38 protein-coding genes are annotated in these 42,293 nt (G+C 74.1%); 20 read left to right on the top strand and 18 right to left on the bottom strand.

Annotation, left to right across the window (positions count from 1 at the left end):
- Window positions 1-2,083 (top strand): tetratricopeptide repeat protein (locus ADK60_RS33935; RefSeq protein ID WP_053650755.1); only part of this gene is annotated, 2,083 nt, incomplete at its 5' end.
- A 4-nt stretch (window positions 2,084-2,087) separates the two neighbouring features.
- Here ADK60_RS33935 and ADK60_RS33930 read toward each other — a convergent pair.
- Complete coding sequence (locus ADK60_RS33930; RefSeq protein WP_159400697.1) at window positions 2,088-2,579, bottom strand: hypothetical protein; 492 nt, start codon at window positions 2,577-2,579, stop codon at window positions 2,088-2,090.
- 81 nt (window positions 2,580-2,660) lie between these two features.
- Window positions 2,661-3,203: a DinB family protein gene (locus ADK60_RS33925; protein WP_053650753.1), complete on the bottom strand. Its 543-nt coding sequence runs from the start codon at window positions 3,201-3,203 to the stop codon at window positions 2,661-2,663.
- 285 nt (window positions 3,204-3,488) lie between these two features.
- Here ADK60_RS33925 and ADK60_RS33920 point away from each other — a divergent pair, with 285 nt between their 5' ends.
- A complete protein-coding gene (locus ADK60_RS33920; RefSeq protein ID WP_053650752.1) occupies window positions 3,489-4,301 on the top strand; it encodes a class I SAM-dependent methyltransferase in 813 nt (270 codons plus the stop codon).
- Between the two features lie 77 nt (window positions 4,302-4,378).
- On the opposite strand, the gene ADK60_RS33915 is transcribed toward ADK60_RS33920, so the two are convergent.
- The 3 genes from ADK60_RS33915 to ADK60_RS33905 form a co-directional block, all read right to left on the bottom strand.
- On the bottom strand, window positions 4,379-6,388 hold the full coding sequence (locus tag ADK60_RS33915) for an FAD-dependent oxidoreductase (protein WP_053650751.1): 2,010 nt from the start codon (window positions 6,386-6,388) through the stop codon (window positions 4,379-4,381).
- Window positions 6,389-6,492: 104 nt separating this feature from the next.
- Window positions 6,493-7,263, bottom strand: coding sequence for an SDR family oxidoreductase (locus ADK60_RS33910; RefSeq protein WP_053650750.1), 771 nt, complete (start codon window positions 7,261-7,263; stop codon window positions 6,493-6,495).
- Window positions 7,264-7,507: 244 nt separating this feature from the next.
- A complete protein-coding gene (locus ADK60_RS33905) occupies window positions 7,508-7,951 on the bottom strand; it encodes a hypothetical protein (RefSeq protein WP_045943469.1) in 444 nt (147 codons plus the stop codon).
- A 283-nt stretch (window positions 7,952-8,234) separates the two neighbouring features.
- On the opposite strand from ADK60_RS33905, the gene ADK60_RS33900 reads away from it, so the two are divergent.
- Window positions 8,235-9,611, top strand: coding sequence for a condensation domain-containing protein (locus ADK60_RS33900; RefSeq protein WP_053650749.1), 1,377 nt, complete (start codon window positions 8,235-8,237; stop codon window positions 9,609-9,611).
- Between the two features lie 83 nt (window positions 9,612-9,694).
- On the opposite strand, the gene ADK60_RS33895 is transcribed toward ADK60_RS33900, so the two are convergent.
- From ADK60_RS33895 to ADK60_RS33870, 6 genes are all read right to left on the bottom strand, one after another.
- Window positions 9,695-11,233, bottom strand: a complete 1,539-nt coding sequence (locus ADK60_RS33895; protein WP_053650748.1) for a M1 family metallopeptidase — start codon at window positions 11,231-11,233, stop codon at window positions 9,695-9,697.
- 175 nt (window positions 11,234-11,408) lie between these two features.
- Window positions 11,409-12,281: a sulfurtransferase gene (locus ADK60_RS33890; protein WP_045943472.1), complete on the bottom strand. Its 873-nt coding sequence runs from the start codon at window positions 12,279-12,281 to the stop codon at window positions 11,409-11,411.
- A gap of 52 nt (window positions 12,282-12,333) precedes the next feature.
- Window positions 12,334-13,410, bottom strand: coding sequence for a class I SAM-dependent methyltransferase (locus ADK60_RS33885; protein ID WP_053650747.1), 1,077 nt, complete (start codon window positions 13,408-13,410; stop codon window positions 12,334-12,336).
- Window positions 13,411-13,510: 100 nt separating this feature from the next.
- A complete protein-coding gene (locus ADK60_RS33880) occupies window positions 13,511-15,169 on the bottom strand; it encodes a beta-N-acetylhexosaminidase (RefSeq protein WP_053650746.1) in 1,659 nt (552 codons plus the stop codon).
- A 79-nt stretch (window positions 15,170-15,248) separates the two neighbouring features.
- The gene (locus ADK60_RS33875; RefSeq protein ID WP_053650745.1) at window positions 15,249-15,584 is read right to left on the bottom strand and encodes a hypothetical protein; all 336 of its coding nucleotides are present in this window, start codon (window positions 15,582-15,584) and stop codon (window positions 15,249-15,251) included.
- 170 nt (window positions 15,585-15,754) lie between these two features.
- Entirely contained in the window at window positions 15,755-16,690 is a 936-nt protein-coding gene (locus ADK60_RS33870) for a polysaccharide deacetylase family protein (RefSeq protein WP_063783348.1), read from the bottom strand.
- Window positions 16,691-16,876: 186 nt separating this feature from the next.
- Here ADK60_RS33870 and ADK60_RS33865 point away from each other — a divergent pair, with 186 nt between their 5' ends.
- Window positions 16,877-17,731 carry an SAM-dependent methyltransferase gene (locus ADK60_RS33865; protein WP_079008916.1) on the top strand — a complete coding sequence of 285 codons (855 nt, stop codon included), beginning with the start codon at window positions 16,877-16,879 and terminating at the stop codon, window positions 17,729-17,731.
- Window positions 17,732-17,854: 123 nt separating this feature from the next.
- On the opposite strand, the gene ADK60_RS33860 is transcribed toward ADK60_RS33865, so the two are convergent.
- A complete protein-coding gene (locus ADK60_RS33860; RefSeq protein ID WP_053650743.1) occupies window positions 17,855-18,724 on the bottom strand; it encodes an Fpg/Nei family DNA glycosylase in 870 nt (289 codons plus the stop codon).
- A 150-nt stretch (window positions 18,725-18,874) separates the two neighbouring features.
- On the opposite strand from ADK60_RS33860, the gene ADK60_RS33855 reads away from it, so the two are divergent.
- From ADK60_RS33855 to ADK60_RS33840, 4 genes are all read left to right on the top strand, one after another.
- Window positions 18,875-19,372, top strand: a complete 498-nt coding sequence (locus tag ADK60_RS33855) for an SRPBCC family protein (RefSeq protein WP_063783347.1) — start codon at window positions 18,875-18,877, stop codon at window positions 19,370-19,372.
- 87 nt (window positions 19,373-19,459) lie between these two features.
- On the top strand, window positions 19,460-20,125 hold the full coding sequence (locus ADK60_RS33850) for a hypothetical protein (protein WP_053650742.1): 666 nt from the start codon (window positions 19,460-19,462) through the stop codon (window positions 20,123-20,125).
- A gap of 95 nt (window positions 20,126-20,220) precedes the next feature.
- A complete protein-coding gene (locus ADK60_RS33845) occupies window positions 20,221-21,048 on the top strand; it encodes a DsbA family protein (RefSeq protein ID WP_063783346.1) in 828 nt (275 codons plus the stop codon).
- Entirely contained in the window at window positions 21,045-21,680 is a 636-nt protein-coding gene (locus ADK60_RS33840) for a vitamin K epoxide reductase family protein (RefSeq protein WP_053650741.1), read from the top strand. The genes ADK60_RS33845 and ADK60_RS33840 overlap by 4 nt, the downstream gene beginning before the upstream one ends.
- 64 nt (window positions 21,681-21,744) lie before the next feature.
- Here the strand turns inward: ADK60_RS33840 and ADK60_RS33835 are convergent, their stop codons facing one another.
- Entirely contained in the window at window positions 21,745-22,740 is a 996-nt protein-coding gene (locus ADK60_RS33835) for an adenosine deaminase (RefSeq protein ID WP_053650740.1), read from the bottom strand.
- Between the two features lie 174 nt (window positions 22,741-22,914).
- Between ADK60_RS33835 and ADK60_RS33830 the strand changes: the two genes are divergently transcribed.
- From ADK60_RS33830 to ADK60_RS33810, 5 genes are all read left to right on the top strand, one after another.
- Entirely contained in the window at window positions 22,915-23,196 is a 282-nt protein-coding gene (locus ADK60_RS33830) for a DUF6158 family protein (protein ID WP_030397015.1), read from the top strand.
- Between the two features lie 132 nt (window positions 23,197-23,328).
- Window positions 23,329-24,717: an NADP-dependent succinic semialdehyde dehydrogenase gene (locus ADK60_RS33825; protein WP_053650739.1), complete on the top strand. Its 1,389-nt coding sequence runs from the start codon at window positions 23,329-23,331 to the stop codon at window positions 24,715-24,717.
- Window positions 24,718-25,067: 350 nt separating this feature from the next.
- Complete coding sequence (locus tag ADK60_RS33820; RefSeq protein WP_078897046.1) at window positions 25,068-25,526, top strand: RICIN domain-containing protein; 459 nt, start codon at window positions 25,068-25,070, stop codon at window positions 25,524-25,526.
- A 321-nt stretch (window positions 25,527-25,847) separates the two neighbouring features.
- Window positions 25,848-27,269: a DUF2079 domain-containing protein gene (locus tag ADK60_RS33815; RefSeq protein WP_234371425.1), complete on the top strand. Its 1,422-nt coding sequence runs from the start codon at window positions 25,848-25,850 to the stop codon at window positions 27,267-27,269.
- A 73-nt stretch (window positions 27,270-27,342) separates the two neighbouring features.
- Window positions 27,343-29,067, top strand: coding sequence for a DUF2079 domain-containing protein (locus tag ADK60_RS33810; RefSeq protein WP_078897227.1), 1,725 nt, complete (start codon window positions 27,343-27,345; stop codon window positions 29,065-29,067).
- A gap of 60 nt (window positions 29,068-29,127) precedes the next feature.
- Here ADK60_RS33810 and ADK60_RS33805 read toward each other — a convergent pair whose 3' ends face one another.
- Window positions 29,128-29,406: a hypothetical protein gene (locus ADK60_RS33805; protein WP_053650738.1), complete on the bottom strand. Its 279-nt coding sequence runs from the start codon at window positions 29,404-29,406 to the stop codon at window positions 29,128-29,130.
- A gap of 31 nt (window positions 29,407-29,437) precedes the next feature.
- Complete coding sequence (ku, locus tag ADK60_RS47920) at window positions 29,438-30,535, bottom strand: non-homologous end joining protein Ku (RefSeq protein ID WP_053650737.1); 1,098 nt, start codon at window positions 30,533-30,535, stop codon at window positions 29,438-29,440.
- Window positions 30,536-30,729: 194 nt separating this feature from the next.
- On the opposite strand from ku, the gene ADK60_RS33795 reads away from it, so the two are divergent.
- The gene (locus tag ADK60_RS33795; protein WP_053650736.1) at window positions 30,730-30,939 is read left to right on the top strand and encodes a hypothetical protein; all 210 of its coding nucleotides are present in this window, start codon (window positions 30,730-30,732) and stop codon (window positions 30,937-30,939) included.
- 66 nt (window positions 30,940-31,005) lie between these two features.
- Here ADK60_RS33795 and ADK60_RS33790 read toward each other — a convergent pair whose 3' ends face one another.
- Window positions 31,006-32,292, bottom strand: coding sequence for a metallophosphoesterase (locus ADK60_RS33790; protein WP_053650735.1), 1,287 nt, complete (start codon window positions 32,290-32,292; stop codon window positions 31,006-31,008).
- Between the two features lie 266 nt (window positions 32,293-32,558).
- On the opposite strand from ADK60_RS33790, the gene ADK60_RS33785 reads away from it, so the two are divergent.
- From ADK60_RS33785 to ADK60_RS33775, 3 genes are all read left to right on the top strand, one after another.
- Window positions 32,559-34,022 carry an amino acid permease gene (locus ADK60_RS33785; protein ID WP_053650734.1) on the top strand — a complete coding sequence of 488 codons (1,464 nt, stop codon included), beginning with the start codon at window positions 32,559-32,561 and terminating at the stop codon, window positions 34,020-34,022.
- 190 nt (window positions 34,023-34,212) lie between these two features.
- A complete protein-coding gene (locus ADK60_RS33780; protein WP_053650733.1) occupies window positions 34,213-35,184 on the top strand; it encodes an EI24 domain-containing protein in 972 nt (323 codons plus the stop codon).
- Between the two features lie 602 nt (window positions 35,185-35,786).
- The gene (locus ADK60_RS33775; RefSeq protein ID WP_053650732.1) at window positions 35,787-36,485 is read left to right on the top strand and encodes an aggregation-promoting factor C-terminal-like domain-containing protein; all 699 of its coding nucleotides are present in this window, start codon (window positions 35,787-35,789) and stop codon (window positions 36,483-36,485) included.
- Between the two features lie 104 nt (window positions 36,486-36,589).
- Here ADK60_RS33775 and ADK60_RS33770 read toward each other — a convergent pair whose 3' ends face one another.
- Window positions 36,590-37,303: a TetR/AcrR family transcriptional regulator gene (locus tag ADK60_RS33770; RefSeq protein WP_199839816.1), complete on the bottom strand. Its 714-nt coding sequence runs from the start codon at window positions 37,301-37,303 to the stop codon at window positions 36,590-36,592.
- 70 nt (window positions 37,304-37,373) lie between these two features.
- On the opposite strand from ADK60_RS33770, the gene ADK60_RS33765 reads away from it, so the two are divergent.
- Both ADK60_RS33765 and ADK60_RS33760 read left to right on the top strand, forming a co-directional pair.
- On the top strand, window positions 37,374-38,891 hold the full coding sequence (locus ADK60_RS33765; RefSeq protein WP_053650731.1) for an MFS transporter: 1,518 nt from the start codon (window positions 37,374-37,376) through the stop codon (window positions 38,889-38,891).
- Between the two features lie 231 nt (window positions 38,892-39,122).
- The gene (locus tag ADK60_RS33760; protein ID WP_045944053.1) at window positions 39,123-39,683 is read left to right on the top strand and encodes a GNAT family N-acetyltransferase; all 561 of its coding nucleotides are present in this window, start codon (window positions 39,123-39,125) and stop codon (window positions 39,681-39,683) included.
- 19 nt (window positions 39,684-39,702) lie between these two features.
- Here the strand turns inward: ADK60_RS33760 and ADK60_RS33755 are convergent, their stop codons facing one another.
- Complete coding sequence (locus ADK60_RS33755; RefSeq protein ID WP_053650730.1) at window positions 39,703-40,941, bottom strand: threonine/serine exporter family protein; 1,239 nt, start codon at window positions 40,939-40,941, stop codon at window positions 39,703-39,705.
- Between the two features lie 294 nt (window positions 40,942-41,235).
- Here ADK60_RS33755 and ADK60_RS33750 point away from each other — a divergent pair, with 294 nt between their 5' ends.
- Window positions 41,236-42,249 carry a glycosyltransferase family 2 protein gene (locus tag ADK60_RS33750; protein WP_079008914.1) on the top strand — a complete coding sequence of 338 codons (1,014 nt, stop codon included), beginning with the start codon at window positions 41,236-41,238 and terminating at the stop codon, window positions 42,247-42,249.
- Window positions 42,250-42,293: the final 44 nt, after the last annotated feature.

Raw genomic sequence — 42,293 nt, 5'->3', positions numbered from 1 at the left:
CGGCCACGTCGTCCCCCGCCCGGCCGCCGGTTTCGTCGGCCGGACCCCCGAACTCGACTGGCTCTCCGACCGGTTGCGCGGCGCGGACAGCACCGGCGCGGACAGCACCGGCCCCGACTGCACCGGCACGCCCGGCACCGGCACACCCGGCGCCGCCACCCTCGCCGTCCTGGTCGGCCCGGCCGGGACCGGCAAGACCGCCACCGCCCTCCGCTGGGCCCACGACGCGTCCGCCGCCTACCCCGACGGACGGCTCTTCGCCGACCTCAACGCCTTCGGCCCGGGCCGCCCCGCCGAACCCGCCGCCGTACTGGGCCGGTTCCTGCACGCCCTGGGCGTCCCGGAGGCCGAACTGCCCGCGGACCGTTCGGCCCGCGCGGCCCTGTTCCGCTCGCTCACCCGCGACCGCCGCCTGCTGGTGGTCCTGGACGACGTCGCGGACGCCGGGGACCTCACCGACCTGCTGCCCGCCGGTCCCCGCTGCGCGACCGTGGTCACCAGCCGCAGCACCCTGGCGGACCTCGTGGTCACCGAGGGCGCCGCCCTGCTGCGCCTCGGCCCGCTGCCCGCCGAGGAGGCCGGGCGCCTGCTGGAGCACCTGCTCGGCCGCCCCCGGGTGGCCGCCGAACCGGAGGCCGCCGCCCGGCTCGCCGAACTCTGCGGCCGGCTGCCGCTCGCCCTGCGGATCGTCGCCGCCCGGCTGGCCACCCACCCCGCCTGGGCGATCGCCGACCTGCTGCCCGAACTAGACGACGAGCGGACCAGGCTGCACGCCCTGGACACCCGGGGGAGCAGCAGCCTGCGCGCCGCCCTGGACCGGACGCTGCGCCACCTGACCGGTACGGCGGCCCACCTGCTGGCCCTGCTCGCCGTCCACCCCGGCCGGGAGACGGACGTCCCCGCCGCGGCCGCGCTGCTCGGCGCCGGTCCGGACGAGGCCCGGGACGCGCTGGCCGCCCTGGCCGCGCACCACCTGCTCACCGAGATCGCGCCGGGCCGCTACCGCCGCTGCGACCTGATCCGGCTCTACGGGGCCGAACTCCTCGACGAGCGGCACGCGTCCGAGCACGCCACCGCCACCGCCGCGCTGGCCGACCACTACCTGGCGACGGTGGCCCACGGCGCCGCCCTGCTCCAGCCCGCCCCGGGCGCCGCCGGTCCCACCGGCACCGGCTCCGGCGGCCCGCCGCCGAGGTCCGGCGGCCGACGCGCCGCCCGGCCCCATCTGCCCACCGTCCGCTCGATCCTGGACTGGTTCCAGGCCGAGGAGCCCGCCGTCCGGGGCCTGGTCGCCGCCGCCTCCGAGAGCGGCGACCACGACCGCGCCTGGCGGCTCGCGTACCGCGCCGACGGCCTCTACTACAGCGTCGGGCGCCGCCCGGACCGGCTGGCCTGCCTGCGGACCGGACTCGACGCGGCCGGGCGCACCGGTGATCCGGCCGCGGTGGCCGCGATGGAGGCCGTGACGGCCCGCGCCCTGAGCGGCCGGGGCCGGACGGTGGAGGCGCACCGGCTGGCCCTGCGGGCGGTCGACCGCAGTTCCGGCACCGACGACGCCGTCCGGGTGCAGGCGCTCACCGTGCTGGCCGTGACCACGGCGGCCGGCGGCCGGCCCGACGAGGCGGTCCGGCTGGGCGAGCGGGCGATCGCGCTGGCCGAGACGCACGGCCACGCCGAGCACGCCCCCTACGCGCTCAGCAACACCGCCGGTCTGTACGGGCTGGCCGGCGATCCGGCCCAGGCGGTGCGGCGCGCCCGGGAGGCCAGGGCCCTGCTCGCCGAGCACCCGCTGGCCGTCTTCCACCTCTCCGCGATGATCAACGAGGCGCACGCGCTGCAACTGCTCGGCCGGTACGGCGACGCGGAGGAGGCCTGGCGGCAGACGGTGGAGCGCTGCCGGTTCGCCGGCGCCGTCCATCTGCACGCGGTGGCCGAACGCCACTTCGCCGACTTCCTGCTGGCGACCGGCCGCACCCCGGAGGCCGTCGGCACCCTGCGGGCGGCCCGCGGCCTGTACGGGCGGCTCGGGGACACCGCGGTCGTCGGCGAGCTGGACCGGCGGCTGGCGGTGTTAGCCGGTTAGCCGGTCAGCCGGCCGAGGCGCGTCCGGACTCCGGGTCCCCCACCCCGGAATCCCCCGCCGAACCTACCGAGCCCGCCGAACCCTCCGACCCTGCCAGCTCGGCCGTCAGCATCGTGACGCCGTCCTCGCCGAAGCGGTCCAGCAGCAGCGCCACCCACTCCACGGCCTCCGCCCGCTCCCGCTCCGTCCACGCTCCCGCCGACGGGTGCTCGTCCACCACCAGGGCCTCCGCGACGAGCCGCAGCCCCTCCGGCGCCGCCGACGGCGGACCGCCCGGCCCCGGACCGGCCGCGGCCAGCCGCCGAGCGGCCGCGACCACCACCGCCCCGGCGGCCGGGGGCACCGCCCACCCGCCGCCGGCCGGTTCCCCGCCGCCGGGCCCCTCCTCGCCGGGCCGCTCAGCCGCGAGCCACCCCGCGACCAGCTCCCGGACTCCCGCCTCACCCATCGCTTCCGCCATGGCGGCCAGCTTGCCAGCACCGCGTCCCGAGGTCATCACTGTCACGGTGACGGATACGGCCCGCACCCCGCCGCGCGTTCACCGGCACCCCCGGCCCCTTCCGGCGCTGCCGCCCCGCTACGCCCCGACCACCCCGTCGATCGCCTCCCGCAGGAAGTCCGCGTGCCCGTTGTGCCGCGCGTACTCGTGGATCAGGTGCAGCATCACCAGCCGCAGCGAGACCTCCGCCTGCCAGCGCGCCTGGTACCCGGTGACGTCCAGCGACTCCGCTTCCCGCTCGATCCGCCGGGAGTGCTCCACCTCCGCCTCCCAGGCCGCGAAGGCCTCGGCCCGGTCCGCCCCGTCCGCGTCGTAGGCGACCTGGAAGTCGCCCTCGGCGGACCACACCAGCGGGATGTCCTCCCCGTCGATGACCCGCCGGAACCAGGTCCGCTCGACCTCCGCCATGTGGCGCACCAGTCCGAGCAGGGTCAGCGTCGACGGCGGGCTCGACCGCAGCCGCAGCTGTTCGTCCGTCAGCCCGGCGCACTTCATCGCCAGCGTGGCCCGGTGGAAGTCCAGGAAGGCCCGCAGCATCTCGCGCTCGCCCCCGGTCAGCGGCGGGGCGATCCGCCCGTCCCCCGCGCCGTCCCCCGCACCAACACCCGTCCCCGTACCCATACCCATGACGCTCCCCGTCCCCGTCGGATCCGAACGATCGATCGGCGCCCAGTCTCCCAGGCCGCCCGCGGCACCCGCGCCGACCCCCACCCGTCCCTCCCGACCTGCTCCGTCCCTCCCGAAACCACTTCCTTCGGGTAGTTCCAGCACCGGCCGGTTTGGGTACGTACTGCGGCGCGCGCCCGCGGGAGGCCCGGACCACCGGCCCTCCCCCGCCCGCGCCGTCACCCCGGCCACCGCCTTCACCCGGCCGTCGCCACGACACACGAGGAGCCCGAGCGAGCCATGAGCCAGGACCGCATCCCAGGACCGGTACGCCAGACCTACGGCGCCGACGACCTGTCACAGGCCGCCTCCTTCGCGGGCGGATTCATCAACTTCGGCGACTGGAGCGGCATCCGCACCACCGACCCGACGACCGAGGACCGCGTCCGCAGCCAGGAGAACCTCTACCGCCGGGTGCTGCGCGCCTTCCCCGGGCCGGCCGAGTCGCTGCGGCTCGGCGAGGTGGGCTGCGGGCGCGGCCTGGGCGCGGCGCTCGCGCTCTGCGAGTTCCGCTTCGCCGCCGTCACCGGCGTCGACATCCACCCCGACCAGATCGAGCGCGCCCGCGCCGTCAACGCCAAGGCGCTGGCGACCTTCCCGGACCGGCTCGGCTACACCCTGGGCTCCGCCGACGACCTGCCCTTCGCGGACGCCTCGCTGGACGGCCTGTACTCGGTCGAAGCGGCCCAGCACTTCCGTGAGCTGACCGGCTTCGCCCAGGAGACGGCCCGGGTGCTGCGCCCCGGCGGCCGGCTGGTGGTGGCCACCTTCTTCGCCGCCGAGGGGCCCGATGTCGCCGAGCGGCTGAGCATCCTGCTCGGCAGCTTCGCCAACGGCCTGGACGTCGCCCACCCGCTGGCCGGCTTCGTCTCCGACCTCGGGGCGGCCGGCTTCGCCGAGGTCACCACCGAGTCCATCGGCACGGACGTCTGGCCCGGCCTCGACCGCTATCTCGAAGGCACCGTTCCGTCCGACCACTGGACCCGGAACTTCCTCAACACCTGGCGGGACGGCCTGCTCGACTACTACCTGCTCACCGCGACCCCCCCCTGACCCGCCACCACCGCCCCGCCACCCGCCGCCCAGCACCCGAGCGATCCCCGCGCGCCGCGGGGATCGCCCTGACCGGATCAGCCCGTGTGCACCAGCAGCGCACTCCGGACCGCCGACTCCAGCGCGCCCTCGACCCAGGCCGGCTTGGTCGAGGTGTGGTCCCCCGCGAAGTGCAGCGGCCCCTCGGAGCCGGGGATGTCGGGGAAGAGCTCGGTGTGCTGACCCGGCAGCAGCACCGAGGCCTCCCCGTAGGCGTAGTGGTCACGCATCCACGACTGCGTCCTGGCCTTCGTGGTGAAGAAGACCTCGCAGCGGCGGCCGAAGACGGCCTGCACCCCGGCCAGCGCCCGCAGGTACCGCTCCTCGTCGGCGTAGGCGTCCCACTTCAGCGCGTCGTCCGCCCAGCTGTAGGAGGCCAGCACCACGCCTCCGGCGCTGCCCTCCAGCGGGTGGGCGTGCTCGAAGTAGACGAACCGGTTGGCGCTGTCGGTCACCGCACCGCCGCCGCGCACATGGGCGGCCGGCGGGTCGCCGCCGACCGGGCGGAAGGCCGCGAAGCACTCCCGCAGCTCGCCGGGGACGCTCACCCCGAGCGCCTTCACCGAGTCGTGGGCCCCGAGGTACCGACCGTCGGGGACCTTGCCCTGCCGGTACTTCTCGTAGAGGCCGGGCTCCACCGAGTCCAGCGCCGCCCGCCACTCCTCCTCGGTGAACTCCCACCAGCGGCGGGAGAACTCCAGCAGCACCTTGGTCGCGGCGTCGTAGTGCAGTTCGGTGACCGCCCGCCGCTTGCCGTAGCCCAGCGGCGGGTCGAAGGTGACGTGCCGCAGCCCGGCGAAGGGGACGGTGACGATCGCCTCGTCCCCCTCGAAGACCTCCGTCGCACCGCCCTGGCCGCTCTGGCAGGCCTCGGAGACGGTGTGCACCCGGACCTTGCCGCCGTGCCGGTCGATCCGCACCGCGCGCCGGTCGAAGCGCACCTTCCCCTTCACCGGCGCGTACAGGGCGTCGACGAGCTTCGCCGTACCGCCCTTGATCTCCCAGAACTTCGTCTTCGGGTCGATCAGCGCGGCGGACAGGAAGCTGTGCACGAAGGAGAGGTGCAGCCGCGAGGTCACGTTCTGGACGGTGCCGATCAGGTCGATCGTCCTGGTGTCCAGCCCGCCCTGCTCGGTGAGGTACCGGTACATCGACCAGTGGCCGTACCGCCGCAGCACGGTGGCCCAGCCCTCCACCAGGGCCGGGCCCTCCTTGCCCCGGACGAGCGCCAGCGCGCTCTCCAGCGCCTCGGCGTAGATCACGGCGGCGGTCCTGGCGCGGTTGGGGCCGGTGACGCCGAAGGACTCGTTGACGGCCGAGGGGTCCCGCTCGTAGTCGGCCCGCCGGACGTGCAGCCCGTTGACGTGGATCCAGGTGCGGTTGGTCCGCTGCGAGGGGTTCTGCGGGTCGACGTCGACCAGCAGGAACTCCTGCCGCGGAAGCCGGTACTTGTCGAGCAGCGCCATCACCAGCGGGTGGCTCTCGGGCAGCCGCATCGCCCCGGCCTCGGCGTACTGCAGCGGGTCGGCGAAGGGCTGGGCGCCGTTCTCGTGGCCGCCCTTGCGGAAGGTCTTGATCCGGCCGCCGACGCGGTTGCCGTTGGCCTCGATCACGACGACGTCGTGGCCCGCCCGGTTGAGCAGGTCGGCGGCGAGCAGTCCGGCCGGTCCGGCCCCGACGACCAGGACCCGCTTGGTCGCCCGGGCCCGCGCCGGCGGCAGGCCGTCCCGGACGATCTTCAGATAGGCCGGGACGAGCGGCCGGTCGTGGTCGTCGTAGACGGCGATGGCGCGGGCGACCGTCGTGAAAGCGCGCTCGTCGGTGCCCGGCGGCACGGCGGCGGGCGGCGCGACGAAGGGCGGGTCGGCCGCGGGCGGCACGGTCGGCGGGGCGGTGGGGGCGAGCGCCGCGGCGGGGACGGCGGCGGCCGCGGTGAGGCCGGCGGCGAGCACCGACACTCCGGTCACCGTGACGACCGACCGCCGCGCCGGTCCTGGCACGACGTCGGTCGTGCCGGGGCGGGGAACATCCAAGTCTTCAGTGGTCATGGCGCACCACTCTTGGCGCACGAACGGCCCGACGGAACCGGTATCACCCGGATGGGACGTATCCGCCACCCGATCGCGTGGCACCGCGCGCCCCGCCTTGACGCTCAGGCCTGCCGGGTCGGCAGGGCGACCAGGTGACGGAGGTTCACATGGCGCGGGCGGGTGACGGTGAAGGCGATCAGCTCGGCGATGTCCTGGGCGGTCAGTGCGGGCATCGCGTCGAACATCCCGTCGAGCTGCTCGCGCAGCACCGGGTTGTCGATGTGCCCGCCGAGTTCGGTGTCGGTGAGCCCGGGCTCGATCGCGGCGACCCGCACGTCCCGGGGGCCGAGTTCGGTGCGCAGCGCGGCGGACAGCTGGGTGAGCGCCGCCTTGGTGGCCCCGTAGACGGCGTAGTCGGGGAACAGGACGTGGGAGGCGATGGAGGAGACGTTGACCAGGTCGGCGGCGCGGCCCTCGGCGGCGGCCGCGACGAGGTCGGCGGAGAAGGCGCGGACGATCCGCAGCGCGCCGGTCAGATTGGTGTCGATCATCCGGGTCCACTCGTCGATCCGCCCGTCCGCGAGCGGATTGGGCAGCATCACCCCGGCGTTGTTGACCACCAGGTCGACCGGGCCCCAGGTGTCGTGCACGGTCCGGACGGCGGCGTCCACCGAGGACTGGTCGGTGACGTCGGCGGTGACGGCGAGGGCCGCGCCGCCGTCGGCGGTGATCGCGGCGGCGAGGACGTCCAGCCGCTCGGCGCGGCGGGCCAGCAGGGCGACCCGGGCCCCGCCGGCGGCGAGCAGCCGGGCGGTGGCCTCACCCATGCCGCTGGCGGCTCCGGTGACGACGGCGGTGCGGGTGGCGAGGGCGGGGTACGTGGGGTGGCTCATGTTCTGCTCCGGTGCGGTTCGTTGGCTCCGACGGCCTGACGGGAACCACTCTGGTCCCGCCGCCGCGCGCCACCCAGGGCCCTGCTCCACCCGGGTCCGGCGAACCCTGGGTCCGCCAGACCCTGGTTGCGCCGCCGCACCGGCCGCACCGCTGCGGCACGAGGTGCCGGGGACCGGGGCCGGTCCCGCCGACTTCGCCGCGGCCCCGGAAGGATCCGCGGGACCGGCCCCGGTCAGTGCTTCATCAGCAGGTGACCGGCACGGTGATGGTGGCGGTCGACGGCGGCCAGCCCCACTGGGTCACGTTGAACGTGCCCTGGACGCTGGAGCCGCACGGCGCGGTGCCGGAGACGTTGCCGACCGGGATGCCGCCGGCGGTGATGAGCACGTAGGGCGAGTCGCTCCCGATCAGGGCGCCGCCGACGACGCCGGCGGTCAGGTTGAAGGACACCTTCTGCGGGTTCCAGGCAACGCTGGCGGGGGTCGCGTAGCCGGAGAACACGACCTGGTTGCCGGTCACCGAGGCGCAGAGCTGCAGGTTGACGATGCCCGGGTACCCGTCGACGCAGTTCTTGGTGGTGGGGCCGGAGGGGCCGCCGGTGGTCTGCGCGGAGGCCTGGGTGGCCCCGGTGACGGCCAGCGCGGAGAGCGCGGCGCCAGTGGCGAGGAGCGCGGCGAATCGCTTCATCTCGGTACTTCTCCTTCGTACGAACGGAGGGTGGGTTCGTTCGCGAGGCAGACATCGCACGAATCGCACATGACATGTGCAATGTCACGCCTCACAAGCCAGATGCTGCCACGCCGACATCGGGAGTACCGACCGGTAGCCCCGGTTCCGAAGATCCTTACCGGAATTGACCTTCATCTGGCGCGATTTCGCGGCCGTACCGCAGACTCTCCGGGACGGCTCCCACCGCACCCGCCCGCACCACCGCCCCGCATCCGCACCAGCGCATCGGAGAACCCCCACGGTGACCACGAGTCGACAACTGGAGATACCCTTCGCCGACGGCCGCTCCGGCAGCGGCCCCGCCACCTGGGGCCAGCGAGCCATCTGGGACGTCGTCAACCGCCTGGCCCCCGCCGACCGCCCCCGCTACAACATCGGCACCGCCACCCCGCTCGACCCCGGCCTGCCGCTCCCGGTGGTCCTGGACGCCCTCGGGCACCTGCTGCACCTGCACGACTCCCTGCACACCCGGCTGCTCCCCGAACCGGACGGCACCGGACTGCGCCAGACCGTCGACCCGGCGGGCACCCTGCCCGTCCCGGTCCGGGACCTCCCCGCCGGCACCGACCGGGCCCGGCTCACCGCCGCCGGAGCCGCGCTGCACCGGGAACTGACGGACCGTTCCTTCGACTGCGGCACCGAGTGGCCGGTCCGGGTCGGCCTGGTCGTGGCCGACGGCCTGGTCCGGCACATCTCCCTGGTGCTCTCCCACACCGCCGTGGACGGTACCGGGATGGGCCTGCTGGTCCGCGACCTCACCGCACTCGCCCTGGGCGCCGACCCGGCCGCCGTCCGGGCCGGCCGGACCACCCAGCAGCCCCTGGAGGAGGCCGCGTTCCAGACCTCGGAGCGCGGCCGCAAACGCGACGCCAACGCCCGCGCGCACACCCTGCGCAAGCTGCGCGCCGCCCCGGCCCGGCTGTTCCCGCCCGCCCCGGCGGCCGACCCCGCCGCCCGGTTCCCGAACGCCGTGCTCAGCTCGCCCGCACTGCTCCGCGCGGTCGACACGGTGGCCGCCGCCCACCGGGCCGGCTCCTCCGCCGTCCTGCTGGCGGCCACCGCCGCCATGACGGCCCGGCTGGCCGACCGCCAGGACGCGGTGCTCCAGGTGGTGGTCAACAACCGCTTCCTGTCCGGCCTCACCGACGCGGTGAGCGTGATCGCCGGCGATGCCCTGCTCCATCTCCAGGACGCCGACGGCGAGTTCGGCGCGGCCGTGCGCCGCACCCACGCCGCGTCGATCGCCGCCTACCGGCACGCCTACTACGACCGGCGCCTGCTGGACGCCGAGGTCGAGCGCCTCACCGCCGACCGGGTGCCGCTCGCCGACCGCTCCTGCGTCTTCAACGACACCCGCGACCTGCTCCCCGGCGGCCTCACCGCCCCGGACCCGGCCGTCGCCGGCGCCGGGGCCGACGGGGGCACCACCCTGGACTGGCCGGTCGAGTTCGACCCGCGCCCCGGGCTCACCTACGCCCTGGACGCGCTGCGCACCCCGACCGCCCTGCAACTCGCCATGACGGCCGACCCCGCGGTGCTCCCCCGGCCCGCGATGGAGCGCTTCCTGCGCGGCATCGAGGACCTGGTCCTGACCGAGGAGCGCACGCTGCGCCCCTGAGAACCCGGAGGCCCGGCCGGCCGCCCACGTGGGCGGCCGGCCGGGCCCCGGCAACACCCGCTCCGCACACGGGTGAAGGAGCGTCAGCCCTGGTGCTCGTGCACCGCGTTGGTGTCCTGGATCTTCTGCCAGGACTTGGGCTGCGCCGGAGCCGACGCCGACGCCCCCGGGGCGAGGCCCGCGACCCCGGGAGCCGCCGCGAGCGCCGAGCCGGCCGGCGCGCCGGCCGAGCCCACCGCCGGCTTGCCGGCCGTGAACAGCCAGGTGTTGAAGAGCGCGCCCAGCGGCTTGCCGGAGATCTTCTCCGCGTAGGCCTGGAACTGCGGGATGGTGGCGTTGCCGTACTTGCGCTCGGTCGGCCACCCCTTCAGGATCGCGAAGAACTTGTCGTCCCCGACCGTGTTGCGCAGCGCCTGGATGGCGATCGCGCCGCGGTCGTAGACGGCGCCGGCGAACTGGTGGTCCGGGCCCGGGTCGCCCGGCCGCACGGACCAGAACGCGTCGTCGGCCGGGTAGTAGCCGTAGACGTAGTCGGCCAGCTCCTGCGCGGTGCCCTCGTTCTCGTGCTCCGACCAGAGCCACTGCGCGTACCGGGCGAAGCCCTCGTTGAGCCAGATGTCGCTCCAGCGCTGCACCGAGACGCTGTCGCCGTACCACTGGTGGGCCAGCTCGTGCGCGACGACGGAGGTGTTGGCGCCGCGCGCGAACTGCCTGGGGCTGTAGAAGACCTGCCCCTGGGTCTCCAGCGCGTACCCGGTCGGCACGTTGGGCACGTAGCCGCCCACGGTCTCGAACGGGTACGGGCCGAACACCGTGCTCAGCCAGTCGGTCAGCTCGCCGGTCCGCTCGACGCTGGCCTGCGCCGCGCCGAGGTTGACGCCGAGGTCCGGGCTGTAGGCGGTGATGACCGGCAGTCCGCCCTCGGTGGTGTCCTTGCGGATGTCGAACTTCCCGATCGCCAGCGTGGCCAGATAGGTGGCCTGCGGCTTGGTCTGCCGGTAGTTGTAGCGGGTCCAGCCGGGCCGGGAGCTGGTGGTCTGGGTGCCGTTGCTGACCACCTGGGTGCCCTCCGGCACCAGCACCGAGACGTCGAAGGTGGCCTTGTCGGTCGGGTGGTCGTTGGCCGGGAACCACCAGGCGGCGCCCTCGGGCTCGTTGGCGGCCACCCCGCCGTCGGGGGTGCGCAGCCAGGCGGAGTACCCGCCGCGCTCGACCTCGCCCGGCTTGTCGGCGTAGCGGACGACCACGGTGAGCGGGCTGCCCTTGGCGACGGTGCGGGACGGGGTGATCACCAGCTCCTGCTCGCCGCTGGTGGTGAACTTGGCGGCCCGGCCGTTGACCAGCACCTCCTTCACGCTGAGCACGAAGTCGAGGTTGAAGCGGGTGAGGTCCTGGGTGGCGGTGGCCAGGACGGTGGTGGTGCCCTCCAGCTCGTCGGTGGTGGGCGTGTATTTGAGCCGGATGTCGTAGTGCGAGACGTCGTAGCCGCCGTTGCCGGCGTTCGGGTAGTAGGGATCGCCGATTCCCGCCGCGCCCGGGCCGGCCTGGGCGGCGGAGGCGGGGACGGACAGGAGCAGGGCGAGCGCGCCGGCAGCGGCAGAGACGATCAGCCTCTTGCGCACAGGGGTCCTCCACAGGGTCACTGGGACAACGGGTCGGATCGATCCTTGTCCCAACGAACCCGGTCCTACGCCTGAACGATGAAATGTTCATGAGAAGAAACAGGCCGAAATGGCCGGGCGGCCGAGTCGTGACACGACGTCATGAGCCGTCCACGGACGGCCCGCTGCCGCCGCGTCAGGCGCCCAGCGCCACCGGCGCCCGGACCAGCGAGCCGTACTCGGTCCACGACCCGTCGTAGTTCTTGACGTGCTCGAAGCCGAGCAGCTCGGTCAGCGCGAACCAGGTGTGCGCCGAGCGCTCCCCGATCCGGCAGTAGGCGATCACCTCCTGCTCCGACCCGACGCCCCGTCCGCCGTACAGCTCCCGCAGCTCCTCGGCCGAGCGGAACGTCCCGTCGTCCCTGGTCGCCTGCGACCAGGGAATGTTGACGGCGCCCGGGATGTGCCCCGGCACCTGGGCCTGCTCCTGCGGCAGGTGCGCCGGGGCCAGCGCCTCGCCCCGGAACTCGGCCGGCGAGCGGACGTCCACCAGCACCGCGTCCGAGCCCGGCTTGGCGAAGACCTCCGCCTTGGCCAGGACCTCGTCCCGCATCGCCCGCACCTCCGGGTGCTCGGGCCCGGTCAGCCGGTACGGGCTGTGCTGGTGGTCCATCACCTCCTCGGTCAGCTCCCGCCCCTCCAGCTCCCACTTCTTGCGCCCGCCGTCCAGCAGCCGCACCGGGCCGAAGCCGCGCAGCCGCAGCAGCCAGTAGGCGTAGGCGGCGAACCAGTTGTTGTTGCCGCCGTACAGCACGACGGTGGTGTCCTCCTCGACCCCGGCCGCGCGCAGCAGGTGCTCGACGCCCGCGCGGTCCACGTAGTCGCGCCCGACCGGGCTGTGCAGATCGGTGGCCCAGTTCCAGCCGACCGCGCCGGGCAGGTGGCCGCGCTCGTACGCGCCGTTGTCCTCGTCCACCTCGACCACGCGGAGCGTGCCGTCGTCCAGGTGCCGGGCGAGCCACTCGGTGCCGACCAGTGCCTCGGGGTGTGCGTAGCCGTTGCCGGTCATCGACGCCCTCCTTCGCTCGGGCCCTCGGATCCCGTCCCCGCCGGGGCGGGCGCTACGCCGCGACGGCCAGCCGCGCCACGTAGTACTGGTTGAGCGGATCGCCCTCGATCCGCGACACGTCCACCGAGCCGAAGCCGGCCTCGGCGAGCATCCGGCGCGCGGTCTGCTCGCCCCAGACGGTGCCCAGCCCGGCGCCGCCCTCGCCGAGCGAGACCGTCATGCAGTAGAAGGTCGAGAAGGTGTACAGCGCCGGGGCGAGCGGATGGTCGATGTTCTCCTCCAGCAGGCTGCTGGCGGCGATGTCGCCCATCAGGAAGACGCCCTCGGGCCGCAGCACCCCCGCGACGGCCCGCAGGGTGCGGTCGGGGCGGGCCAGGTCGTGGATCACGTCGAAGGCGGTCACCAGGTCGTACCCGCCGGTGAGGTCGGCCGAGTCGGCGAGCACGAAGCGGGCGTTGTCCAGGCCGTGCAGGGCGGCCTCGGCCTTGGCCGCGCCGATGCCCTGCTCGGAGATGTCCACCCCGGTGAACCGGCTGGCCGGGAAGGCCCCGGCCAGGACGTTGACGGCGTGGCCCTGCCCGGTGCCGATGTCCACCGCGTCGATCCCGGCCCGCAGCCGCTCGGTGAGCCCGGGCACCAGCGGCACCACGGCGTCCACCAGCGCCAGGTCGTAGCCGGCCGCGCTCTCCTGGGCCTGGAGCTCCTGGAAGCGCGGGTAGGCCGAGTAGGGCATCCCACCGCCTTTGCGGAACGCCTCGACGATCCCGTCCTCGACCTCGCCGAACAGGGCGAGGTACTGCATCATCCCGGCCAGGTTCTCCGGCCCGGCCGCCCGGGTCAGCGAGGCGGCGTGCTCCGGCGGCAGCCGGTAGGTGCGCCCCTGCGGCTCGTACTCGACGAACCCGCCGACCACCATCGCGCCCAGCCACTCGCGGACGTAGCGCTCGTCCAGCCCGGCGGTGCGGGCGAGGTCCTCGCTCGTCGACGGGGCGAGGCCGGCCATGGTGTCGAAGAGACCGGTCCGGTGGCCGACACTGGCCATGAATCCCAGGCAGGCGTCATTGAGCACCTGCAATACGCGACCCGCGAACTCCTCCTGCTCCGCCGGGTCCGGTTCCCGTTCGGACATCGTTCCTCCTGCGCCGTGTCGGGACCTGCGCGAACCCCTCCCCCGGCCACGCTACGCCGTTCGTGCGCGTTCCCCCATCCGCGGCGGTCGCCGACGGCTGCTACCGGGCGGGCCAGGGCACCTCGGGCCGGCGCTCGTAGGCGTAGCCGGCGGCCTCCCAGCGGGCGCCCTCCTCGGCGAGGCGGTCCTTGAAGCGCCCCCAGTCGTGGCTCTCCCTGGGCGACCAGCCCAGTTCGGCGAGCGCCGGCAGCCGGGGCAGCAGCATCAGGTCGAGCTCGCCGGGGGTGTCCAGGGTCTCGGTCCAGAGCGGGGCCTCGACGCCGATGACGGAGCCCTCCCGCAGCGGCAGCAGGGTGTCCGGGTCCCAGTCGTAGGCGGTCCTGACACCGATGGTGCCGGCCCAGACCAGGCCGAGCGGATAGGTCGACTCGTACTTCATGTCCAGGTAGCTGCGGCCGGACGGCGACATGATCACCTCGGCGCCCCGCTCGGTGGCCTCCCGCAGTTCGGTGTCGCGCCCGGCCCGGCCGTCCCAGAACTGCAGCAGCCCGATCCCGCCCGGCGCGGTCTGGTTCCAGCCGACCGGGGTCTTCCCGGCCGCGCGCACCTGCTCGCCGACCCGCCGGACGAACTCCGCGTACTCGGCCGGGGCGACCCGCTTCACCTCGTCGCCGCCGATGTGCAGACAGGGCCCCGGGGTGAGCCGGGCCAGCTCGGTGAGCACGTCCCCGGTGAAGGAGAACACCGCGTCCCCGGTCGGGCAGAGGGTGGAGAAACCGACCTCGGTCCCGGTGTACGGCCAGGGCCGGGCGCTCCCCGTGCAGTCCAGCTCGGGGTAGGCGGCGAGGGCCGCGTTGCTGTGTCCCGGCAGGTCGATCTCCGGGACGACGGTCAGATAGCGCTCCTGCGCGTAGCGGACGATCTCCTGGTAGTCGGCCGCGGTGTAGAACCCGCCGGGGGTGCCGCCGACCTCGCTGGTCGCGCCCACCGCCGTCAGCGCGGGACGGGCCGGGACCTCGATCCGCCAGCCCTGGTCGTCGGTCAGGTGCAGATGCAGGTGGTTGAGCTTGTACAGCGCGAGGCGGTCGATGAAGCCCTTGACCTCGGCCGGGGTGAAGAAGTGCCGGGCAACGTCGAGCATGGCGCCCCGGTAGCGGTAGCGCGGGCGGTCCTCGACGGTGACCGGGGCGAGCGTCCAGTCCGGGCCGTCGGCCACCGGGGCCGGGCTCTCGATCCGCGGCGGCAGCAGCTGCCGCAGCGTCTGGGTGCCCCGGAACAGGCCCTCGGGGCTGCGGGCGGTGATCCGCACCCCGTCGGCGTCGGCGGTCAGCCGGTAGCCCTCGGTGCCGGTGGCCTCGGGGAGCGCCGGGTCGAGCGCCAGGGCGATGCCGTCGCCGGCGGCGGGTTCCACCACCGGGAGGGGCAGTCCGGTGGGGCGGCGCAGCGCCTCGGCGAGCCGCTCGGCGATCCGCCGTACCTCCCCGGCCTGTCGTTCCACCGCCTCCGTCCCGGGCGCGGTCCGGATCACGGTGCGGTCGGTGAGCCGGTAACCGGGGCCGGCGCCGGGGGTGACGGAGAGCGGCACCGGGACGATCCGGTCGGCGGTGCGCGGTCCGGCGGGGACGGGCCGGGCGACGCCGCCGTCCCGGGAGCCGAGCACCCGCTGGAGGCCGAGGCCGGCCGCGGCCAGGGCCAGGACGCAGAGGACGGTCAGCAGGGCGCGGGCCCGGGCGGACAGCCCGGCGATTCGTCTCGGCACGGACGCTCCCGGTGTCGGTTCACCGGAATGGTCTCAACCAATCGCCGAACTGTCCCGCACTTCGCCGAAACCGGCCGCCTCAGGAGAACAGCACCGAGCGGAAGGAGAGCCGCCGGCCGGCCGAGTCGCCCGGGTCCAGCGCACGGTAGACATCCCCGACGCAGCCGAGCGCCAGGAAGGCGACGGCGGTCCTGTTGGTGCGGTTGGCGGGCGCGTAGGCCACCTCGGCCCCGGCGGTCCCCTGGACATCGACGCACTCCCCGCCCCGGGGGTCGACCAGTTGGCCGCGGTGTTCGGAGCCGCCGTCCCGGTACGTGTAGCGGAACACACCGTCGGCGGCGTTGGCGGAGACCGGGACGGCGAGGACGAGCGCGATCGCGCTGGTGGCGGCGACCAGGGTGTTGCGGAGACGCATGACCGGGGACCTTTCGGGCGGTACTCAATGGCACCGGGGGAATAGTGCGATATCACCCTAGAGGCCCAAAAATTGGGGAAACGATTCTGCTAATCCATCCTTTCGGGTGGTTTATCCACTATTCGCGCGACCTTTTCGGCTCCGGTCCCACGCGTCCGCTCGCGCACCGCTCAGCCGGGCGGAGCGGTGAAGTGGTAGCCGGAGTCGATCAGCACCGGCAGGTACGCCTTCAGTGCCGCCACCGTCTGCGAACGGTCCCCGCCGCCGTCGTGGTTGAGCACGATCGCGCCGGGGCGGACGTCCTTGAGGATCCGGTCGGTGATCACGACCGTCCCCGGGCGGGCCCAGTCCCGGGGGTCGACCGACCAGGCCATGGGGCGCATGCCGAGCTCCGCGCTCACCTTCAGCGAGGCCGGGGACCAGTCCCCGCCGGGCGCCCGGAACCAGGTGGGCGCCTTCCCGGTGGTCCGGTGCAGCAGCTCGGAGGTGCGCTCCAGCTCCTCGCGGACCTTGGCCTCGGAGAGGTGGCGCAGGTCGGGATGGGTCCAGGTGTGGTTGGCGATGTGGTGGCCCCGGGCGGCGATCTCCCGGACCAGATCGGGGTGCTCGACGGCGTTCTCGCCGATCAGGAAGAAGGTGGCCCGGATGCCGTGCTGCTCCAGCAGGGCCAGCACGGTCGGGGTGTGCCGGGGGTCGGGGCCGTCGTCGATGGTGAGCGCCACCACCCGCCGATCGGCGTCGAGCTCGTACACCGGGCGGCTCTCGGCCTCCGTCAGCGCCCGCGCGGGCGCCGCCCCGGCCGGGGGCGCGGACGGGGGCGCGGCGGAGGGCGAGGGGGCGGAGGCGGGCGCGGCGGAGGCGGACGGGTCCGCGGTCGGCGCGACGGACGGGGCCGGGGACGGCTCGGCGGCCGGTGCGGCGGCCGGAGCCGTGGGCGGCCCGTCGGCGGGCGTCGTCCCCGGGAGCGGGTCCGGGCCGGCCGAACGGGCCGCGGCGGCGGCCTTCACCACCTCCTCGGCCCGGCCGCACCCGGCGACCCCGAGCAGCGACATCCCCGCCGCGACCAGCAGTAACCTTCGCGAAGTAATCTGACGATCAGACAGCATGACTGCATCTGTCCCCCGTTCATCGGCCCGTCTCCCAGCGGCTACCCCGACGGGTTCGATCACCACCCCAACGGCCCAAGGCGCGCCCTGTGCACCGGCTGTTCGCCCACCCCGTGACCGGACCCCCGCCGGGCCCGCTAATCTGACCTCTCCCAGTGTGATGATCTGTCTTAAAAGGACGTGGCCATGACGACGAGTCAGGACTTCGCCGACCGGTCCGAGAACGACGCCGCCGAACTCAGCCAGTGGGAGAAGTACGGGGTCGACACCAGCACCCCGCACTCCGCCCGCGTCTACGACTACTGGCTGGGCGGGAAGACCAACTTCCCGCCCGACCGCGCGATGGGCCAGGCCATCGAGCAGGCCGTGCCCACCATGAAGGCGCAGGCCAAGGAGAACCGCGGCTTCCAGAAGCGCGCCGTGCGCCACCTCGCCGAGCGCTACGGCATCCGCCAGTTCCTCGACCTCGGCACCGGCATCCCCACCTCGCCGAACACCCACGAGATCGCCGAGTCGGTCAGCGCCGGCACCCGGGTGGTCTACGTGGACAACGACCCGATCGTGCTGGCCCACGCCCGCGCGCTGATGGTCTCTACCCCGGCCAGCCGCACCACCTACATCCACGCCGACCTGGGCAAGCCCGCCGAGCTGCTGGCCGACCCGGCCCTCAACACCACGCTGGACCTCGACCAGCCGGTCGGCATGCTGATGATCGCCGTGCTGATGCTGATCGCCGACGAGGACGACCCGTGGGGCAAGGTCGCCGCGCTGCGCGACGCGCTCCCCTCCGGCAGCTACATCGCGCTCACCCACCCCACCCAGGACTTCAACGAGGCCGCCGTCGCCCAGGTGACCGCCTCCGCCCGGGCCGCCGGGATGACCCTGGTGCCGCGCAGCAAGGAGGAGGTCACCCGGTTCTTCGACGGCTGGGAGCTGATCGAGCCCGGCGTCGCCCCGGTGATGGCCTGGCACCCGGACGGCGAGCAGCCGGCCGACCCGTACGCGGCGTACTACTGGGGCGGCCTCGCCCGCAAGCCGTAGGGCGTCCACGGCATCCCGGCGTCCCGCCGGCCCCGCCTCCCGCCGCGGAACGGGGCCGGCCGACGGCGCGCGCTGCTCCAGTACGCGTACCGCTCTGGCACACGTACTGCTCCAGCGCGCGTACTACTTCAGCAGCCGGGAGAGCCGCCGGTCCGCGAGCGGCTTCCCCCCGGTCTGGCAGGTCGGGCAGTACTGCAGCGAGGAGTCCGCGAAGGACACCTCCCGCACGGTGTCCCCGCAGACCGGACAGGGCTGCCCGGTCCGGCCGTGCACCCGCATGCCGAGCTTCTTCTCCGCCTTCAGCTCCCCCGCCGCCAGTCCGCGCGAGCGCTCCACCGCCTCGCGCAGGGTGGTGCCGAGCGCCTCGAACAGCCGCGCCGTCTCCTCCTCCGACAGATCGGCCGCCAGCTTGTACGGGGACATCCGCGCCACGTGCAGCACCTCGTCCGAGTAGGCGTTGCCCACCCCGGCCAGCACGGTCTGGTCCCGCAGCACACCCTTGATCCTGCGGCGCTCACCGGCCAGCAGCGCCCGGAAGCGCGCCAGGTCGAAGTCCGGGTCGAACGGGTCCGGGCCCAGCCTGGCCACCCCCGGGACCTCCTCGGCGTCCCGCACCACGTACACCGCGAGCCCCTTCTTGGTGCCCGCCTCGGTGAGGTCGAAGCCGTCCCCGTCCGGGCCCTCCAGCCGTACCCGCAGCGCCAGCGGGTTGCGCCCGCCCGGCTTCGGCGGCTCCGCCAGCAGGTGCTCCCGCCAGCGCAGCCAGCCCGCCCTGGCCAGGTGGACCACCAGGTGCGGCCCGTCCGTCCCGATGTCCAGGAACTTCCCGTGCCGGACCACCGGGCCGACCGTCCGCCCCACCAGCGCCGTCACCGGCGGGTCGTAGGTCTTGAGCGCGCTGATCGCCACCGGCCGCACCTCGGCGATCACCCGCCCGGTCAGCCGTGCGGACAGGAAGGCGGTCAGGGCCTCGACCTCGGGCAGCTCCGGCATGTGCCCAGTCTCGCTCGGCCGCCCGCCGTTCGCCTCCTCCGCCGTTCGCCTCCGCCGCCGACTCCGCCGACCGCTCCGTTGCCCCGGGCCGCCCCCCGGCGCAGGCTGGAGGAGTGGACCGCGCGCCAACCCGAGGAGGTCCGGCCGGCCATGAGCACGCTGGAGGAACAGATCGACATCGACGCCCCCGTCCTGGCGGCCTGGGAGCAGCTGCACCGCGTCCACGAGTACCCGCGCTTCGTCGACGGCGTCCGCACCGCCCAGCCGCACGGCCGCAACCTGGCCCATCTCGCGGTGGAGATCGCCGGCGCCGAACGGGAGGTCGAGACCGAGATCACCGACCGGGGCCGGGGCCGGGTGATGGCCTGGCGCACCCTGGACGGCCCGCCGCTGCACGGCGCCTTCGCGCTGCGCCCGCTCGACGCGGCGCACACCCGGGTGCAGGTCCGGGTCGAGTACGACCCGGGGGAGGTCCGGGAGGCGTTCGGCGGCCCCGGCGGCTTCGCGATGGCCGGGGCGATCGAGCGGACCGTGCGGACCGACCTGGCGGCGTTCCGGGAGCTGGTCGAGGCCCGGGTCGCGGCCGCCGCGACCCCGCCCGAGCCGGTCGTCGAGGCGCCCGGCACGGTCACTGTAAACGGCATATAAGCCCAGCTCAGGGCCGGTGGTGAGGATCTTCACAGCGGGCCCCGGAGCCACTCGTTCGGCTTTCAACCTGTGGCACACTCGGGACTCATGAACTGTGCCCGGGACACCAGGACGCTGCGCGCGGCGGTCTTCGCCGCGCTGCTCGTGCTGCTCGCCGGGCTCGGCCAGGTGCTGGTCACCGGCCGCCCGCTGCCGCTCGGCACGCTGGCGGTGGCCGGGGCCGCCGTCTTCGCGGTGGCCTTCGCGCTGTCCGGCCGCGAGCGCGGCTACCGGGTCGTCGCGGCGGTCTTCCTGCCGCTGGAACTGGGCCTGAGCGCCCTGTTCGACCTCGCCCAGTCCACCTGCCCCTCGCTGCCGCCCGGCGCCGCCCGCGGTCTCGAACCGCTGCTGTGCGGCGGCGGCTCGCTCGGCGGCCTCCTGCTCGGCCACGGCCTCTCCCGGCCGGTCGGGCTCGCCCTGCTGCTGCTCCTGCACACCGCGCTCGCACTGGCCGCCGCGTACTGGCTGCGCAGCGCCGACGCCGCGCTGTCCGGGCTGGCCCGTACGGCGCGGATCCTGGGCGACTTCGCCCGGCGCTTCCCCGCCGCGGCCGGCCACTGGCTGACGCTGCTGACCGCACCGCTGCCGGCCCGTCCGGTGGCGCGGGTGCCGTTCCCCCGGGCCAGCCGGGTGCTGGTCCCCGCCGAGTCCGTCCGGCTCCGGCCCGCCGTCCGGCGCGGCCCGCCCGCGCGGCTGCCGGCGCCCGCCCGCTAGGCGACCCCGCGGACCCTCCCGGTCCCCCGGTCCCCGGCCGGCCGTGCGCCCCCGCGCCCGCACGCCCCGCCAAGAGCACCAGGACGACCTCCACCATGAGCACCTCCCCCAAGAAGAGCACCACCGCCGGCGACCGGAAGGCCGCCCGCCGGGCCGCCACCGAGCGGATGCGCCAGGAGCGCGAGCAGGCCGAGCGCTCGGCCCGGATCCGCCGCCGGGCGGTGGTCGGCACCGCCTCCGCCGTCCTGCTCGCCCTCGCGGCGGGCGTCGCCTTCGCCGTCGGCGGTTCGAGCGGCTCCGGTTCCGGTTCCGCCTCCGGCGACACCGCGGGCCCGCTGGTCGTGCCGGCGAACGCGAGCGGCGCGGACGGCACCGTGGTCACCTACGGCAAGGCGGACGCCCCGCACACGCTGGAGGTCTACGAGGACTTCCGCTGCCCGTTCTGCGAGCAGCTGGAGACCACCACCGGCCCGGCCGTCCAGCAGCTCGCCGACGCGGGCAGCTACAAGATCGAGTACCACCTGGCGACCTTCCTCGACCAGGGCCTCGGCGGCAAGGGCTCGCGCACCGCGCTGGCCGCCGCCGGCGCGGCGCTGAACGAGGGCGTGGACAAGTTCAAGCAGTTCCACGACGTGCTCTACGCCAACCAGCCGGAGGAGCGCGACGACGCCTTCGCCGACGTCAACCACCTGCTCGACCTGGCCGACAAGGTGCCGGGCCTGAAGACCGACGGCTTCGTCAAGGCGGTCCGCGAGGGTACCTACCTGCCCTGGGCCGGCCAGGTGAACAAGGCCTTCGACAAGAGCGGCGTCACCGGCACCCCGACCGTCCGCCTGGACGGCAAGAAGCTCGACGTGTTCGCCGGCGGCAAGGCCGTCTCGCCCGAGCAGTTCACCGCGATGGTCAAGCAGGTGACCGGATGACGGCCCCGTCCCCCGTCACCGCCCCCGCCGGCACCCGGCCCGGGTACGGCGCGAGCCGCCCGTTCGCCCTGCTGCTGGTGATCGGCGGCGCGCTGGGGCTGTTCGCCTCGGCGGTCCTCACCCTGGACAAGATCCGGCTGCTGAAGGACCCGTCCTACGTCCCGAACTGCAACATCAATCCGATCATCAGCTGCGGCTCGATCATGCGCAGCGACCAGGCCGAGGCCTTCGGCTTCCCGAACTCGCTGCTCGGCCTGGCCGGCTTCGCCGTGGTGATCGCGATCGGCGCCGGACTGCTGGCCGGCGCCACCTACCGGCGCTGGTTCTGGCTGGGCCTCCAGGCCGGGACGGTCTTCGGCATCGGCTTCGTGACCTGGCTGATGTACCAGGCCCTGTACCGGATCGGCGCGCTCTGCCCCTTCTGCATGGTGGTGTGGGCGGCGATGATCCCGCTGTTCTGGTACACCACCCTGCACAACCTGCGCACCGGCATCGTCCCGGTCCCCCGCGCCCTGCGCCCTGCCGTCCGCGAGGCGGCCCGCTACCACTGGGCCGTCCCGGCCCTCTGGTACGCGGTGATCGCCCTGCTGATCCTCAACCGCTTCTGGTACTACTGGTCGACCCTGCTCTGACCCCCGCGGTTTCCGACGCCCCGCGGCGCCGTCCCCGTTGGCGGGGGCGGCGCCGCGGCCCGTGTCAGGCGGTGCCGAACTCGTAGGCGGCGACCTCCGCCAGCAGGGCGGCGCGTCGCTCCTCGGGCAGGAAGGAGGCCCGGAAGGAGTTGGCGGCGAGCAGTCGCAGGGTGTCCTCGTCCAGGCCGAGCGCCTCGGCGAGGGCGTCGAAGTTGTCGCCGACGTAGCCGCCGAAGTAGGCCGGGTCGTCGGAGTTGACGGTGGCCAGCAGGCCGGCCGCGAGGATCGCGGGCAGCGGGTGGTCGGCCAGGGTGCCGACGCAGCGCAGCCGCACGTTGGAGAGCGGGCAGAGGGTGAGCGGGATCCGCTCCCGGACCAGCCGCTCGACCAGCGCCGGGTCCTCCAGGCAGCGCAGCCCGTGGTCGATCCGCTCCACCCCGAGCACGTCCAGCGCCTCGGTGATGTAGGCGGCCGGGCCCTCCTCCCCTGCGTGCGCGACCCGGTGCAGCCCGGCCTCGGCGGCCCGCCGGTAGACCTCGCGGAACTTGGCCGGCGGGTGGCCGACCTCGGCGGAGTCCAGGCCGACCCCGGTGATCCGCCCGCCGAACCAGGGCCGGGCGGCCTCGAAGGTCTCCAGCGCCGACTCGGCCGACTCGTCCCGCAGGAAGCACATGATCAGCCGGGTGCTGATGCCGTGCCGCTGCTCGGCCCGGTCCAGCGCCCGCCCCAGCCCGTCCACGACGACCGGCAGCGGGATCCCGCGCGCGGTGTGCGCCTGCGGGTCGAAGAAGATCTCCGCGTGCCGCACCCCCTGCGCCGCCGCCCGCGCCAGGTACGCCTCGGCGAGCTCCTCGAAGTCCTCCTCGGTCCGCAGCACCGACATCAGCGCGTAGTACAGGTCGAGGAACGACTGCAGGTCGCCGAACGCGTACGCCCGCCGCAGCTCCTCGGCATCCGCGAACGGCAGCTCCACGCCGTTGCGCCGGGCGAGCGCGAACGCCAGCTCGGGCTCCAGGGTGCCTTCGATGTGCAGGTGGAGTTCGGCCTTGGGAATTGCCATCGACGCCTGTCCGGTGGTTTCGGTACGAATACGAAGGTTTCATCCTACGTTTTTCCCGCCCGTGTCCGAAGCCGGGCGGCCTCCGCGCGGCCCTGCCGGGGCCGAACTGGTGTACCGGCGGGCGCGACGGGGCACCGGGTACTAGGGGGGTTCCCGTCCGAGGAGGCAGTGGACATGGCGCACCCCGACACCGCGCACGCCAGGCCGGAGGGCATCTCCCCGCACGCCCTGGGCAACGACACGCTGCTGCACGAGCTGGAGCAGTTGCACCGGACCAGGCACGAGACCTTCCTGTACGGGTCGGAGGAGGCCCTGAAGCGGCACACCCTGCGCACCGGGCAGCTGGAGGCCGAGTACCTGCACCGCTTCCCCAACCGGCTGGTCACCGCCGGGAGGACCAGGGCCGGCGCCCGGGCCCGCGACGCGGCGGCCCGGGCGGAGGCACTGCCGGAGTAGGCCCGGGCCGACCGGCCGAGCGGGACCGTCCGCCGGGACACGCCGGGCGGGGGTGGTACCCGGGGCGCGGGCGGTGGGCCAGGGTGGGAGGACCGACACCTCCACCCCCGCGCACCCCTGGGAGGGGCCCCGATGCCCATCGCAAGCGTGAACCCGGCGACCGGCAAGACCCTGGAGACCTTCGAACCGCTGGACGCGGCCGGCCTGGAACAGCGGCTGGCCCGCGCCGAGGCGGCCTTCCGCACCTACCGCACCACCTCCTTCGCCCAGCGCGCCGGGCTGCTGCGCCGCGCCGCCGAACTGCTCGACGAGGACCGCGAGAGCGTCGCCCGCACCATGACCGAGGAGATGGGCAAGCCGATCGCCGCCGCCCGCGCCGAGGCCGCCAAGTGCGCCAAGGCGATGCGCTGGTACGCCGAGAACGCCGAGGCACTGCTCGCCGACGAGCACCCGGAGCCGGCCGACGTGGCCGACGCCGGGGCGGCCCGCGCCTATGTGCGCTACCGGCCGCTGGGCGCGGTCCTGGCGGTGATGCCGTGGAACTTCCCGTTCTGGCAGGTGGTGCGGTTCGCCGCGCCCGCGCTGATGGCGGGCAACGTCGGGCTGCTCAAGCACGCGTCCAACGTGCCGCGGACGGCGGTGGCGCTGGAGGAGCTGTTCCGGCGGGCCGGCTTCCCGGAGGGCTGCTTCCAGACGCTGCTGATCGGCTCGGGGGCGGTGGAGGCGGTGGTCCGTGACCCCCGGGTGGCCGCGGTGACGCTGACCGGCAGCGAGCCGGCCGGGCGGGCGGTCGCGGCGGCGGCGGCCGACGAGGTGAAGAAGGCGGTGCTGGAGCTCGGCGGAAGCGACCCGTACGTGGTGATGCCGAGCGCGGACCTGGACGCCGCCGCGGCCACCGCCGTCACCGCGCGGGCGCAGAACAACGGGCAGTCCTGCATCGCCGCCAAGCGGTTCATCGTGCACACCGAGGTCTACGACCGGTTCACCGCCGCGTTCACCGCCGCCATGGCGGCGCTGCGGGTCGGCGACCCGATGGACGAGGCGACCCAGGTCGGCCCGCTGGCCAGCCGGCAGGGCCGGGACGAGATCGCCGAGCTGGTCGAGGACGCCCGGGCGCACGGGGCCCGGGTGGAGTGCGGCGGGCGGCGTCCTGAGGGCCTGGACGCGGGCTGGTTCTACGAGCCGACGGTGCTGACCGGCATCACGCCGCGGATGCGGATCCACCAGGAGGAGACCTTCGGCCCGGTGGCCACGGTCTACCGGGCGGCCGACCTGGACGAGGCGGTGGCGCTGGCCAACGACACCCCGTTCGGGCTCAGCTCCAACGTCTGGACCGAGGACCCGGCCGAGCAGGAGCGGTTCGTCCGGGACATCCAGGCGGGCGGGGTGTTCTTCAACGGCATGACCGCCTCGCACCCGGCGCTGCCGTTCGGCGGCGTCAAGCGCTCCGGCTTCGGCCGCGAGCTGTCCGGCCACGGCATCAAGGAGTTCTGCAACGTCACCACGGTGTGGATCGCCTGAGCCCGCTCCCCTCGCGCGACCTGTGCGCCCCCGGCCGGGGCCGTGCGCCCCGGCCGGATCCGGCCAAGTTCGGGCACGGCCGATTGCCTGATTTGCCCGTTTACCCGGGATCCGCCGCCCGAAAGGGAACCCACCGCCCTTCACGCGACCCGGACAGACCCTCCACAGAAACCCCTTCGACAACGAACAGCTGTGAATTATTGATCTAATATTCAGAACATTTTGGCGACATAATTTCCGATGGCCGAAGAAAGGCGGGCCGGACCGGCCGGTATATCGCCGCCGACGCATTTCCCGATAAGTTCCGTAACGACCGGCCGGAGGGCCGGTCACCACGGGAAGGAAATGCGATGAATCTCCTCCAGCGCACCGTCGCCCTCGTCGCCTCGACCGCAGTCCTGGCCGGCGGCGCGACCGTTCTGGCCGCCGGCCAGGCGAGCGCCGCCACCAGCGAGATCACCCTCCAGAACGTCGCCACCAGCCGCTACCTGGACAGCAACGGCAACGGCAACGTGTACACCCTCCCCGGCAACGGCGGCTCGTACCAGCGCTGGTACTCCAGCGACCTGGGCGGGTCGACCTTCACCCTGCGCAACAAGGCCACCGGTTTCTGCCTCGACTCCAACGGCAACGGCAACGTCTACGCGCTGAGCTGCAACGGCGGCAGCTACCAGAAGTGGGTCCGGGGGAACGGCCCCTACGGGCACACCTACCGGAACCTCGCGACCGGCCTCTACCTGGACAGCAACGCCAACGGCAGCGTCTACACCCTGGGCGGCAACGGCGGCTCGTACCAGCAGTGGAGGTGAATGCCAGTCAGATCGGTGATCATCAATCCAGCATGGTGATCTGACGATCAGACAGGAAATGAGTGCCCTCCCCGGCGCCTCAATCGCCGGGGAGGGCTTCTCCATGCTACGGTGCCCGCCCGGGGGCCGACACGCCCGGCGGCGTTCGCCCGTGGCTGAACCTGCCCGCCACCCCGAGGCGTCGAACAAGAATCGGCCACAGACCACTCGCACCCGGAACGACGGGGATGTTCAGTGACAATTAGTACACTCACATCAGCACTTCAACGCAGGACGGAGGGTGACGAACCGTCGAGCGCGGTGTCTCCCGCCGATCGGCGGGTGCGATTCATCCCCTGGGCGGTCGCCCTCACCCTGTTCCTGGTCTACTCCTTCTTCACCATTCGCCGTCATGAACTCCTGCTCACCAGCGGATACGACCTCGGGATCTTCGAGCAGGGCGTGCGCGGCTACGCCGAGGGCCGCGGCCCGATCGTCGAACTCAAGGGCCCCGGCTTCAACCTGCTGGGCGACCACTTCTCGCCCGCCCTCGCCGCCCTCGCCCCGTTCTACTGGCTCTGGCCCTCCGCGAAGGTCCTGCTGCTGGCCCAGTCCGCCCTGGTCGCCGTCGCCGCCGTGCCGATCACCCGCTGGGCACTGCGCGAACTCGGACCGGTCGCCGCCGGGGTCACCGGCCTCGGCTACGGGCTCTCCTGGGGGCTGGCCTCCGCCCTCGGCTTCGACTTCCACGAGATCACCTTCGCCGTCCCGCTGATCGCCTTCTCCGTCGTCGCGCTCGGCGAACGGCGCTGGATCGCCGCCCTCGCCTGGGCCGCGCCACTGGTCCTGGTCAAGGAGGACCTCGGCATCACCGTGGCCGCCGTCGGCGCCTACATCCTGTGGCGCGGCGACCGGCGGGTCGGCGTGGCCGGCATCCTCCTCGGCGTCGGCTCCTCGCTGCTGGAACTCCTGGTGCTGCTCCCGGCGATGAGCCCGGGCGGCAGCTTCGCGTACTGGGACAACCTGAGCGGCGGCTCCGGCGGGCGGAACCTGCTCACCCTGCCGCTCGACCTGGTCACCCCCGGCGAGAAGGTCACCACCGTCCTGCTGCTGCTGGCACCGACCGTGCTGCTGGCCGCCCGCTCCCCGCTGATGATCGTCGCCCTGCCCACCCTCGGCTGGCGGCTGCTCTCCAACAACCCGGCCTACTGGGGCACCAACTACCACTACAGCGCCGTCCTGATGCCGATCGTCTTCGCCGCCTTCGTCGACGTCCTGGTGAAGGCCCGCGGCCGGCAGGGGCTGCTGCCCCGCTGGATCGCCCGCGCGGCACTGCCGGTCAGTCTGACGGTCACCCTGGCACTGCTGCCGGGCTTCGCGTTCGGGCAGCTCTTCTCCACCGAGCTGTGGCGGACCCCGGCCCGGGTCGAGGCCGCCCGCTCGGTGCTCGCCACCGTCCCGGACGGCGCCCGGGTCTCCGCGTCGAACCGGCTGGTGCCGCAGCTGACCAACCGCTGCGAGGTCATCGTGTTCGGCTGGCCGCAGAACTGGTCAACGGCCGAATGGATCGTGGTCGACGAGGGGCAGCCGATGGGCTGGCCGATGTCGCCCGACCGCGAGCGGCAGGAGCTCGCCACCGTCAAGCGCAGCGGCTACCAGGTGGTGCGCAGCGACCACGGCATCACGCTGCTGAGGCGGGCACCCGGCACCGTCGCCCCGGCGGCGGCCGACGCACCGCCGCCCGCCAGTCCCGGAGCCGGCTGATCCGGCGCCCGCCGCCCCGCGGCCCGCCCGACCAGCAACCCTCGCCCCCGCCGCCGACCACCTCAGGGATCCCGTGCCAGTCGAAACCGGGCTCAGCCCGTCCACCCGCCAGAACCGTCCGCTGCTGCCGCGCGTCGTGCGCCCGCCCGCGCCCGGCGCCGCCGCGCTCTCCGGCCGCCGGACCGCCGTACTGACGCTGCTCTGCTTCGCCGTCACCGCGGCGTGCGGGCTCCAGCAGTGGTCGGCGGTCCTGCTGGGCGGCTTCGACCTCGGCATCTTCCACCAGGGTGTGGCCGGCTACGCGCACTTAGGGCTGCCGATCTCGCCGGTCAAGAGCTACCACCACGAGTTCCCGCCCGCCTTCTCCCTGCTGGGCGACCACTTCTCGCCGATCCTGGCCGCGCTCGCACCGCTCTACTGGATCTGGGAGGACCCGCGCACCCTGCTCCTCGGACAGGCGCTGCTGCTCGCCGCCGGCGTCCCGCTGATCCGCCGGATCGCGGTGCGCTGCTTCACTCCGCCGACCGACGGCAGCGGAACCGACAGCACCGGGACGGGCACCGCCGACGGGGACCCGGCCGGGACCGACCCCGCGCGACTGCGGACCGTACGCCTGGTCGCCGACCTGGCCGGCCTCGTCTACGGCCTCGGCTGGCCCCTGCTCGCCGCCGGCCGGGGCGGCTTCCACGAGGTCGCCTTCGCCGTCCCGCTCACCCTGCTGATGTTCGAACGCGGCCTGGCCCGCCGCTACGGCACCGCCGCCCTCGCCGCCGCCCTGCTCTGCCTCACCAAGGAGGACCTCGGCCTGCTGGTCGGCATGTACGGCCTGGTCCTGCTCTGGCGCGGCCGCCCGCGCGGCGACCGGCAGGGCGAACGGGCCGGGGACCGGCGCACCCTCGCCTACGGCGCGGGCCTGCTGATCGGCGGCCCGCTGGCCTCCGCGCTCGCCATCGTGGCACTGATTCCCGCGATGGGCGGCCAGCCCGACTACTACTGGGTGTACGGCCCGCTCGGCCCGGACGCCGGGACCGCGTTCGGCAATGTGCTCGGCGACCCGCTGCTGCTCGTCCAGGTCGCCACCAACGCCACCGTCAAACCGCTGCTGCTGCTCTGGCTGTTCGGCACCCTGCTGCTGCTGCCGCTGCGCTCCGCCACCACGCTCTGCCTGCTGCCGCTGCTGGCCGAACGCGTCCTGTCGGACAACCCCAACCACTGGTCGATCGCCCACCACTACGACGCCTTCCTGTGGCCGGTGCTGCTCACCGCCACCCTGGAGGCGCTCGGCCGCCTGCACGCCCGGGGCGGGCTCCACCGGCGCACCGGCTACGGCCTGGGCACCGCGGCGGTCGCGATCTCCCTGGTCAGCAGCCTGGCGCTGGGCGGGATCAGCCTGCTGACCCCGGCCTTCTGGCGCCCCTCCGCGAGCAACACGGCCCTGGTCCGGGGCGCCGCGCAGATCCCGGACGGCGCCCTGGTGGAGGCCGACAACCAGGTGGTGCCGCGACTGGTCGGCCGCACCGACGTGGTCCTGGTGGACGGCGTGCCGCGCGGACGCGACTACGTCCTGATCCGCTCCGACACCCGGACCTTCCCGTTCCAGACCTCGGCCGAGCAGGCCGAGCGGATCGAGCTGCTGCTGGCCCACGGCTACCGGCAGGTCTGGGGCGAGCACGGGGTGGTGCTGCTGCACCGCGAGAGCGACGAGCCGGTGCCCGGCGCCCGGGTGCCCGACGACAGCAGCACGCCGGTCAAGGAGATCGTCCCCTCCGACGTCGGCCACAACCTCTTCAAGGGCTGAGCCCGGGGGTTCCCGTCCGACCGAGCCGCTGCTCGGGGACGGGAACCCCTCGGGGGACGGTCAGGTGGCCATCCGGTGGCGGCCCCGGCCGGGCGTGGCCCACCGGGCGACGACGCCGACCAGTGCCAGCACGGTGACGCCCCAGACGATGCTGAAGATGATCAGCCACGTCAGCGAGGCCTGGGTGCCGATGGCGCCCAGGCCGAACGAGAGGCCGACCAGGAAGACCACGGCTGTCGGGGAGAGGCTGCACAGCCAGTGCCAGGCCCGGTGCGCCGGGCTCGGGTGGGCGGGCGCGTCGGGGCCGGTGTCCTGCGCCTTGTAGGTGATCAGGTCCATCGGGAATCGCCTCCGGGGGTGAGGGGGGAGGTCACGAGGCCTTCCGGGGAGTGGCGGGCTTCCGGGTCGTGGTGGTGGTCGTGCTCTTCTGCGCGGTCGTGCTCTTCCTCGCGGCCGTGCTCTTCTTCTCGCCGCTCGCGGGCTTCTGCGCGGTGGCGGACTTCTTCGCGGTCGTGGACTTCTTGCTCGTGGCGGCCGTCGTCTTTGTCGCCGTCGTCTTTGTGGCCTTCGTGGCCGTTGTGGCCTTCGTGGCCGTCGTCTTCTTCGCGGCGGCACGCCTGCGCGGCGGCGGCTGCTCCTCGGCCGGCTCGGCCTCCGCCTCCTCCGCCTCGGCGTGGGTCCGGTCCGGATGGGCGTCCTTGGCCCGCCGCAGACTGCTGCGCAGCGCCTCCATCAGGTCGATGACGTTGTCCGGCGCCTCCCCCGCCTCCTCCTCGTGCGGGACCTCGACCCCCTGCAACCGCGCCTCGATCACCTGCTGGAGCGCCTGCTGGTAGTCGTCGTGGAGCTGCTCCAGGTCGAAGTCCTCGGACAGGGTCTCCATCAGCGAACGCGCCATCCGCAGCTCCTGCGGCCGGACGGTCACGTCCTCCTCGGGCGCGATCCCGGCCGCCGGGCGGACCTCGTCGGGCCAGATGCAGGTCTGGAGCACCAGGGTGCCGTCGTGCACCCGGAGCACGGCCGGGGACTCCCGGCTGCGCAGCGCGATCTTGGTGACGGCGATCTGCCCGGACTCGACCAGCGCGTCGCGCAGCAGCGCGTAGGGCTTGGAGGCTGCCTTGTCGGCGACGCCGACGTAGTAGGCCTTGGAGAACATCAGCGGGTCGATCTCGCCCTCGTCGACGAAGGCCAGCACGTCGATGATCTTCTTGCTGGGCAGCGGCAGGTCGGCGAGGTCCTCGTCGGTGAGCGTGACCGTGCGGCCGTCCGGGGACTCGTAGCCCTTGGCGATCTCCGCGTACGGGACCTCCTTCTCCTCCTCCTCGCAGTACCGCTTCATCCGCACCCGCCCGCCGTCCTTGGCGTGCACCTGGTGCAGCGGGACGTCGTGCTCCTTGGTGGCGGAGTACAGGTGGACGGGGATGGAGACCAGGCCGAAGCTGATCGTCCCCTTCCAGGTGGTCTGCATGGGGTCGCTCCTTCCCGGAGCATTCCCGGAGCCTGCCCGGAGCCGTCCCGGTGGTTCACACCGTGGTTCACGCGCGGGGTCGCGCCGGCCGGGGCGCCCGGCCCCGGAGATTCCCACTCTGCCCGGGTTCGCCCCGATCGGCCACCTGCCGTCGACCGGCGGACAATGGACGGCGGAACGGAGGTGAACACACCGTGCGCGACATCGATCCGTCCCCGCCGCCGGACACCACGACGTACCGGGTCCGCTACGCCCTGGCCGGCAGCCCGGGCGTACGGCTCGCGGAGGTCACCCTCATCCCGGGCCACTCCCGGGAGAGCGACATCCCGGCCCTCCTGGACGCCCGGCTCCACCGCCGCCCGGACGGCCGCCGGATCGTCCTCCTCGATGTCACCGAGGCCTGAACCCGCCCGGCGCTCGGGCCGATGCCGGGCCGACGCCCGGGCCGACGCTCAGGCCAGGGCCGACGCTCAGGCCCGGAGCGAGGCGAGCGTGACGAGGGTGATGTCGGACGGGGCGCCGACCCGTACGGGCGGGCCCCAGGCACCGGCACCACGGGTGACGTAGAGCTGGGTGTCGCCGTACCGCTCCAGGCCCGCGACGGTCGGGTTGGCCAGCTCCGCCACGAAGTTGCCCGGCCAGAGCTGCCCGCCGTGGGTGTGCCCGGACAGCTGGAGGTCGACGCCGTGCCGGACCGCGTCGTGGATGGTGACCGGCTGGTGCGAGAGCAGGACGGCGGTGCGGGCCGGGTCGCGGTCCCCGAGCGCCCGGCCGAAGTCGGGGCCGTCGCCCTCGCGCTCCCCGGCGATGTCGTTGACCCCGGCCAGGTCGAAGCCGCCGAGCTCGACCCGGGCGTTCTGCAGCGGGTGGACGCCCAGCTCGCGGACGAAGTCCACCCAGGGCGCCGCGCCGGAGAAGTACTCGTGGTTGCCGGTGACGAAGTAGGCCCCGTCGCGGGCCCGCAGCTGCGCCAGCGGCTCGGCGTCCCGTCCGAGCTCGGGGACCGTGCCGTCGACCAGGTCGCCCACGATCGTGATCAGGTCGGGCTTCGCGGCGTTGATGGTGTCGACGATCCGCTGGGTGTGGGCGCGGCCGAGGATCGGGCCGAGGTGGATGTCGCTGACCACCGCGATCCGGTAGCCGTGCGCGGCGGCCGGCAGCTTGGCGAGCGGGACGGTCACCTGCTTGAGCCTCGGCCCGCGCAGCACCCCGTACATACCGGTGCCGACCACGGCCGCCGCCGCGCCGGAGGCCCCGATCGCGACCGCGCGGGCGACGAACAGCCGCCGTTCCGGCGAGGGCGCGGCGGGGGTGGCGGGCTCGTTCACCTCGGGCTCGTCCGAGGCGGGCTCGTCCGAGGCTCGCACGTCCGACGCGGGCTCGTCCGACGTCGGCACGTCCGCCGCGGGCGCGTCCGGAACCGCCGCCCTCGCCCGCGCCGCCCGGGACGGCAGGCGGAGCAGCAGCGGCCGGACCAGCTCCCCGACGGCGAGCCCGAGCAGCAGGTACAGCAGCACCGCGAGCCAGAGGTAGCCGGGCCAGGCGAACCAGCGCTCGACCGCTATCGGGAACGCCCGCCCGCCGACCAGCGCCCCCACCGAGAGCAGCGGCAGGACGAAGGCGAGCACCGTGCCGGTCCGGCGCCAGCGGCCGCCGGGTGCCGAGACGTCGCGCACCAGTCGGCGCCAGAGGTACCAGTGGACGAGGGTCAGCAGGGCGAGCACGAGGAGGACGCCGAGCACCACGAGGACGATCATCACGCCGCCAGTATGTACGGCCGCCCGACAAACCCCCCGGGAGGGCCCCGAGTTGCTGGCGCTGCGTCAGATCTGAGCTTTCCGGGGCACCACTTCACCCGCCCTGACCTGGGCTTTTTCGTCCGCTGAGCGAACAGTTCCCGGTACCTTGTTCCGATACCCGGAGGTAGAGGTTAGGTTGCACCGCAATGCGCGGATCCGTCCCCCACCCTCCGGTGATCGAGCCGAGGGTCGGGCCGCGCCGGAAAGGCACAGGCACCCTCACGATGAGTGCGGACACCACCACCCGGGCCGGATCCCCTCCGCCCCGCGACTCCGCTGACCAGCACGCCGCCGGGCACGGCGGGCCCGGCCACGGCGGCGACGGCCACCTCAAGGCCGGGCTCAAGAACCGCCACCTGTCGATGATCGCCATCGGCGGTGTGATCGGCGCCGGCCTGTTCGTCGGCTCGGGCGCGGGCATCGCGTCCACCGGCCCGGGCATCCTGCTCTCCTACGCGCTGGCCGGTGTGCTGGTCGTCCTGGTCATGCGGATGCTCGGCGAGATGGCCGCGGCCGACCCGCAGAGCGGCTCCTTCTCCGCGTACGCGGACCGGGCGCTGGGCCGCTGGGCCGGCTTCAGCATCGGCTGGCTGTACTGGTTCTTCTGGGTCGTGGTGCTGGCCGTCGAGGCCACCGCCGGCGCGAAGATCCTCAACGGCTGGATGCCGGACGTCCCGCAGTGGGCGTTCGCCCTGATCGTGATGGCCGTGCTGACCGCGACCAACCTGGGCTCGGTCGCCTCCTACGGCGAGTTCGAGTTCTGGTTCGCCGGCATCAAGGTGGTGGCCATCGCCGCCTTCCTGGTGGTCGCCACCCTGGCCGTGTTCGGCCTGCTGCCCGGCACCCACGCCGTCGGCACCACCAATCTGACCGGCCACGGCGGCTTCCTGCCGCACGGGGTGGGCGCGGTCTTCACCGGCATGCTCACCGTCGTCTTCGCCTTCATGGGCAGCGAGATCGTCACCCTGGCCGCCGGCGAGTCCGAGGACCCGGAGAAGGCGGTCAGCAAGGCCACCAACAGTGTGATCTGGCGGATCGGCATCTTCTACCTCGGCTCGATCCTGCTCGTGGTGACCCTGCTGCCGTGGGACTCCGCCGCCGTCAAGGGCAGCCCGTACGTCGCGGTGCTGGAGCACGTGGGCATCCCGGGCGCCGGCCGGGTGATGGACGTGATCGTGCTCACCGCCGTGCTGTCCTGCCTCAACTCGGGCATGTACACCGCCTCCCGGATGGCCTTCTCGCTCGGACAGCGCGGCGACGCGCCCAAGGCCTTCGCGACGGTGACCAAGCGCGGCGTGCCGCGGGTGGCGATCCTGTCCTCGGTGGTGTTCGGCTTCGTGGCCGTCTTCTTCAACTACACCTCCCCCGACACGGTCTTCTCCTTCCTGCTGAACTCCTCCGGCGCGGTGGCGCTCTTCGTGTGGCTCGTGATCTGCTTCTCCCAGCTCCGGATGCGCCGGATCATCGAGCGCGAGATGCCGGAGCGGCTGACCGTTCGGATGTGGCTGTACCCGTACCTCACCTGGGCCGCGATCGGCATGATCGGGTTCGTGATGGCGTACATGTTCACCGACGCCGACGGTCGGAAGCAGATGTACCTGTCGCTGGTCGCCGCGGCCATCGTGCTGGCGGCGTCGGCCGTGGTGGGCCGTCGGCGACGGGCCGCGGCGGAGGCACCGGCATCCTGAGCCGGGGCGCAGTACCGTCCGCGGGCACCGGGCCCGGGAGCCGTTGCGGAGGCTCCCGGGCCCGGTGCCGTTTCCGGCCACCCCCGGCCGCCCAGCCCGGCCCCCCGACCGCCCGGTCGGGAACCTCCGGTTCCGTTCCGTGACCGGACGGACATGACCCGGCGACCCGTCAGCACCTACCCTTCCCCTCATGCGAGATCTTGCAGCGGGGATGGGGTACCTGGCCAAGGGCCAGAAGTGGGTGGCGCGGCACGGCCGCTGGTGGGCGTTCGGGATGATCCCGGCGCTGATCACCCTGGCCGGTTACGTGGTGGCGCTGTTCTTCCTCGGCGGCTGGGCCGGGGACATCGCCGCCTGGGCCACCCCGTTCGCCGACCACTGGTCCTCGTTCTGGCAGGACCTGCTGCGCACCACGCTCGCGGCGCTGGTGTTCGTCGGCGGGCTGCTGCTCTCCGTGCTCACCTTCACGGCGGTCACCCTGCTGGTCGGCCAGCCGTTCTACGAGGAGCTCTGCGAGAAGGTCGACGAGACCGAGGGCGGCGCGCCGACCCCGCCGGACGTGCCGCTCTGGCGCGAGCTGGTGGTGGCGGCCCGGGACAGCCTCTTCGTACTGGTGCGGGCGGGCGGGTTCGGCGTGCTGCTGTTCGCGGCCGGGTTCATCCCGGTGGTCGGGCAGACCGTCGTCCCGGTGCTGGGCTTCCTGGTCTCCGGTTTCTTCCTCACCCTGGAGCTGACCTCGGTCGCCCTGCAGCGGCGCGGTGTGCCGCAGCGGGAGCGGCTGCGGCTGCTGCGCGGGCGGCTCGGGCTGGCCTTCGGCTTCGGCGTGCCGCTGGTGCTGGGGTTCCTGGTCCCGCTGGTGACGGTGGTCGCCATGCCGGGCGCCGTCGCCGGGGCGACCCTGCTGGCCCGCGACCTGGTGCCGGTCGAGGAGGAGCCCGAGACGGACGAGGACCCGGCGGAGGGCGATCCGGCGAACGGGGAGACCTCGGGCCCGCCGGACGTCCCGGACCTGCCGGAGTACCGGGCGCAGCAGCCCGCAGCGGCCAACCCCTACGCCGAGAACCCGTACGCCGAGAACCCGTACGCGGGCAACCCGTACCCGGATGGCTCCTACGCCGGTGCGCCGCGGCCCGCGGAGCCGAACCCGTACCGGAGCGCGTGACCGGACCGTCACACCGCGTGCGGATCGCCGCCCCCGCGTGTGAGGCCCCCCACAGGGCTCCGAGGATCCACTACCGCCGATAGTGGTGGGCTGCGCGGCGGCCCGCCACCCCCGGCCCGGGCCCGACGGCCCGACACCCGGCCGGGGCGGTGGACCGGCCGTCACGAACCCGAAGAACGCAGGCGGTCGACCGGTTCGGGTCGATCGTTCGTCGACGATCCCCGGGGCCGTCCCATCGATTCATCAAAACGGACAAATACCATCGAAGCGCCCGCCATCGGTCGGGCGCTTCGCCGTTTCGGGCCCCTCGTGCCACTACCGACCGTAGTAGCCCGCGCCTTTGCCGCCCGTGCCGGGCTCTGCCAAGAATGGTCCGTCGCCAGGCAGCGCGGCCGGTCCCCCCGCCGCGCAGCTCCCGCCGCCCCGCACCTTCGCCGGGGCGCACGCACACCACGGCCGTCCCGTACGCCACCACGGGCCGCTCCCCCGAGCGGGCCCCGTGTGATGCCCGGCGCCCGCGCCGCCGCCCCGCCCGGGGCCGGCACGCCCCGACGGCCACCCAGGCCCTGACGGCACCCCGACGGAAAAGGATTGTCCGCTCCATGCAGCTCAGCCATGCCCGCCGCAACTCGCTGATCACCGGTATCGCCACCCTCGTGGTGGCGAGCGCGGCCACCGCCGCCCTCGCCATCCCGGAGAGCGGGACCGCCGTCGCCGAGGCGCCCGTCGCCGCGGTGGCCGCCGCCACCGGCGGGATCTCGGCGGACGCGCAGGCCGCCGCGCAGGCGCAGGCCGAGGCGGACGCCAAGGCCCAGGCCGACGCCCAGGCCGCCGCGCAGGCCGAGGCGGACGCCGCCGCGGCCGCCGCCGCTGCCGCGCAGGCGCAGGCCGATGCCCAGGCCCAGGCCGACGCGCAGGCCGCGGCGAAGGCCCAGGCCGACGCCAAGGCAAAGTCGGACGCCGCCGCCTCCCGCTCGCAGGAGCGCTCCGCACTGAACAGCAAGCCGGCCTACTCCGGCAGCCCGCGCGAGATCGCCGCCCAGATCGTCCCGGCCGGCCAGCTCCAGTGCTTCAACAACATCGTGTCCCGCGAGAGCAGCTGGAACGTCACCGCCACCAACGCCTCCTCCGGCGCCTACGGCCTGGTCCAGGCCCTGCCCGGCTCCAAGATGGCCTCGGCCGGCTCCGACTGGCGCACCAACCCGGCCACCCAGATCAAGTGGGGCCTGGACTACATGAACTCCCGCTACGGCAGCCCGTGCGGCGCCTGGGCGTTCTGGCAGTCCCACCACTGGTACTGAGCCGACCCCGGCACCCCGCCGACCCCGGCACACCTCCGAGCCCGCAGGCCCCCGCCTGCGGGCTCGGCCGCGTTCGGGGCCCGGCCGGGACGCGGGCGCGCGCCTCAGGCCCGCCGTCCGCCGGGAGCACCGGGGCCGCCCGGGCGCCCCCACAGCGCCTGGCGCAGCAGCGGCAGATAGGAGCGCGCGATTTCATCGGCCGGCAGCGCGGCGAGCGGTTGGAGCCGCAGCACGTAGCGGGCCATGATCAGCCCGGCCAGCTGGGTGCCGAACAGGCAGGCTCGCCGACGGGCGTCCGCACCGCCGAGCCGGGCCGCGACCAGGTCCACCATCTCGCGCTGCACCACCTCTCCGACCAGCAGCGCGACCGCCGGATCCAGCGCCGAGCCGCCGATCATGGCACGCAGCGGGCCCGCGCTGTCGGGGGCGTCCCAGACTCCGAGCAGCAGCCGCAGGGCGCGCTCGGGGAAGGTCTCCAGCTCGCCGTCCAGCGCCCCGGCCAGCAGCACCGCCGGGTTCCCGGTGAGGGCGAGGGCTGCCCCGAACAGGCCCTTCTTGCTGCCGAAGTAGTAGCTGACCAGGGCGAGGTCCACGCCCGCCTCGGCGGCCACCGACCGGAGCGTGACCGCGTGGTACCCCTCGGCCAGGAAGCGGCGGCGGGCGACGGCGAGGATCTGCTCCCTGGCCCCGGAGTTCCCGCTGCGCCGGCCCCGGCGGGGCGCCGTCTCTTCGGCCGCCGTCTCTTCGGCCGCTGCCCCTCCGCCCGCCGTCGCTCCACCCGCTGTCTCTCCGGCCGCCGTCCCGGAAGAATTCATCATGGTTGAAATGCTAGCCGCAGCGCGCCCACGCTGGTCGGGCACCGACCGACCAGCGTGAGGAAGTCCCGTCATGCCCGCCACCGCCGCGCCCCCGGACCGGGCGGCCGCTCCCGCCGCCGCGGACCGCCGTCACCGCGCCGTCCTCCTCGTCACCTGTCTCGCGCTGGCCACCGTGGTCGCCGCGATGGCCTCGCTCAACGTGGCCCTGCCGGACATCGCCCGCGCCACCGGCGGCAGCCAGACCCAGCTGTCCTGGATCATCGACGCCTACAGCCTGGTGTTCGCCGCCCTGCTGCTGCCCGCCGGCGCCATCGGGGACCGGTTCGGGCGGCGACGGGCGCTGCTGGTGGGCCTGGCGCTGTTCGGCGCCGGTTCCGGGCTCGCCGCGCTGACCACCGACCCCGGCGCCCTGATCGCGCTGCGCGCCCTGCTGGGCGTCGGCGCGGCGCTGGTCATGCCGGCCACCCTGTCGACGATCACCAGCACCTTCCCGCCGGAGCGGCGGGCCCGGGGCGTCGCCGCCTGGGCGGCGGTCGCGGGCGCGGCGGCGGTGCTCGGCCTGTTCGCCACCGGCATCCTGCTGGAGCTGTGGTCCTGGCCGTCGATCTTCGTCCTGAACGTGGTGCTCGCGGTCCTGGCCCTGGCCGGCACCCTGCTGTTCGTCCCGGAGTCCGCCGAGCCGGACGCGCCCCGGCTGGACGTCGTCGGCGCCCTGCTGGCGGTGGCCGGGCTGGGCTCCCTGGTCTACGCGGTGATCGAGGCGCCGGTCCGGGGCTGGGCCGACCCGTGGACGCTCGTCGGCGCGCTCGCCGGGCTGGCGCTGCTGGCCGGCTTCGTCCGCTGGGAGCTGCGGCGGCGGCACCCGCTGCTGGACCCCCGGCTGTTCCGCGAGCGCCGGTTCGCGGCCGGGACGCTGTCGATCACCTGCCAGTTCTTCGCCTTCTTCGGCTACCTCTTCGTGATCATGCAGTACCTCCAGCTGGTCCGGGAGCGCAGTGCGCTGGCGGCGGCCGTCGCGCTGCTGCCGATGGCGCTCGGGATGATGCCCGCCGCCCGGCTCAGCCCCCGGCTGACCGACCGGTTCGGCGCGCGCGGCCCCTGGGTCGCGGGCCTGCTGCTGATCGCGGGCGCGCTGGCCTCGCTCGGGCTGCTGGACGCCGACAGCTCCGGGTGGCTGGTGGCAGCCGTCCTGTTCCCGCTCGGCCTGGGCTCCGGGCTCGCCATGACGCCCGCCACCACCGCCATCACCGAGGCGCTGCCGAGTGCCCTGCAGAACGTCGGCTCGGCGATGAACGACCTGGCCCGGGAGCTGGGCGGCGCCCTCGGGATCGCCGTGCTCGGCAGCGTCCTGACGGCCGGCTACCGCGCCCGGGTGGACGTCACCGGGCTGCCGCCGCAGCTCGCCGACGCCGCCCGCTCCTCGCTCGCCGCCGCCTCCCGGTTCGGGCCGCCGGTCGCCGACCGGGCCCGCGACGCCTTCGTGGACGCGATGCACCTGACCGTCCTGACCGCCGCCGGCGTCGTCGCCCTCGCCGCCGTCGCGGTGGCGCTCCTGCTGCGCGGCACGACGACGCGGACCGGCCGCTGAGCGGACCCGCCGGACGCGGCGCCTCCGGGCCGTCCCCGCACCGTCCGGGGGCGGTCCGGGGCTCGTTCAAGGCTCGCCCGACACTCGTCGATGGCTCGTCGACAGCTCGTCAAGGGCTCGTCGGGGGCTCGTTCGAGGACGATTCGCGGTGTTTCGTGGACGGTCCGTTCGGGTGCGGGCTGGCCGAAATCCCAGTGGCCCGGCAAGCGCACGCCGGGCCAGAGTGGGCGTATGGATCAGGTGAGGCTGTCGGACGGGGTCGTCACGCTCACCCCGTTCCGGGCGGCGGACATCGACGCGCACCTGGCGGGCGAGGACGAGCAGCTGGTGCGCTGGCTGAACGGCGGGCCGAGTACCCGGGCGGGCACCGAGGAGTACGTGCGGCGGTGCACCGCGCAGTGGCTGTACCGGGGGCCGGCCCGGGTGTTCGGCATCCGGACCGGGCCGGAGCCGGTGCTGGCCGGCACCATCGACCTGCGGTTCGCGATGCCGCGCCTCGGCCCGGGGCAGGTCAACATCGCCTACGGCCTCTACCCCGCCTGGCGCGGACGGGGCCTGGCGACCCGGGCGGTGCACCTGGTGTGCCGGTACGCGGCGCAGGAGGGCGCGACCGAGGGCGTGATCCGGGTCGACCCGGCGAACACCGCCTCTGCGGCGGTCGCCCGGCGGGCCGGATTCCGGTACTCCGAACGGGTAATGGAGCCGACCGGCAACCGGCTCGACTGGTACCTGCGCGAGCTGGCCGCCGCCCCGGCCGAGCACCCTGTCCCGGCGGCCGGCTGCTCCGTCTGACGGCCCTTCTCCCCTCGGCTCAGGCCCGGCGCCGGGCGGCCGCCAGCACCTCGCCCGCCAGCAGGCCCACCGCGATCGTCGTCACCAGCGTCACCAGCTGCGTCAGGTCACGGAAGCCGGCGATGGGGTGACCACCGGCCAGGTCGGTCAGCCCGCGCATGCCGAGCGAGCCGACGGTCAGGGTGAAGAAGCCGGGCAGCAGCAGGATCAGCCGCGGCGGCGCGGCCGGCCGGACGGCGACCCGGGTCGCGGCGGCGCTGAGCGCGGCCGCGGCGACGAAGGTCCCGGTGACCTCGCCGGCCAGCCAGGTGAACAGCGTCTGCACCGCCACCGTCAGACAGACCAGCAGCAGCAGCGGCGGCCCGAGCCGCAGCGGGATCGCGAAGGCCAGCACGGTGCCGGCCGTGAAGACGATCCAGGCCGTGAACAGCGCCCAGCGCGGCAGGTCCTGCGCCGCGGCCACGTCGAACAGCGCGTGCCGGTCCCGCCCGGTGACGGCGAGTCCGACCAGCACCCCGACGTACAGCTGGAGCAGCAGGAACGCCGCGTAGACCAGCCGTACCGCGCCCGGGGTGATGTGCCCGGCGGCGAGTTCGGCGGCGGCGGCACTCAGATAGTCGCCGGGGACGAAGAAGAACAGCGCGGGCAGCATGATCAGCACCGGCCCGCCGTGCTCCGGGGTCCGGGCGAACACCAGCAGCGCGATCACCGACACCAGGACGGCCGCCACGAACGGCAGCACCGCGCCCAGCCGGGGCCACCGGGACGCCCCGACCGCGAGCACCGCGGTCGCCGCGCCGAGCACGGTGGTGGAGCCGACCTCCCACCAGGTCGGCTGCATCAGCGGGGCGAAGCCGATGGCGAACATCACGATCCCGATCGCCTTCACCCACCAGGGGTACGGCGGCGGGGCCGTGTCGATGGCGGCGAGCCGGGCGGCCGCGGCCGGCAGGTCCAGCCGGCCGGCCTCGATCTCGGCCAGCAGCGGCTTCACGGCGGCGAGCTGGTCGAGCCGGAACACCTCGGGGAACGCCCGGACCGTCACCGTGCCGGTCTCGCCGCCGGCGGTGACGGTCAGCACCGCGCCGTCCGGGACGACCAGCAGGCGCGCCGCGCCGCCGAACGCCCGCGCCGCGCCCTCGACCTCCGGCTCCAGCCGCTGGACACCCTCGCCGCTGTTGCGCAGCAGGACGGTGGTCAGCCGGACCAGGAAGGCGGTGAGCTCGCCCCGCCGGGGCGGCCGCGGCCGCTGCTCCATGCCCGCCTCCGTCCGCGCGCCGCCGCGGCGTCCCCGCGGCATCGCCTCCAGACTGCCCGCCGCCGGCCCGTGCCGCGCGCCGAACCGGCGGCGGGAGACATCCCCGAACGGGGCGTCCGCGAACGGTGCATCGGCAGCGGGGGAGATCGGGAGAGCAGAGGTTCCTGACGTGGACGCGACCGGAGCAGCTGGTGAAGATATGGCGTACGTCCATACGATTTGACAGGTCTTGACCGGATTTACGGACCGTCAGGGCTTTGCCACCGTTCGCAACCGCTCCTACGCTCCGGCGTCATGCCCTCACCTCTGATCAGCGTCGTGATCCCCGCCTACGACCAGCAGAAACAGCTGGCGGACTGCCTGGACTCGCTGCTCGCCCAGTCCTTCCGCGACTTCGAGGTGCTGGTGGTCGCCGACCGTTCCCCCGACTGCCCGGCCCAGCTGGTCGAGCGCTACGCCGCCCGGCACCCTCAGGTCTCCGTCCTCCAGCTCGACGCGGCGGTCGGAGTCGGCTTCGGCCGCAACGCGGGCGCCGCCCGGGCCCGCGGCGAGTACCTGCTGTTCCTGGACGCCGACCACCTGCTCGCCCGCGACGCCCTCAGCTCCTTCGCCGACCACCTGGAGCGGACCGGGCCGGTCGACCTGCTGCTGTTCGGGCACACCCGCCAGCACGCCGGCCGGGACTGGCCGGGCGGCGCCGAGACACTGCTGGCCGAGGCCGGGCCCGAGGTGTTCGGCCCGGCGGACCGTCCGGAGCTGCTGGGCGCGCCACCGCTGATCTGGGACCGCCTGGTGCGGCACGAGCACTGGCGCGAGCAGGCACTGGCCTTCCCCGAGGGCCGCTACGAGGAGATCCCCGTCGTGCACCGGGCGATGCTGACGGCCCGGCGGATCGCCGTCCTGCCGCGCGCCTGTGTGCAGCTGCGCCGCCGCGAGACCGTCCACCCGACCGGCTCGCCGGGGAGCAGCAGCTTCGACCTCTTCGACCAGTACGAGCGGACCTTCGCGCTGCTGGACGAGCTGGACGTCCCCGCGGCCGTCCGCGACGCCCTGTTCACCCGGATGATCCGGCACTACCTGTTCGTCTTCGACCTGGCCGGCTGCGTCGCCCGCGCCGAGCGCCCGCAGTTCTTCCACCGCGCGGCCGAGCACCACCGGCGCTTCCAGCCGCCCGGCCACCGCCGCCCGGGCGGCCGCGAGGGCGTCAAGTTCTCCCTGCTGGCCGGGGGCGCCTACCCGGCCTTCGAGGTGGCCAAGCTCTCCCACATCGCCGCCGGGACCCTGACCGGCGCCTCCCGCCGCCGCTGAGAGCGGGGGCGGGGGGCAGGCCCGACCCGGGGGCGGGGGCGGCG

The sequence above is a fragment of the Streptomyces sp. XY431 genome (assembly GCF_001279805.1).
GTDB classification, from domain to species: Bacteria; Actinomycetota; Actinomycetes; order Streptomycetales; family Streptomycetaceae; genus Kitasatospora; species Kitasatospora purpeofusca.
Note: the sequence above shows the minus strand (reverse complement) of the source record. Positions and strands in the feature narration are given on the sequence as shown.

Bases quoted from the DNA above. Each gene is read 5' to 3' on its own strand.
- ADK60_RS33930 (WP_159400697.1), bottom strand. From the start codon at position 2,579: ATGACCTCGGGACGCGGTGCTGGCAAGCTGGCCGCCATGGCGGAAGCG.
- ADK60_RS33925 (WP_053650753.1), bottom strand. From the start codon at position 3,203: ATGGGTACGGGGACGGGTGTTGGTGCGGGGGACGGCGCGGGGGACGGG.
- ADK60_RS33920 (WP_053650752.1), top strand. From the start codon at position 3,489: ATGAGCCAGGACCGCATCCCAGGACCGGTACGCCAGACCTACGGCGCC.
- ADK60_RS33915 (WP_053650751.1), bottom strand. From the start codon at position 6,388: ATGACCACTGAAGACTTGGATGTTCCCCGCCCCGGCACGACCGACGTC.
- ADK60_RS33910 (WP_053650750.1), bottom strand. From the start codon at position 7,263: ATGAGCCACCCCACGTACCCCGCCCTCGCCACCCGCACCGCCGTCGTC.
- ADK60_RS33905 (WP_045943469.1), bottom strand. From the start codon at position 7,951: ATGAAGCGATTCGCCGCGCTCCTCGCCACTGGCGCCGCGCTCTCCGCG.
- ADK60_RS33890 (WP_045943472.1), bottom strand. From the start codon at position 12,281: ATGACCGGCAACGGCTACGCACACCCCGAGGCACTGGTCGGCACCGAG.
- ADK60_RS33885 (WP_053650747.1), bottom strand. From the start codon at position 13,410: ATGTCCGAACGGGAACCGGACCCGGCGGAGCAGGAGGAGTTCGCGGGT.
- ADK60_RS33875 (WP_053650745.1), bottom strand. From the start codon at position 15,584: ATGCGTCTCCGCAACACCCTGGTCGCCGCCACCAGCGCGATCGCGCTC.
- ADK60_RS33870 (WP_063783348.1), bottom strand. From the start codon at position 16,690: ATGCTGTCTGATCGTCAGATTACTTCGCGAAGGTTACTGCTGGTCGCG.
- ADK60_RS33865 (WP_079008916.1), top strand. From the start codon at position 16,877: ATGACGACGAGTCAGGACTTCGCCGACCGGTCCGAGAACGACGCCGCC.
- ADK60_RS33860 (WP_053650743.1), bottom strand. From the start codon at position 18,724: ATGCCGGAGCTGCCCGAGGTCGAGGCCCTGACCGCCTTCCTGTCCGCA.
- ADK60_RS33855 (WP_063783347.1), top strand. From the start codon at position 18,875: ATGAGCACGCTGGAGGAACAGATCGACATCGACGCCCCCGTCCTGGCG.
- ADK60_RS33850 (WP_053650742.1), top strand. From the start codon at position 19,460: ATGAACTGTGCCCGGGACACCAGGACGCTGCGCGCGGCGGTCTTCGCC.
- ADK60_RS33845 (WP_063783346.1), top strand. From the start codon at position 20,221: ATGAGCACCTCCCCCAAGAAGAGCACCACCGCCGGCGACCGGAAGGCC.
- ADK60_RS33840 (WP_053650741.1), top strand. From the start codon at position 21,045: ATGACGGCCCCGTCCCCCGTCACCGCCCCCGCCGGCACCCGGCCCGGG.
- ADK60_RS33835 (WP_053650740.1), bottom strand. From the start codon at position 22,740: ATGGCAATTCCCAAGGCCGAACTCCACCTGCACATCGAAGGCACCCTG.
- ADK60_RS33830 (WP_030397015.1), top strand. From the start codon at position 22,915: ATGGCGCACCCCGACACCGCGCACGCCAGGCCGGAGGGCATCTCCCCG.
- ADK60_RS33825 (WP_053650739.1), top strand. From the start codon at position 23,329: ATGCCCATCGCAAGCGTGAACCCGGCGACCGGCAAGACCCTGGAGACC.
- ADK60_RS33820 (WP_078897046.1), top strand. From the start codon at position 25,068: ATGAATCTCCTCCAGCGCACCGTCGCCCTCGTCGCCTCGACCGCAGTC.
- ADK60_RS33805 (WP_053650738.1), bottom strand. From the start codon at position 29,406: ATGGACCTGATCACCTACAAGGCGCAGGACACCGGCCCCGACGCGCCC.
- ku (WP_053650737.1), bottom strand. From the start codon at position 30,535: ATGCAGACCACCTGGAAGGGGACGATCAGCTTCGGCCTGGTCTCCATC.
- ADK60_RS33790 (WP_053650735.1), bottom strand. From the start codon at position 32,292: ATGATCGTCCTCGTGGTGCTCGGCGTCCTCCTCGTGCTCGCCCTGCTG.
- ADK60_RS33785 (WP_053650734.1), top strand. From the start codon at position 32,559: ATGAGTGCGGACACCACCACCCGGGCCGGATCCCCTCCGCCCCGCGAC.
- ADK60_RS33780 (WP_053650733.1), top strand. From the start codon at position 34,213: ATGCGAGATCTTGCAGCGGGGATGGGGTACCTGGCCAAGGGCCAGAAG.
- ADK60_RS33775 (WP_053650732.1), top strand. From the start codon at position 35,787: ATGCAGCTCAGCCATGCCCGCCGCAACTCGCTGATCACCGGTATCGCC.
- ADK60_RS33770 (WP_199839816.1), bottom strand. From the start codon at position 37,303: ATGATGAATTCTTCCGGGACGGCGGCCGGAGAGACAGCGGGTGGAGCG.
- ADK60_RS33765 (WP_053650731.1), top strand. From the start codon at position 37,374: ATGCCCGCCACCGCCGCGCCCCCGGACCGGGCGGCCGCTCCCGCCGCC.
- ADK60_RS33760 (WP_045944053.1), top strand. From the start codon at position 39,123: ATGGATCAGGTGAGGCTGTCGGACGGGGTCGTCACGCTCACCCCGTTC.
- ADK60_RS33755 (WP_053650730.1), bottom strand. From the start codon at position 40,941: ATGGAGCAGCGGCCGCGGCCGCCCCGGCGGGGCGAGCTCACCGCCTTC.
- ADK60_RS33750 (WP_079008914.1), top strand. From the start codon at position 41,236: ATGCCCTCACCTCTGATCAGCGTCGTGATCCCCGCCTACGACCAGCAG.